Source organism: Variovorax raffinosi, from assembly GCF_051216615.1.
GTDB lineage: Bacteria > Pseudomonadota > Gammaproteobacteria > Burkholderiales > Burkholderiaceae_C > Variovorax.
This window is the reverse complement of record NZ_JBPJZR010000019.1, coordinates 1-53381: the sequence shown is the minus strand read 5'-3', so window position 1 is coordinate 53381 and position 53381 is coordinate 1. Positions and strand designations below refer to the sequence as shown.

At 64.6% G+C, this 53381-nt stretch carries 61 protein-coding genes (1 of these 61 running past the window's edge); 28 read left to right on the top strand and 33 right to left on the bottom strand.

Translation table 11 applies throughout. The features are described from left to right. Window positions 1–1501, bottom strand: the 5' portion of a protein-coding gene (gene clpB / locus ACSFB7_RS34845; RefSeq protein ID WP_435476902.1) for an ATP-dependent chaperone ClpB. It extends 1121 nt beyond the left edge of the window; the window shows 1501 of its 2622 coding nt (coding positions 1–1501); its start codon is at window positions 1499–1501; its stop codon lies beyond the left edge, outside the window. Window positions 1502–1657: 156 nt separating this feature from the next. Between clpB and ACSFB7_RS34840 the strand changes: the two genes are divergently transcribed. Together ACSFB7_RS34840 and ACSFB7_RS34835 are read left to right on the top strand one after the other, a co-directional pair. Continuing rightward, window positions 1658–2653, top strand: a complete 996-nt coding sequence (locus ACSFB7_RS34840) for a Bug family tripartite tricarboxylate transporter substrate binding protein (RefSeq protein WP_435476901.1) — start codon at window positions 1658–1660, stop codon at window positions 2651–2653. Between the two features lie 105 nt (window positions 2654–2758). Then, window positions 2759–3610, top strand: a complete 852-nt coding sequence (locus tag ACSFB7_RS34835) for an acid phosphatase (protein ID WP_435476900.1) — start codon at window positions 2759–2761, stop codon at window positions 3608–3610. Between the two features lie 21 nt (window positions 3611–3631). On the opposite strand, the gene ACSFB7_RS34830 is transcribed toward ACSFB7_RS34835, so the two are convergent. Next, window positions 3632–4114, bottom strand: coding sequence for a molybdenum cofactor biosynthesis protein MoaE (locus ACSFB7_RS34830; protein WP_435476899.1), 483 nt, complete (start codon window positions 4112–4114; stop codon window positions 3632–3634). A gap of 251 nt (window positions 4115–4365) precedes the next feature. Here ACSFB7_RS34830 and dapA point away from each other — a divergent pair, with 251 nt between their 5' ends. Next, on the top strand, window positions 4366–5259 hold the full coding sequence (gene dapA, locus ACSFB7_RS34825; protein ID WP_435476898.1) for a 4-hydroxy-tetrahydrodipicolinate synthase: 894 nt from the start codon (window positions 4366–4368) through the stop codon (window positions 5257–5259). On the opposite strand, the gene ACSFB7_RS34820 is transcribed toward dapA, so the two are convergent. Genes ACSFB7_RS34820 through ACSFB7_RS34785 form a run of 8 tightly spaced genes read right to left on the bottom strand, consistent with a single transcriptional unit; the run spans window position 5246 to window position 12962 of the window. Beyond that, window positions 5246–5497, bottom strand: coding sequence for a MoaD/ThiS family protein (locus ACSFB7_RS34820; RefSeq protein ID WP_435476897.1), 252 nt, complete (start codon window positions 5495–5497; stop codon window positions 5246–5248). The genes dapA and ACSFB7_RS34820 overlap by 14 nt on opposite strands. A gap of 5 nt (window positions 5498–5502) precedes the next feature. After that, window positions 5503–6789: a molybdopterin molybdotransferase MoeA gene (locus tag ACSFB7_RS34815; protein ID WP_435476896.1), complete on the bottom strand. Its 1287-nt coding sequence runs from the start codon at window positions 6787–6789 to the stop codon at window positions 5503–5505. Then, complete coding sequence (mobB, locus tag ACSFB7_RS34810) at window positions 6782–7327, bottom strand: molybdopterin-guanine dinucleotide biosynthesis protein B (RefSeq protein ID WP_435476895.1); 546 nt, start codon at window positions 7325–7327, stop codon at window positions 6782–6784. The genes ACSFB7_RS34815 and mobB overlap by 8 nt, the downstream gene beginning before the upstream one ends. Before the next feature lie 18 nt (window positions 7328–7345). Then, complete coding sequence (thrC, locus tag ACSFB7_RS34805; protein ID WP_435476894.1) at window positions 7346–8761, bottom strand: threonine synthase; 1416 nt, start codon at window positions 8759–8761, stop codon at window positions 7346–7348. A 16-nt stretch (window positions 8762–8777) separates the two neighbouring features. After that, on the bottom strand, window positions 8778–9365 hold the full coding sequence (locus tag ACSFB7_RS34800) for a hypothetical protein (RefSeq protein WP_435476893.1): 588 nt from the start codon (window positions 9363–9365) through the stop codon (window positions 8778–8780). Then, a complete protein-coding gene (locus tag ACSFB7_RS34795) occupies window positions 9365–10687 on the bottom strand; it encodes a homoserine dehydrogenase (protein WP_435476892.1) in 1323 nt (440 codons plus the stop codon). Before ACSFB7_RS34795 ends, ACSFB7_RS34800 begins: the two co-directional genes overlap by 1 nt. A 14-nt stretch (window positions 10688–10701) precedes the next feature. Beyond that, a complete protein-coding gene (locus ACSFB7_RS34790; protein WP_435476891.1) occupies window positions 10702–11733 on the bottom strand; it encodes a DUF1176 domain-containing protein in 1032 nt (343 codons plus the stop codon). After that, complete coding sequence (locus ACSFB7_RS34785; protein WP_435476890.1) at window positions 11730–12962, bottom strand: pyridoxal phosphate-dependent aminotransferase; 1233 nt, start codon at window positions 12960–12962, stop codon at window positions 11730–11732. The genes ACSFB7_RS34790 and ACSFB7_RS34785 overlap by 4 nt, the downstream gene beginning before the upstream one ends. A 145-nt stretch (window positions 12963–13107) precedes the next feature. On the opposite strand from ACSFB7_RS34785, the gene ACSFB7_RS34780 reads away from it, so the two are divergent. The 8 genes from ACSFB7_RS34780 (at window position 13108) to ACSFB7_RS34745 (ending at window position 18762) form a co-directional block, all read left to right on the top strand. Next, a complete protein-coding gene (locus tag ACSFB7_RS34780) occupies window positions 13108–13491 on the top strand; it encodes an Mth938-like domain-containing protein (protein ID WP_435476889.1) in 384 nt (127 codons plus the stop codon). A 143-nt stretch (window positions 13492–13634) separates the two neighbouring features. Next, a complete protein-coding gene (locus ACSFB7_RS34775; RefSeq protein WP_007830801.1) occupies window positions 13635–14111 on the top strand; it encodes a peroxiredoxin in 477 nt (158 codons plus the stop codon). 212 nt (window positions 14112–14323) lie between these two features. Continuing rightward, window positions 14324–16120 (top strand): PhoH family protein, encoded by a 1797-nt coding sequence (locus ACSFB7_RS34770; RefSeq protein ID WP_435476888.1) that lies wholly within the window; start codon window positions 14324–14326, stop codon window positions 16118–16120. Window positions 16121–16268: 148 nt separating this feature from the next. Then, on the top strand, window positions 16269–16640 hold the full coding sequence (locus tag ACSFB7_RS34765; protein WP_435476887.1) for a VOC family protein: 372 nt from the start codon (window positions 16269–16271) through the stop codon (window positions 16638–16640). A 6-nt stretch (window positions 16641–16646) separates the two neighbouring features. Beyond that, the gene (locus ACSFB7_RS34760; protein ID WP_435476886.1) at window positions 16647–17096 is read left to right on the top strand and encodes an EVE domain-containing protein; all 450 of its coding nucleotides are present in this window, start codon (window positions 16647–16649) and stop codon (window positions 17094–17096) included. Between the two features lie 39 nt (window positions 17097–17135). Beyond that, complete coding sequence (locus ACSFB7_RS34755; protein ID WP_435476885.1) at window positions 17136–17585, top strand: GyrI-like domain-containing protein; 450 nt, start codon at window positions 17136–17138, stop codon at window positions 17583–17585. After that, on the top strand, window positions 17582–18049 hold the full coding sequence (locus ACSFB7_RS34750; RefSeq protein WP_435476884.1) for an MGMT family protein: 468 nt from the start codon (window positions 17582–17584) through the stop codon (window positions 18047–18049). Before ACSFB7_RS34755 ends, ACSFB7_RS34750 begins: the two co-directional genes overlap by 4 nt. Then, window positions 18049–18762: a helix-turn-helix transcriptional regulator gene (locus tag ACSFB7_RS34745; protein ID WP_435476883.1), complete on the top strand. Its 714-nt coding sequence runs from the start codon at window positions 18049–18051 to the stop codon at window positions 18760–18762. Before ACSFB7_RS34750 ends, ACSFB7_RS34745 begins: the two co-directional genes overlap by 1 nt. Before the next feature lie 39 nt (window positions 18763–18801). On the opposite strand, the gene dnaB is transcribed toward ACSFB7_RS34745, so the two are convergent. The 7 genes from dnaB to ppsA form a co-directional block, all read right to left on the bottom strand. Continuing rightward, window positions 18802–20208, bottom strand: a complete 1407-nt coding sequence (gene dnaB, locus ACSFB7_RS34740) for a replicative DNA helicase (protein WP_435476882.1) — start codon at window positions 20206–20208, stop codon at window positions 18802–18804. 178 nt (window positions 20209–20386) lie between these two features. Continuing rightward, on the bottom strand, window positions 20387–20839 hold the full coding sequence (gene rplI / locus ACSFB7_RS34735; protein WP_187108960.1) for a 50S ribosomal protein L9: 453 nt from the start codon (window positions 20837–20839) through the stop codon (window positions 20387–20389). A 12-nt stretch (window positions 20840–20851) separates the two neighbouring features. Then, window positions 20852–21133 (bottom strand): 30S ribosomal protein S18, encoded by a 282-nt coding sequence (gene rpsR, locus ACSFB7_RS34730; RefSeq protein WP_007830781.1) that lies wholly within the window; start codon window positions 21131–21133, stop codon window positions 20852–20854. 21 nt (window positions 21134–21154) lie between these two features. Continuing rightward, complete coding sequence (gene priB / locus ACSFB7_RS34725) at window positions 21155–21469, bottom strand: primosomal replication protein N (protein ID WP_187108959.1); 315 nt, start codon at window positions 21467–21469, stop codon at window positions 21155–21157. Window positions 21470–21473: 4 nt separating this feature from the next. Then, complete coding sequence (gene rpsF / locus ACSFB7_RS34720; protein ID WP_093125029.1) at window positions 21474–21848, bottom strand: 30S ribosomal protein S6; 375 nt, start codon at window positions 21846–21848, stop codon at window positions 21474–21476. Window positions 21849–21963: 115 nt separating this feature from the next. Beyond that, window positions 21964–22443 carry a hypothetical protein gene (locus tag ACSFB7_RS34715; RefSeq protein ID WP_435476881.1) on the bottom strand — a complete coding sequence of 160 codons (480 nt, stop codon included), beginning with the start codon at window positions 22441–22443 and terminating at the stop codon, window positions 21964–21966. 221 nt (window positions 22444–22664) lie between these two features. Further along, window positions 22665–25058: a phosphoenolpyruvate synthase gene (gene ppsA, locus ACSFB7_RS34710; protein WP_435476880.1), complete on the bottom strand. Its 2394-nt coding sequence runs from the start codon at window positions 25056–25058 to the stop codon at window positions 22665–22667. 189 nt (window positions 25059–25247) lie between these two features. Here ppsA and ppsR point away from each other — a divergent pair, with 189 nt between their 5' ends. Next, on the top strand, window positions 25248–26069 hold the full coding sequence (gene ppsR / locus ACSFB7_RS34705; RefSeq protein ID WP_435476879.1) for a posphoenolpyruvate synthetase regulatory kinase/phosphorylase PpsR: 822 nt from the start codon (window positions 25248–25250) through the stop codon (window positions 26067–26069). Window positions 26070–26132: 63 nt separating this feature from the next. Here the strand turns inward: ppsR and ACSFB7_RS34700 are convergent, their stop codons facing one another. The 7 genes from ACSFB7_RS34700 to ahpC all read right to left on the bottom strand — a co-directional run bounded on the left by ACSFB7_RS34700 (window position 26133) and on the right by ahpC (window position 34618). Further along, window positions 26133–26942: a heme ABC transporter ATP-binding protein gene (locus tag ACSFB7_RS34700; protein ID WP_435476878.1), complete on the bottom strand. Its 810-nt coding sequence runs from the start codon at window positions 26940–26942 to the stop codon at window positions 26133–26135. Continuing rightward, window positions 26939–27976: a FecCD family ABC transporter permease gene (locus ACSFB7_RS34695; RefSeq protein ID WP_435476877.1), complete on the bottom strand. Its 1038-nt coding sequence runs from the start codon at window positions 27974–27976 to the stop codon at window positions 26939–26941. Before ACSFB7_RS34695 ends, ACSFB7_RS34700 begins: the two co-directional genes overlap by 4 nt. Continuing rightward, the gene (locus ACSFB7_RS34690) at window positions 27973–28872 is read right to left on the bottom strand and encodes a heme/hemin ABC transporter substrate-binding protein (RefSeq protein WP_435476876.1); all 900 of its coding nucleotides are present in this window, start codon (window positions 28870–28872) and stop codon (window positions 27973–27975) included. The genes ACSFB7_RS34695 and ACSFB7_RS34690 overlap by 4 nt, the downstream gene beginning before the upstream one ends. A 5-nt stretch (window positions 28873–28877) precedes the next feature. Next, window positions 28878–29975: a hemin-degrading factor gene (locus tag ACSFB7_RS34685; RefSeq protein WP_435476875.1), complete on the bottom strand. Its 1098-nt coding sequence runs from the start codon at window positions 29973–29975 to the stop codon at window positions 28878–28880. A 54-nt stretch (window positions 29976–30029) separates the two neighbouring features. Next, on the bottom strand, window positions 30030–32234 hold the full coding sequence (locus ACSFB7_RS34680; RefSeq protein ID WP_435476874.1) for a TonB-dependent hemoglobin/transferrin/lactoferrin family receptor: 2205 nt from the start codon (window positions 32232–32234) through the stop codon (window positions 30030–30032). Between the two features lie 171 nt (window positions 32235–32405). After that, complete coding sequence (gene ahpF / locus ACSFB7_RS34675; RefSeq protein WP_435476873.1) at window positions 32406–33962, bottom strand: alkyl hydroperoxide reductase subunit F; 1557 nt, start codon at window positions 33960–33962, stop codon at window positions 32406–32408. A gap of 92 nt (window positions 33963–34054) precedes the next feature. Beyond that, window positions 34055–34618 carry an alkyl hydroperoxide reductase subunit C gene (gene ahpC, locus ACSFB7_RS34670; RefSeq protein ID WP_258353953.1) on the bottom strand — a complete coding sequence of 188 codons (564 nt, stop codon included), beginning with the start codon at window positions 34616–34618 and terminating at the stop codon, window positions 34055–34057. Between the two features lie 250 nt (window positions 34619–34868). Between ahpC and bfr the strand changes: the two genes are divergently transcribed. From bfr to hemP, 12 genes are all read left to right on the top strand, one after another. Continuing rightward, complete coding sequence (bfr, locus tag ACSFB7_RS34665; protein ID WP_056583098.1) at window positions 34869–35345, top strand: bacterioferritin; 477 nt, start codon at window positions 34869–34871, stop codon at window positions 35343–35345. 138 nt (window positions 35346–35483) lie between these two features. After that, window positions 35484–36128 carry a PepSY-associated TM helix domain-containing protein gene (locus ACSFB7_RS34660; RefSeq protein ID WP_435476872.1) on the top strand — a complete coding sequence of 215 codons (645 nt, stop codon included), beginning with the start codon at window positions 35484–35486 and terminating at the stop codon, window positions 36126–36128. A 64-nt stretch (window positions 36129–36192) separates the two neighbouring features. After that, complete coding sequence (locus ACSFB7_RS34655; RefSeq protein ID WP_435476971.1) at window positions 36193–36693, top strand: DUF2271 domain-containing protein; 501 nt, start codon at window positions 36193–36195, stop codon at window positions 36691–36693. Window positions 36694–36747: 54 nt separating this feature from the next. Further along, entirely contained in the window at window positions 36748–37557 is an 810-nt protein-coding gene (locus tag ACSFB7_RS34650; protein WP_435476871.1) for a DUF4198 domain-containing protein, read from the top strand. 11 nt (window positions 37558–37568) lie between these two features. Then, entirely contained in the window at window positions 37569–38573 is a 1005-nt protein-coding gene (locus tag ACSFB7_RS34645) for an FAD:protein FMN transferase (protein WP_435476870.1), read from the top strand. Further along, on the top strand, window positions 38570–39937 hold the full coding sequence (locus tag ACSFB7_RS34640; protein ID WP_435476869.1) for a sulfite reductase subunit alpha: 1368 nt from the start codon (window positions 38570–38572) through the stop codon (window positions 39935–39937). Before ACSFB7_RS34645 ends, ACSFB7_RS34640 begins: the two co-directional genes overlap by 4 nt. Window positions 39938–40014: 77 nt before the next feature. Next, on the top strand, window positions 40015–40695 hold the full coding sequence (locus ACSFB7_RS34635) for a Fe2+-dependent dioxygenase (protein WP_435476868.1): 681 nt from the start codon (window positions 40015–40017) through the stop codon (window positions 40693–40695). 114 nt (window positions 40696–40809) lie between these two features. Continuing rightward, complete coding sequence (locus tag ACSFB7_RS34630) at window positions 40810–41082, top strand: (2Fe-2S)-binding protein (RefSeq protein WP_435476867.1); 273 nt, start codon at window positions 40810–40812, stop codon at window positions 41080–41082. Window positions 41083–41186: 104 nt separating this feature from the next. Further along, the gene (locus ACSFB7_RS34625) at window positions 41187–41870 is read left to right on the top strand and encodes an energy transducer TonB (protein WP_435476970.1); all 684 of its coding nucleotides are present in this window, start codon (window positions 41187–41189) and stop codon (window positions 41868–41870) included. A gap of 22 nt (window positions 41871–41892) precedes the next feature. Further along, the gene (locus tag ACSFB7_RS34620; protein WP_435476866.1) at window positions 41893–42609 is read left to right on the top strand and encodes a MotA/TolQ/ExbB proton channel family protein; all 717 of its coding nucleotides are present in this window, start codon (window positions 41893–41895) and stop codon (window positions 42607–42609) included. A 2-nt stretch (window positions 42610–42611) separates the two neighbouring features. Then, a complete protein-coding gene (locus ACSFB7_RS34615) occupies window positions 42612–43025 on the top strand; it encodes an ExbD/TolR family protein (protein WP_435476865.1) in 414 nt (137 codons plus the stop codon). Window positions 43026–43118: 93 nt separating this feature from the next. Further along, complete coding sequence (gene hemP / locus ACSFB7_RS34610; RefSeq protein WP_056520696.1) at window positions 43119–43331, top strand: hemin uptake protein HemP; 213 nt, start codon at window positions 43119–43121, stop codon at window positions 43329–43331. A gap of 177 nt (window positions 43332–43508) precedes the next feature. On the opposite strand, the gene ACSFB7_RS34605 is transcribed toward hemP, so the two are convergent. Continuing rightward, window positions 43509–43916: a GlcG/HbpS family heme-binding protein gene (locus ACSFB7_RS34605; RefSeq protein WP_093236987.1), complete on the bottom strand. Its 408-nt coding sequence runs from the start codon at window positions 43914–43916 to the stop codon at window positions 43509–43511. Between the two features lie 165 nt (window positions 43917–44081). On the opposite strand from ACSFB7_RS34605, the gene ACSFB7_RS34600 reads away from it, so the two are divergent. Continuing rightward, window positions 44082–44783, top strand: a complete 702-nt coding sequence (locus tag ACSFB7_RS34600; RefSeq protein ID WP_187108943.1) for a Bax inhibitor-1/YccA family protein — start codon at window positions 44082–44084, stop codon at window positions 44781–44783. A gap of 51 nt (window positions 44784–44834) precedes the next feature. On the opposite strand, the gene rlmD is transcribed toward ACSFB7_RS34600, so the two are convergent. The 5 genes from rlmD to surE all read right to left on the bottom strand — a co-directional run bounded on the left by rlmD (window position 44835) and on the right by surE (window position 49831). Continuing rightward, window positions 44835–46271 carry a 23S rRNA (uracil(1939)-C(5))-methyltransferase RlmD gene (rlmD, locus tag ACSFB7_RS34595; RefSeq protein ID WP_435476864.1) on the bottom strand — a complete coding sequence of 479 codons (1437 nt, stop codon included), beginning with the start codon at window positions 46269–46271 and terminating at the stop codon, window positions 44835–44837. Between the two features lie 64 nt (window positions 46272–46335). After that, window positions 46336–47379, bottom strand: a complete 1044-nt coding sequence (locus tag ACSFB7_RS34590) for a sigma-70 family RNA polymerase sigma factor (protein WP_435476863.1) — start codon at window positions 47377–47379, stop codon at window positions 46336–46338. A 4-nt stretch (window positions 47380–47383) separates the two neighbouring features. Next, the gene (locus ACSFB7_RS34585; protein ID WP_435476862.1) at window positions 47384–48286 is read right to left on the bottom strand and encodes a peptidoglycan DD-metalloendopeptidase family protein; all 903 of its coding nucleotides are present in this window, start codon (window positions 48284–48286) and stop codon (window positions 47384–47386) included. An 11-nt stretch (window positions 48287–48297) separates the two neighbouring features. Then, the gene (locus ACSFB7_RS34580; RefSeq protein ID WP_435476861.1) at window positions 48298–49071 is read right to left on the bottom strand and encodes a protein-L-isoaspartate(D-aspartate) O-methyltransferase; all 774 of its coding nucleotides are present in this window, start codon (window positions 49069–49071) and stop codon (window positions 48298–48300) included. Between the two features lies 1 nt (window position 49072). After that, on the bottom strand, window positions 49073–49831 hold the full coding sequence (gene surE, locus ACSFB7_RS34575) for a 5'/3'-nucleotidase SurE (protein ID WP_435476860.1): 759 nt from the start codon (window positions 49829–49831) through the stop codon (window positions 49073–49075). A gap of 128 nt (window positions 49832–49959) precedes the next feature. Here surE and ACSFB7_RS34570 point away from each other — a divergent pair, with 128 nt between their 5' ends. Continuing rightward, window positions 49960–50946: an NADPH:quinone oxidoreductase family protein gene (locus tag ACSFB7_RS34570; RefSeq protein WP_435476859.1), complete on the top strand. Its 987-nt coding sequence runs from the start codon at window positions 49960–49962 to the stop codon at window positions 50944–50946. Window positions 50947–51030: 84 nt separating this feature from the next. Here ACSFB7_RS34570 and ACSFB7_RS34565 read toward each other — a convergent pair whose 3' ends face one another. Then, the gene (locus ACSFB7_RS34565) at window positions 51031–51375 is read right to left on the bottom strand and encodes an H-NS histone family protein (RefSeq protein ID WP_435476858.1); all 345 of its coding nucleotides are present in this window, start codon (window positions 51373–51375) and stop codon (window positions 51031–51033) included. Between the two features lie 180 nt (window positions 51376–51555). Next, the gene (locus ACSFB7_RS34560) at window positions 51556–51798 is read right to left on the bottom strand and encodes a hypothetical protein (RefSeq protein ID WP_435476857.1); all 243 of its coding nucleotides are present in this window, start codon (window positions 51796–51798) and stop codon (window positions 51556–51558) included. Window positions 51799–51848: 50 nt separating this feature from the next. On the opposite strand from ACSFB7_RS34560, the gene ACSFB7_RS34555 reads away from it, so the two are divergent. Both ACSFB7_RS34555 and ACSFB7_RS34550 read left to right on the top strand, forming a co-directional pair. Continuing rightward, the gene (locus ACSFB7_RS34555; RefSeq protein ID WP_435476856.1) at window positions 51849–52607 is read left to right on the top strand and encodes a TRADD-N-associated membrane domain-containing protein; all 759 of its coding nucleotides are present in this window, start codon (window positions 51849–51851) and stop codon (window positions 52605–52607) included. 9 nt (window positions 52608–52616) lie between these two features. Beyond that, the gene (locus tag ACSFB7_RS34550) at window positions 52617–52898 is read left to right on the top strand and encodes a hypothetical protein (protein WP_435476855.1); all 282 of its coding nucleotides are present in this window, start codon (window positions 52617–52619) and stop codon (window positions 52896–52898) included. On the opposite strand, the gene ACSFB7_RS34545 is transcribed toward ACSFB7_RS34550, so the two are convergent. Further along, window positions 52861–53094, bottom strand: coding sequence for a nuclear transport factor 2 family protein (locus tag ACSFB7_RS34545; RefSeq protein WP_435476854.1), 234 nt, complete (start codon window positions 53092–53094; stop codon window positions 52861–52863). The genes ACSFB7_RS34550 and ACSFB7_RS34545 overlap by 38 nt on opposite strands. Window positions 53095–53381: the final 287 nt, after the last annotated feature.

Here is a 53381-nt window from a genome sequence, read left to right as displayed (position 1 = left end):
ACTGCAGCTCGGCGACCTTGTTGAAGTCGCCCTTGCGTTCCCATTCCTTGATCTGGAACTTGATCTTGTCCATCTCTTCGCGCACATGCGCGCTGCCCTGGGCCTGCGCCTTTTCGGCCTGCCAGATCTCGTCGTAATCGGCGATTTCCTTTTGCAGCTTGGCGATCTCGTCCTCGATCAGGCCGAAGCGCTTTTGCGAGGCTTCGTCCTTTTCGCGGCGCACGGCTTCGCGCTCGATCTGAAGCTGGATGAGGCGGCGGTCGAGGCGGTCCATGACCTCGGGCTTGGAGTCCATCTCGATCTTGATCTTGGCCGCGGCCTCGTCGATCAGGTCGATGGCCTTGTCGGGCAGGAAGCGGTCGGTGATGTAGCGGTCACTCAATTCGGCCGCGGCCACGATGGCCGGGTCGGTGATCTGCACGCCGTGGTGCACTTCGTACTTCTCTTGCAGGCCGCGCAGGATGGCGATGGTGGCTTCGACGCTGGGCTCGCCCACGATGATCTTCTGGAAGCGGCGCTCCAGCGCGGCGTCTTTCTCGATGTACTTGCGGTATTCGTCGAGCGTGGTGGCACCCACGCAGTGCAGCTCGCCGCGCGCGAGCGCGGGCTTGAGCATGTTGCCCGCGTCCATCGCGCCTTCGGCCTTGCCGGCGCCGACCATGGTGTGCAGCTCGTCGATGAAGACGATGGTCTGGCCTTCGTCCTTCGCGAGTTCGTTCAGCACGGTCTTCAGACGTTCTTCGAACTCACCGCGAAACTTGGCACCGGCCAGCAGCGCGGCCATGTCGAGCGACAACACGCGCTTGCCCTTGAGCGAATCGGGCACTTCGCCCGCGACGATGCGCTGCGCAAGGCCTTCGACGATGGCGGTCTTGCCCACGCCGGGTTCGCCGATGAGCACGGGGTTGTTCTTGGTGCGGCGTTGCAGCACCTGGATGGCGCGGCGGATTTCCTCGTCGCGGCCGATGACCGGGTCGAGCTTGCCCAGGCGCGCGCGCTCGGTCAGGTCGGTGGTGTATTTCTTGAGGGCTTCGCGCTGGCCTTCGGCATCGGCGCTGTTCACGCCCTGCCCGCCGCGCACGGCGTCGATGGCCGATTCGAGCGACTTGCGGCTCAGCCCGTTTTCTTTGGCGAGCTTGCCGATGTCGGACTTGCTGTCGGCCACGGCCAGCAAAAAGAGTTCACCCGCGATGAACTGGTCATTGCGCTTGATGGCTTCTTTTTCGGTGGCCTGCAGCAGCTTGCCGAGTTCGGGGCCGACCTGCACGATGTCGTGGCCCTGCACCTGCGGCAGTTTCTTGATGGCGGCTTCGGCCGCCTGCACCAGGCCCTGCACGTTGACGCCGGCACGCTCCATCAAGGCGCGCGGGCCGTCGTCCTGGCGCAGCATCGCGACCAGCAGGTGGGCCGGTTCGATGTAGGCGTTGTCGTTGCCGAGCGCCAGCGTCTGGGCGTCGCTCAGTGCTTCCTGAAATTTGGTTGTGAGTTTGTCTTGTCGCATGGTGGTATTCCTGCATCCAAAATAGGGCCGTTCGGGCACGATTCAAGGCTGCCGGCCACGCCGGTGCCTTGGGCATGGCTATTGCACGGGATCCGTTTCCCCTTGTCCGTAGGCATTCATCTCTTTCTCTTTCCTCTCTCTCGAATGGAGTCGACCATGGTTTTTTCAATGCAGCGCGTTCAACCGGTTCGCCGGGCGATCAGCGCCGGCCTCCTCCTGGCCGCCGTGGGCCTGTCGGGCCTTGCGCACGCGCAAAGCGGCACGCCCATCCGCCTGCTCGTCGGCTTTCCGGCCGGCGCGGGCACGGATGCCATTGCACGCACTTTGGGTGAAAAACTCAAGGACGTGCTGGGCGTGCCGGTGGTGGTCGAGAACCGCGCGGGCGCGGGCGGGCAGATTGCGGCCACGGTGCTGAAGTCGTCGCCGGCCGACGGGCACACGCTGTTCTTGTCGCATGACCACACCATTTCGATCCTGCCGCAGGTGGTGAAGAACCCGGGCTTCAACCCCGCCACCGACTTCGTGCCCGTGGCCGGCTTCGCCACCTTCGCCAACGTGCTGGCCGTCTCGGGCGGCACGCCGGCCAAGAGCATCGACGAGTACGTGAAGTGGGTTCGCACCGCGAAGGGCGGCAAGGAAACCATCGGCATTCCCGCGCCCGCATCGATTCCAGAATTCCTCGTGAAGATGATCTCGGACAAGTACAAGATCGACGTGCAGCCCGCACCGTATCGCGGTAGCGCGCCGATGACGGCCGACATGCTGGGCAACCAGATCACGGCGGGCATCGCCTCGGTGCCGGACTTCATCGAGAACCACAAGGCGGGCAAGGTGCGCATCGTGGCCTCCATCGGCGCCAAGCGCCAGGCCGTGCTGCCGAACGTGCCGACCTTCACCGAGCTGGGCTTCGCGAACCTGGAAGACCTGCCCTACTACGGCATCTTCGCGCCGGTGGGCACACCCCAGCCGATCATCGACAAGTACGGCGATGCGCTGCAGAAGGTGCTGGCCATGCCCGACGTGAAGCAGAAGCTGACGACGATGGGCCTGACGGTCGGCTATGAGCCGCAGGGCCAGTTCGCGGGCCGCGTGCGCACGTACACGCAGACCTGGGAACGGATCATCCAGGCCAGCGGGTTCAAGCCCCTGTAAGCGAACGGGAACGGCCGCATTGGCCGTCGCATGGGTGTCACTTCAAGCCGGCGAGGCAACACTACGATGCCGCCTCGCCGACAGAAGAAGAACCAGGAGACATCCATGCGAACAACGACACTCGCCACCACGCTGGCCGCCGCGCTGCTGCTCGGCGCCTGCGGCAGCATCGCACCGCGCGTGACCGCGCCCATTTCAGCCGCCGAGGTCGGCGAACTGCGCGCAGGCTCGGGCTACCTCAAGGGCTACCTGCCCGCCGCCGACTTGCCCGACAGCCTCGCGTTGCTGCCGGCGCCTCCGGCCGAAGGCTCGGCCGCGCTGGCCGCCGATGGCGCGACCTTCCGCACCCTCACTGCCCTGCAGGGCACACCGCGCGGCGCGCTGGCCGTGCAGGACGCCAACCTGAAATTTCCGAAGGCCGCCGAAGTGTTCTCGTGCGCCCTCGGCATGCCCATCTCGGAAGAGGCCACGCCGAACCTGAACATGCTGCTGCGCCGCACGCTGGCCGATGCGGGCAGCGCCACCTACAAGGCCAAGAACAAGTACGAACGGACCCGGCCGTTCGTCGTGTTCAAGACCAGCAGCTGCACCCCGGGCGAAGAAGCCCACCTGGCCAAGGACGGCTCCTATCCCTCCGGCCACTCGGCCGTGGGCTGGGCCTGGGCACTGGTGCTGTCGGAGATCGCGCCCGATCGCGGCAATGCGCTGCTGCAGCGTGGCCGCGCCTTCTCGCAGAGCCGCGCGATCTGCGGCGTGCACTGGCAAAGCGACATCGAGAACGGCCACCTGATCGGCGCGGCGACGGTGGCGAAGCTGCATGCCAACCCGGTGTTCCAGGCGCAGATGGCTGCGGCCCAGGCGGAGATTGCGAAGGCACGTACCGCTGGGGCCGTGCCCGCGGGTGATTGCGGTGCGGAAGCCAGGGCATTGGCAACCACGGAGCTGATCGCGCCCTGATCGGCGGGCACTCAGCGCCGGTCAGGTCGGCGTGTTCGAAGCCGCGATACCCCAGCGCGCCAGCGCTGCGTCATCGGCCACACGCGCATCGACCCAGCGGGCGCCTTCAGGCGTCTGTTCCTTTTTCCAGAACGGCGCCTGGGTCTTCAGATAGTCCATCAGGAACTCGCAGGCCTCGAAGCTCTGGCCGCGATGGGCCGAGACCACGGCCACCATCATGATCTGGTCCAGCGGCTGCAGCAGGCCCACGCGATGGATCACGCGCGCGCCGAGGATGTCGAAGCGCTTGTGCGCCTCGTCGATCATGGCCTCGATGGCCTTCTCGGTCATGCCCGGGTAGTGCTCCAGCTCCATCGATGCGATGGTGCTGCCGTCGTTGCGGTCTCGCACGGTGCCGACAAAACTGCAGACGGCGCCCACGCGTTTGTCGCCCGCGCGCAACGTGGAAACCTCTTCCGAGAGATCGAAATCGGCCGTCTGGATCGAAACACGCGCAACGCTCATGTCCGAATTGTGGCATCGCGCTAGACTGCTGCAATGCCTTGTCTCGCCACGTTCTCCCCGGTGCTGTCGCACCCCGAGAGCCGTTGCGCGCGCCAGGGCAGCAAAGCCAAAAAACCAAAGCTCGTCTGACCGGAGCCGAGGTTCCGTCGTCGGATGAGCGACGGAACCTGCCAAGGCTTTGGCCCCTCATGGGTTGCGCGCGCATCGGACGGTGGTTCTTTCCATCGGTCGATTCCTGAAAGGAAGCCTGCGTGCCACAACAAACTACCGCCCCCACCCCTGATTTTTCGGGCCTCTGGATCCCGCTCGTCACCCCGTTCCGCGATGGCGCGGTCGACCACGCCGCACTTGCCGCATTGACCCGCCGCCTCGCCGGCGACGGCGTGGCCGGCTTCGTGGTCTGCGGCTCGACCGGCGAGGCCGCCGCGCTCGACGAGGCGGAGCAACTGGCCGCGCTCGATACCGTGCAAGCCGCCGCCGGTGGCCTGCCGATCGTCATGGGCCTGTCGGGCTATCACCTGGGCAAGACGACGGCCTGGGTCCGCAAGCTCGCGGAACGCCCGCTGGCGGCCCTGCTGGTGCCCGCGCCGCACTACATCCGCCCTTCGCAGGCCGGCCTGCTCGAATGGTTCCGCGCCATCGCCGACGCGAGCGCGGCGCCGGTGCTGGTCTACGACATTCCCTACCGCACCGGTGCAACCCTTGCCCGCGAGACGCTGCTGGCGCTGGCCGAGCATCCGCGCATTCGCGGCATCAAGGACTGCGGCGGCGACATGGCCAAGACACGCGCCCTGATCGCCGATGGCCGGCTGCAGGTGCTGTCGGGCGAAGACCACCAGATCTTCAGCACCGTGGCCGAAGGTGGCGTGGGCGCCATCGCGGCCAGCGGGCATGTGCAAACGCGGCGCTTTGTCCAGGTGCTGCGCCTGCTGGCCGACAACCGAGCGGCCGAGGCGCGCGCCGAATGGCAGCCGCTGCAGCCGCTGATCGAGATGCTGTTTGCCGAATCGAATCCGGGGCCGCTGAAGGCGCTGCTGGCGCACCAGAGCGCGATGCGCGACGAACTGCGCTCGCCGATGACCCGTGCGTCCGATGGCCTGCGCGAGCGCCTTGTCGCGCTCGACGCCCGGCTCAGCCGCCCGTAACCGGCGGGAAGAAAGCGACTTCGCAGCCTTCGTGCAGGGCTGCGGCTTCATCGCTCATGGCCTGGTCGAGCGCCATGCGCACGGCCTTGCCGCGTGCCAATGCGGTGGCATGCGCGCCGCCACGGGCGATGAGTTCGTCGCGCAACGCGGCCAGCGTCTGCGCGTTCGTCTCGACGGCTTCGCCGCTGCTGGAGAGCGCCTCGCGCACCGACGCGAAATAACGGATCTGGACCTTCATGCGATTCAGGACAGCAGCGAGGCGAAGGGAATGAAGTTCACGGTGTCGCCCGAGCGGATCGTGTGGCCCGCGGGGTTGTCAACCACGCCGTCGCCCCAGACCATCGACGTGAGCACGCCCGAACTCTGGTTGCCGAACAGTTCGAGCCCGCCGGCCGCATTGCGGCGTGCGCGCAGGAACTCGCGGCGCTTGTCGGCACGCAGCCAGTCGAAATCGGCACGCATCTGCACGGGTTCGGGCGTCACGCGGGTGGCGCCCTGCAAGGTCAGCAGGAAGGGGCGCACGAGCATCAGGAAGGTCAGGAAGCTGGACACCGGGTTGCCGGGCAACCCCGTCACGTGGCAGTGGCCCTGCCCGTCGCTGCGCGCGATGGAACCGTAGGCGAAAGGCTTGCCGGGCTTCATCGACAGCGACCAGAGCTGCAGCTCGCCGAGCGACTGCAGCGCGGCGCGGATGTGGTCTTCTTCGCCGACCGACACGCCACCGGTGGTGATGATCAGGTCGCTGGTTTCGGCCGCATGGCGCAAGGCCTCGATGGTGGCGTCGCGGTTGTCGGGCACGATGCCCAGGTCGTTCACCTCGCAGCCCAGCCGGTGCAGCAAGGCGCGCATGAAAAAACGGTTGGAGTTGTAGATCGCACCGGGCTTCATCGCATCGGGCGCGACTTCGCCGGGCATCACCAGCTCATCGCCGGTGGACAACATGGCCACGCGCGGCTTGCGGGCGACCTGCAGCTTGTGGAAGCCGACGCTGGCCGCAAGGCCCAGCGCGGCAGGCGTGAGGCGCTCGCCCTGCTTGAGCACCACGTCGCCCGAAGCCACGTCTTCGCCCGCGCGGCGCACCCACTGCCCCGCGGCGGGAACGATGGCGATGCGCACCGAGCCCAGGCCGCCTTCCTGCGGCATGGCGGTGGTGTCTTCCTGCATCACGACTGCATCGGCGCCTTCGGGGATCTGCGCGCCGGTGAAGATGCGCGCGGCGGTGCCGGCTGCGAGCGGCGTGCCGACGGTGCCAGCGGGAATGCGCTGCGCCACGGCCAGTTCAGCGCCGGGCGCGGCGCAATCGGCCACGCGCACGGCATAGCCGTCCATCGCGCTGTTGTCGCGCGGCGGCACGGTCAGGCCGGAGACGAGGTCCTGCGCCAACACGCGGCCATCGGCCTCGAAGGTGACGACGCTTTCGGCGGGCAGCTTCGGCTGCGCCTTCGCAAGGAGCACAGCGATGGCCTCGTCGAGCGGCATCAGCGGCGGGCGCAGGGACGAGGCGGCGAAGGGAACGGGGGAATCAGCCATGGTGTTCCGGGTTGTACTCGAAGCGGTCGCCGCTGGCGATCAGCCATTGCGCGATGGCCTCGGCGTCATTGAGGTCGAACAGCGGGCGTTCGGTGGGCGACGGCAGGCTGGACGGCGCATCGGTGGCGACGGCGGTGACAAACGGGTCGTCGGTGTACAGCACCGGGCGCGAAGGCTGGCCGTCTTCGGGCAGGCGCCAGACCTCGATCTTGAGCACGTCGCTGTGCCGGAAGCCTTCGACCAACACCCAATCGGCCGCCGGATGCAGTTCGGCCAGCAACTGGTGCACCGACAACTCGACCGGGGTCTCGAACTCGCGCATCACGGCCAGCCGCCTGTCGGAGGCCACGACCACCTCGAAGGCACCCGCCTCCCGGTGGCGGTACGTGTCCTTGCCCGGATGGTCGATGTCGAACTTGTGGTGCGCGTGCTTGACCACCGAGACGCGCTGGCCGAGCCGCTTGAGCACCGGGATCAGGCGCTCCACCAGCGTGGTCTTGCCCGCGCCCGAATAGCCGGCGAAGCCGACGACCTTCATGACGGGGCCCGACCGGGGTCAGTCACAGTTCTGGGCGATGTAGGCCTTCACGGCTTCCGCATCGGCGGGGAGCTTGACCACGCGCTTGGGCAGCGCTTCGATGCCCTCGAACTTCTTCGGGCGCGCGGGTTCTTCGCCCAGCGCCTCGACCAGCGTCTCGGCGAACTTGATCGGCAATGCGGTTTCGAGCACCACCATCGGCACGCCCGGCGCGAGATGTTCGCGCGCGGCCTTCAGGCCGTCGGCCGTGTGCGGATCGACCAGCGTGGCAAAGCGCTTGTCGGTGTCGCGGATGGTGGCCAGGCGGTCGGCGTGCGTGCTGCGGCTGCTCTTGAAGCCGAAGCGTTCGGCGGCATCCTTGAAGGCCGGATCGGCGCTCAGGTCGAAGCGGCCTTCCAGGCCCAGGTCTTCCACGAACAGCTTGCGCAGCTTGGCGGCATCGCGGCCGACCAGGTCGAACACGAAGCGCTCGAAATTGCTGGCCTTGCTGATGTCCATCGACGGGCTGGAGGTCTCGTGCGTGTCGGCCGCCCCGCGCACGCGGTAGATGCCGGTGCGGAAGAACTCGTCGAGCACGTCGTTCTCATTCGTGGCAACCACCAGCGTCTGGATCGGCAGGCCCATCATGCGCGCCACGTGGCCCGCGCAGACGTTGCCGAAGTTGCCCGAGGGCACGGTGAAGCTGACCGGCTTGTCGTTGCTCGCCGTGGCCTGGAAGTAGCCCGCGAAGTAGTAGACGACCTGCGCCAGCAGGCGCGCCCAGTTGATCGAGTTGACCGTGCCGATGCGGTACTTGCGCTTGAAGCCCAGGTCATTCGACACCGCCTTGACGATGTCCTGGCAGTCGTCGAACACGCCGGTGATGGCGATGTTGTGGATGTTGGCGTCCTGCAGGCTGAACATCTGCGCCTGCTGGAACGGGCTCATGCGGCCGTCCGGCGAGGTCATGAAGACGCGCACGCCCTTCTTGCCGCGCATGGCGTACTCGGCCGCGCTGCCGGTGTCGCCGCTGGTGGCGCCCAGGATGTTGAGTTCGGCGCCGCGGCGGGCCAGTTCGTACTCGAACAGGTTGCCCAGCAACTGCATCGCCATGTCCTTGAAGGCCAGCGTGGGGCCGTTCGACAGGGCTTCGAGGTACACGCCGTCTTCGAGCTCGCGCAACGGCACGATCTCGTCGGTGCCGAACACTTCGGCCGTGTAGGTCTTCGCGCAGATCGCCTTCAGGTCGGCCGGCGGAATGTCGTCGATGTAGAGCGAGAGGATCTCGAAGGCCAGCTCGGCGTATGGCAGATCGCGCCATTTGGCGAGCGTGGCGGTGTCGACCTTCGGGTACTGCTCGGGCAGGTAAAGGCCGCCATCGGGCGCGAGGCCTTCGAGGAGGATGTCGCAGAAGCGCTTGCGGTCGGGGTGGCCGCGGGTGGACAGGTAGTTCATTTTTCGGGTCTTGGGCTCAACGGCAATCGGGTTGCCAGCGGTCTCGTTCGAGCGCGGCCAGGGCGCGCTCATTGTCTCTCGTGATGGCTTCTCGCAGTTGGACCACCTGCTTGTCGTTCGGTATCCACTCCATCGGATAGCGAACCGAGAACTGGTAGGTCAGCACGCCACCACAGGCCGGCAGATGGAAGCTCTTGTGCGCCACCGCCTGGGCAAACTGCTTCTCGCGGCGGATTTCCGTCAGGTAGTACCAGTACGCATGGTCCTGTGCCACATGGCCCGCGAAGCGCTGCTGCTGCGCGCGATCACCCTTGAAGGCGTTGCTCACGGACTTGAATTCGGCGTCGGCACTGGAGGCCTTGCCCGGCCGCAGGAACACGGTCAGTGCCGTGGTCCAAGGGCCGGTCTCGTCGCCTGCGTCCATCGTGTAGGTCCACGCACGCCGGCCGTCTTCGAGGGTTTGGGGCTGCTGCGCTGCGAGCTGGTATTCGACCTTCGCGAGCTCCAGCGTGGGCGGCGCCACGAAGCCGGTCGCTCCCGCCTGGCCTGTCGCCACGAGCGACAGCAGCGCGAATGCGAATGCGGCCGCGCGCGACGCCGGCATCAGGACAGCTCTTCCTTGCGGATGCGCACGATCGGCTGCAGCACGGTAGGCAGCGCCTGCAGCTCGGCCAGCACGTCGTTGACGGTGCCTTCGCGCGCATCGTGCGTGAGGATGATGAGGTCGGTCTGCGTAGAGCCTTCGCCGCCCACTTCGTCGGCTTCGCGCTGCAGCACGGCGTCGATGCTGATGCCGGCGGTGGCGAGCAGGCCCGTCACCTTGGCGAGCACGCCGGCCTGGTCGGCCACGCGCAGGCGCAGGTAGTAGCTGGTGACGACCTCGGTCATCGGCAGCACCTTCAGGTCGCTCATGGCATCGGGGTGGAAGGCCAGGTGCGGCACGCGGTGCGCGGTGTCGGCCGTGTGCAGGCGCGTGATGTCGACCAGGTCGGCGATGACTGCGCTGGCAGTCGGCTCGCTGCCTGCGCCCTTGCCGTAGTACAGCGTGGTGCCGACGGCGTCGCCATGCACCACCACCGCGTTCATCGCGCCTTCGACATTGGCCAGCAGGCGCTTGGACGGCACCAGCGACGGATGCACGCGCAGCTCGATGCCCTGGGCCGTGCGCTTGGTGATGCCCAGCAGCTTGATGCGGTAGCCGAGCTGTTCGGCGTACTTGATGTCCTGCGCGGCCAGCTTGGTGATGCCTTCGATGTGCGCCTTGTCGAACTGCACCGGGATGCCGAAGGCGATGGCGCTCATCAGCGTGACCTTGTGGCCGGCGTCGACGCCTTCGATGTCGAAGGTGGGGTCGGCTTCGGCGTAGCCCAGGCGTTGTGCTTCCTTGAGCACGGTCGCGAAGTCCAGCCCCTTGTCGCGCATCTCGGACAGGATGAAGTTGGTCGTGCCGTTGATGATGCCGGCCAGCCACTGGATGCTGTTGGCCGTGAGGCCTTCGCGCAGCGCCTTGATGATCGGGATGCCACCGGCCACCGCTGCCTCGAAGGCCACCATCACGCCCTTGGCGTGGGCAGCCGCGAAGATCTCGGTGCCGTGCACCGCGAGCAGCGCCTTGTTGGCGGTGACCACGTGCTTGCCGGCCGCGATGGCTTCAAGCACAAGCTGCTTGGCGATGCCGTAGCCGCCGATCAGCTCGATGACGATGTCGATGTCGGGGTTGGCGATGACTTCGCGCGCATCGGCAACCACCTTCACGCCCTCACCGGCCACTTCGCGGGCGCGGGCGGTGTCGAGGTCGGCCACCATGGTGATCTCGATGCCGCGGCCGGCGCGGCGCTTGATTTCTTCCTGGTTGCGCTGAAGCACCTTGAAGGTGCCGCTGCCGACCGTGCCTGCGCCGAGCAGGCCTACTTGGATGGGTTTCATTGGGAGAGTCGCGTTCATGGTTTGGATGGGGTGGTGGACGTTGTGCCCACGATGCGGCTGACGTAGCGGGGCAAGGACCAGGCGCCGCCGGGGAAGCCGCGGCACATGCTGTCGATCGTTGCGCCGGTGCGCACGAAGTCCTTGCCGTTGAAGTGCCAGGTCTCGACCGACATGCAATCGCCGACGCCGCGGACCTTCATGGCAGAAGTGACGCTGGCATCCTTGCCGTCGAAATCGCCGCCCGCATCGATGGCCACCGGCGCATAGGGCGGCTTGTCGTTGGCGATCCAGAGCAGGCTCGTGGAGTTGTAGGCACCGACGTCGCAGCCCAGCGACAGCAGCACCTTGCTGTCGCTCAGGCGGTCGACCTGCAGCGATTTCGCCTGTGCCTGGTCGGTGTTGTTGCACGGACCCTGGGCATCGCTCAGGTTGAGGGAAGGAAAGATGCGCGCGGCCAACGTGTCGTCGCCGGGGTGCTTCTTCGGCGGCGTGATCGTGTGCACGACGGGCACCGGTACCGGCGGCAACACGGAAGACTCGGGATTGCTGCCGCGGCGCACCAGCGCGCCAATTGTTCCGACGCGGCCCTGGGCTTCGTCCATCTTCAGCAGCACGGCGTTGAGGCCGGCGAGCGAGAGGGCCCATTTCCTGCCGCCGCCGGCGGTGACGGTGGCTTCGTCGCTCTTGAGCAGTTCGGGGAGGATCGTGCGTACCTGCTCGGCATCGAGCTCGGAGTCGCTTCCCTGGAGCCCGGAAATGCTGGCCTTGCCGACCTTGAGGCGGACAGCGCCTTTGACGTCGCTCTCGCCACCAAGCTGGAGCTGAATCTCGATTGCCGTCGCCGGGCCTGCGGCGCGGGTGATCAGCATCGACACCGGCGCCGAGTCGCCGCGGTCAACCTGGTAGCCCGCCGCGCGGCAGGTGCGCGTGTTATCGCAGACGATCTCCCAGTCGTTGTGCGAGAACGCCACCGGGTCCTTGCCAGCGGCTGCCGCGGACAGCGCGGCAAGCGACAGCGCCGCAGCAGCGATGCAGGCGGATTTCATGGCCCCGTCTTGTTGCGCAAGCGGTACTGCTCCAGAAACTTCGCGATGCGGTTGATGGCCTCGCGCAGGTCGTCTTCGTGGGGCAGGAACACGATGCGGAAGTGATCCGGCGTGGCCCAGTTGAAGCCGGTGCCCTGCACCAGCATCACGCGGGTTTCCTTCAGCAGTTCGAGGAAGAACTGGCGGTCGTCCGCGATCGGGTAGACCTCGGGGTCGAGCTTGGGGAACATGTAGAGCGCGGCGCTGGGCTTGACGCAGCTCACACCCGGAATGGCGGTGATCAGCTCGTAGGCCAGGTCGCGCTGGCGGCGCAGGCGCCCGCCATCGCAGACCAGGTCGTTGATGCTCTGGTAGCCGCCCAGCGCCGTCTGGATGGCCCACTGGCCCGGCACGTTGGCGCACAGGCGCATGTTCGAGAGCATGTTCAGGCCCTCGATGTAGTCCTGCGCGGAGCGCTTGTCACCCGACACCACGAGCCAGCCGGCTCGATAGCCGCACGAACGGTAGCTCTTGGAGAGCGAATTGAAGGTGAGCGTGAGCACGTCGGTCGACAGGCTGGCGATGGCGGTGTGCTTGACGCCGTCGTACAGCACCTTGTCGTAGACCTCGTCGGCAAAGATCACGAGGCCGTGCTCGCGCGCGATGGCCACGATGCTCTTGAGCAGGTCGTCGGAATAAAGCGCGCCGGTGGGGTTGTTCGGGTTGATGACCACGATGCCCTTGGTGCGCGGCGTGATCTTGGCGCGGATGTCGTCCAGGTTGGGCATCCAGCCATTGGCTTCGTCGCACAGGTAGTGCACCGGCGTGCCGCCCGAGAGGCTCGTGGAGGCGGTCCACAGCGGGTAGTCGGGGGCCGGCAGCAGCAGCTCGTCGCCGTCGTTGAGCAGCGCGTTCGTGGACATGGCGATCAGCTCGCTGGCGCCATTGCCCAGGTAGATGTCGTCGAGGGTGACGCCCGCAATGCCCTGCTTCTGCGTTTCGTGCATGACGGCCTTGCGCGCTGCAAAGACACCCTTGCTGTCGGAATAGCCCGCCGAGTTCGGCAGGTTGCGGATCATGTCCTGCTGGATTTCCTCGGGTGCATCGAAGCCGAACACGGCCAGATTGCCGATATTGAGCTTGATGATCTTCTGGCCGTCCTCTTCCATCTGCTTGGCGGCGTCCATGATGGGGCCGCGGATGTCATAGAGAACGTTGGCCAGCTTGGCCGATTTCTTGAGCTGCTTCAAAAGGCCCTCCCGGGCGCGGAGTTGGTGGTTTGCTTGCTCGAAGTCACGGGCCCATGGACCTTGTCCAAGGAAACAAGGAAAGGCCCTTGCGAGCCCCGTGGCACTAGGGAAAACCTATAATTTGACCACAGTTCCCAGTGCACCGATGAAGCTCCAGCCTGACAAATCCGACGCCCAGTCCCTCACCGCACACGGCCCCGGCTGGGTGGCGATCAACAACGAAAAGGTCGAGGGCAGCGTGGTGGTTGGCTCGCGCGGCGAGCGCTTCGAATGGAACTGCACCCGCTTCGAGGAACTCGGCCCCGAGCATTTCGCCCAGCTTGCGTCACTGGGCGCTGAATTGATCATTTTCGGCAGCGGAAAACGCATCCGTTTCCCCCAACCCGCCTGGCTCCAGCCCTTGATGGCAAAGCGCACCGGAGTTGAAACAATGGACACCCCTGCGGCCTGCCGGACCTACAACATCCTGGCCGGTGAAGGCAGGCATGTGATTGCCGCTCTGCTGGTCGAGAGCCCGGCGGCTGACTGACGAGGGTGTTTTCGGGGTAAAATACTGGGTTGCGAACAGGCCAGCTACCCAAGTTAGCAACGACCAATCCTCCATTCGTCGAGCAAGCCCGAAAAAGGCTGAGAGGGCTCGGAGAACGGAATCTAACGGAGAAAACAAGTTTCATGGCGATCGTTGTCAACAAACCCATTCCTGAATTCGACGCCAACGCCACGGGCGGCCTCAAGGTCTCGAATACCTCGCATCTCGGCCACGTGCTGGTCATGTATTTTTACCCGAAAGATAACACTCCGGGTTGCACAACCGAAGCCATGCAGTTTCGCGACCGCTACAAGGACTTCGAAAAAGCCGGTGCCACCGTTTTCGGCGTGTCCCGCGACAACATGAAGTCGCATGACGAATTCAAGGCCAAGCTCGAGCTGCCCTTCGAACTGATCGCTGACACAGAAGAAAAAATGTGTCACATGTTCGGCGTGGTCAAGAACAAGATCATGTACGGCAAGAAGGTCAAGGGCATCGAGCGCAGCACCTTCCTGATCGGTGCCGATGGCATCCTGAAGGCCGAATGGCGCGGCCTCAAGGTGCCGGGCCACGTCGACGACGTGCTCAAGGCTGTCAAGGCGCTCAAGAAGGCTGCCTGATAGCCACACTGGCCGCCGGTTCTGCGCATTTGCGCCTTTGCGTGGGTAATGCCCAACGCAGCGGGTCAATGAGCAGCCGGCGTGTCATCTGCGGTGTGCATAATGGCTTCATGCCGTTGAGCTCCACGACCGCATCCCCCGAACAAAGCCGCCTTGGTCTACAGGCGGCTTTTTCGTTTTCTGGTTCCCACTTCCTGCGAGCGATCTGACACATGCCATTGCCTCCCGCCCCCACGAAACGCGCTGCATTGCTCTCGCCGGACGCGCTTGATGCGCCTGCCCGGTCTTCGCACAGGGGTTCGCGTCGCTCCGGCGACCAGCGGGCCGACGAAACCACCGAGCGCAGTCCCCAGCCGCTGGAATTGTTCGACAGCCTCGGCACCGAAGGCGCCGGCGGTACCGATACCGCGCGCCCACCGCGCCGGGCCAGGTCGAAACCCGCGCCCAAGCCCGTGGTGAGCGCACCGCAGCCGCAGGCCATGGTGCAAGTCGAAACGAAGGCCCAGCCGCCTGTCGCCGCCGTTGTTGCCGCCGCACCCGTGGCTCCCGCCCCGGCGCCACAGGCACCCACCGCACGCCCCAAGCGCAAGTCCACCGGTCCGGCCAAGCTGTTCGTGCTCGACACGAATGTCCTGCTGCACGACCCGATGTGCCTGTTCCGCTTCGAAGAGCACGACATCTTCCTGCCGATGATCGTGCTGGAAGAACTCGATGGCCACAAGAAAGGCACCACGGAAGTCGCGCGCAACGGTCGCCAGACCAGCCGCACGCTCGACGCACTGGCCGCTCCGCAAGGCGCCGACATCGCCAAGGGCCTGAAGCTCGACACCACCGGCCATCGCGAAGCCGGCGGCAAGCTGTTCTTCCAGACCGCCCCGCTCGACTACTCGTTGCCGCTGAGCCTGCCGCAAGGCAAGGCCGACAACCAGATCCTCGGCGTGGTGCAGGCGTTGCGCGACCAGTACGCCAAGGATCAGCCCGGCCATCCGAAGCAGGAAGTGGTGCTGGTGTCCAAGGACATCAACATGCGCGTCAAGGCGCGCGCGCTGGGCCTGGCCGCCGACGACTACCAGAACGACAAGACGCTGGAAGACGGCGACCTGCTCTACGCAGGCTCGCTCGCGCTGCCACCCGATTTCTGGACCCGCCAGAGCAAGACGGTCGAAAGCTGGCAGAGCGGCAGCAACACCTTCTATCGCATCAGCGGTCCGATCGTGCCCAACCTCTACATCAACCAGTTCGTCTACTTCGAGGCGCCCGGCGAGCCGAGCATGTATGCACGCGTCACTGAAATCCGTGACAAGACCGCGGTGCTCAAGACGCTCAAGGACTACAGCTCGGGCAAGAACGCGGTGTGGGGTGTGAACACGCGCAACCGCGAGCAGAACTTCGCGATGAACCTGCTGATGGACCCGGAGATCGACTTCGTCACGCTGACCGGCACCGCCGGCACCGGCAAGACCCTGATGGCGCTGGCCTCCGGCCTCACGCAGGTGCTCGACGACCGCCGCTACACCGAGATCATCATGACCCGCGCGACCGTGAGCGTGGGCGAAGACATCGGCTTCCTGCCCGGCACCGAGGAAGAAAAGATGGGCCCCTGGATGGGCGCCCTGGACGACAACCTCGAATTCCTGGCCAAGGGCGACGGCGGCGGTGCCGGCGAGTGGGGCCGCGCGGCCACCAACGAGCTGATCCGCAGCCGCATCAAGGTCAAGAGCATGAACTTCATGCGCGGGCGCACCTTCCTGAACAAGTACGTGATCATCGACGAGGCGCAGAACCTGACGCCCAAGCAGATGAAGACGCTGATCACCCGGGCCGGCCCGGGCACCAAGATCATCTGCATGGGCAACCTGGCGCAGATCGACACGCCGTACCTGACGGAAGGCTCTTCGGGCCTGACCTTCGCCGTCGACAAGTTCAAGGGCTGGCCGCACGGCGGGCACATCACGCTGGCGCGCGGCGAGCGCTCGCGCCTGGCCGACTTCGCGAGCGACGTGCTCTAACGTCACCCTGCTGCCAAAAGCCCGCGCATGCTCCAAGGAGCATCGCGGGCTTTTTTTCGCCCGCCATGACAGCCTCCTGACAAGACGTTGTCAGGAGCCCGGCAGCACCATCACGGCTCCTTTCAACGACACCAAAGAGAGCCCCGAAATGCAAAACGCCATCAGCTGGTTTGAAATCCCGGTGACCGACATGGACCGCGCCCAGACCTTCTACGAAACCGTCCTGGCCCGCAAGCTGCGCCGCGAGAATTTCGGCGCAGACACGCTGGCCGTGTTTCCTCATGACAAACCCGCCACGGGCGGCGCGCTGCAGGCTGGCGCGAGTGCCAGCGCACGCGCCGGCAGCAGCATCCGCATCTACCTCGACTGCATGCCCAGCATCGATGCCGTGCTCGCACGGGTCGAAGCGGCCGGTGGGCAGATCGTGGCCCCCAAGTCCTCGTTGCCGCCGGGCATGGGCTTCATCGCTCATCTGCGCGACACCGAAGGCAACGAAGTCGGCCTGCATTCGCTGGAGTGATCCGCCATGGCACAACGCAACTGGATCGCCGTGGCAAGCGCCGAACATGCACGGCGCGGCCGCGACCATCGGCCGCTCGGCTTCATGCAGCTGGGCCATGGCAAGCATGCGCCGCTCAAGCGGGTCGCGGCGGGCGACCGCGTTGTCTACTACTCGCCGGCCACGGTGTTCGGCGGCACGGACAGGCTCCAGAGCTTCGTGTCGATCGGCGTCGTGCAGCCCGGCGAGCCGTACGAATTCGACATGGGCAAGGGCTTCGTTCCGTGGCGCCGCGACGTGGCTTACGCAACCGGCCACGAAGCGCCGATTGCCCCGCTGATCGAGCGCCTGGCCTTCATCGAGAACCCCAAGCAGTGGGGCTATAAATTCCGCTTCGGGCTGTTCGACGTCACGGACGCCGACATGACACTGATCGCCCGAACAATGCAGGCTGACCTGAAGGCGCTCGCTCTCTGAGCGGCGCCCTCACCCAACAAACAAAAGGAGAAGAACCCCATGGAACCCATTCGCCAACACCACGACGCCTTCCGTGTCGCAGGCCCCTCGGTTCGCACCACCAACCACGGAGAAAGCACCCCCGCCACCGCTCGCATCAGTGCGCTCTGGGGCCGCTTCTTCGACGAGCAGATGGCCGAACTGATGCCCCGACGCACCAGCGACGCCCGCATCTTCGGCGTCTACTCGGCCTACGAATCAGACGCCCACGGCGCCTTCGATGTGACGGCGGGCCTCGCCGTTGCGGACGGCGAAGACTGCGTGGCCATCGAGGCCGGCAACTACCTCGTGTTTGCCGGCCAGGGCGAAATGCCGCACATGGTGATCGCCACCTGGCAGCGCATCTGGCAGTATTTCGAGGCGCATCCGGAAATCGCGCGCAGCTACCGCAGCGATTTCGAGGCCTACGAAGGGCCGGACAAGGTGGCGATCCACATCGGAGTTGCATGAGCACAAGGAAGAGCTGGCGCGACCGGCTCGCGAGCTACCCTCACCTGCCGAGCGTCAAGGAGATCCCCGTCGCCATGCGCGCCCGCCGTGGTGAAGGGACCATCGCCACGCCATCGCCGCAAGAGGTCGAGGCTGCCATGCGCAGCATTCCGGAAGGCCGGCTCGTCACGGTCATGGGCATCGGCGAGGACATCGCCACGCGCCACAGCGCGACCATCGGCTGCACCGTGACCACCGCGATCTTTGCGCACATGGTCGCGCATGCGGCCGAAGAAGCGCCAAAGGCCGAGGGCCCGGCGCCCTGGTGGCGCACGCTCAAGATCGGCGGCGAACTCAACGCCAAATACCCCGGCGGCATCGAGGCGCAGATGTCGAAACTCGAAGCCGAAGGCCACACGGTCGTGCAGCGCGGCAAGCGCTACTTCGTCGAAGACTTCGCGAAGAAGCTCACTGGAACGCACTGATGCGTCGCGCCGACCGCCTGTTCCAGCTCGTGCAGCTCATCCGTGGGCGCCGGCTCACCACAGCAGCCTTCCTGGCGCAGCGCCTCGAGGTGTCCGAACGCACGGTGTACCGCGACGTGGCCGACCTGCAGCACCAGGGCGTGCCCATCGAGGGCGAAGCCGGCGTGGGCTACAGGCTGGGCGCGGGCTTCGAGTTGCCGCCGCTGATGTTCACGCAGGACGAAGCTTCGGCGCTCGTGGCCGCGGCGCGGCTCGCGCAGAGCTGGGTCGATCCGGCGATGGCACGGGACATCGAAACCGGACTGGGCAAGATCCTGTCCGTGCTGCCACCGGCTGCGCGCGTTTCGGCCGAGGCGCTGGCGCTCTATGCGCCTGCGATGGGCCTGGACGATGCCCTGCGCGCGCGGCTGCAGACACTGAGGGAGGCGGTGCAATCGCACAACAAGCTGCGCCTTGACTACCGCGACGTATCGGGCGATGCCAGCGTGCGCACCGTGCGGCCGCTGGGCTGCTTCTACTGGGGCAAGGTCTGGACGCTGTCGACCTGGTGCGAGCTGCGCAATGACTTTCGCGGCTTTCGCCTCGATCGCATGAACGCCATCGAGCTGCTGCCCGAGCGCTTTCGCGACGAGCCCGGCAAGACGCTGGCCGACATGCTGCGACAGCTGAAGGCCGAGAAGCCCGAGGGCAACGCAGCGCACCCAAAGAAGTAGCCCTTCTTCGCGCCGCGCGCCCTGCGCGGACCAGCCGTGTCAGTACTGCTCGTTGTGGCTGTAGCTGGCCAGGTTCTCGAACTTGGTGATCGGCTTCAGGAAGGCCAGCTTGATGGTGCCGGTGGGGCCGTTACGGTGCTTGCTGATGATCACCTCGGCCACGCCCGGCTCCTTGCTGTTCTTGTCGTAGTAGTCATCGCGGTAGATGAACATGATGATGTCCGCGTCCTGCTCGATGGCGCCGGATTCGCGCAAGTCGCTCATCATGGGGCGCTTGTCGGTCCGGCTTTCCACGCCCCGGCTGAGCTGCGACAGCGCGATCACCGGGCACTTGAGTTCCTTGGCCAGCATCTTCAGGCCTCGCGAGATTTCGCCCACGGCCGTGGCGCGGTTCTCATCGCCCGAGCTGCTGGTCGACATGAGCTGAAGGTAGTCGACCACGATCAGGCCGAGGCGCCCGTACTGGCGCGCCAGGCGACGCGCATTGGCGCGCAGTTCGCTGGTGGACAGGCCCGGCGTTTCGTCGATGTGCAGCGACACGGTGCGCAGCTTCTCGATGGCTTCCGTCAGGCGCGGCCACTCCTCGTCGCTGAGCTTGCCGGTGCGCAGATGGCCCTGGTCGATGCGGCCGATCGAGCCCACGATACGCACCGCCAACTGCGAGGCGCCCATTTCCATCGAGAACACCGCCACTGGCAGCCCCTCTTCGAGCGCCACGTGCTCGGCGATGTTGATCGCGAGCGAGGTCTTGCCCATCGACGGACGCGCGGCCAGCACGATCATGTCGCCCGGCTGCAGGCCCGAGGTCATCTTGTCGAAGTCGTGGAAGCCGGTGCGAATGCCCGTGATGTCGTTCGGGTTCTCGGCCATCTCGGTCACGCGGTCGAGCAGCTCGACCACCAGGGCATCCATGCTCTGGAAGCCCTGCTTCATCCGCGTGCCTTCTTCGCCGATGTTGAAGATCTTCTGCTCGGCTTCGTCGAGGATCTTGTCGACCTGCTTGCCCTGCGGGTTGAAGGCCTGCGTCGCGATCTCGTCGGCGGCGGACACCAGCTTTCGCAGGATGGAGCGCTCGCGCACGATCTCGGCGTAGCGCCGGATGTTGCTCGCGCTCGGCACGTACTGCGCCAGCGAGTTCAGGTAGACCAGCCCGCCGATCTCGTCGGCCTTGCCGAGGTTCTGCAGTTGCTCGTAGACCGTGATCACGTCGGCCGGCTTGGTGGCGTTGATCAGCCCGCCGATGGCCGCGTAGATCAGCTTGTGTTCGTGGCGATAGAAGTCGCCGTCGACCAGCAGGTCGCCCATGCGGTCCCAGGCGCCGTTGTCGAGCAGCAGGCCGCCGAGCACACTCGATTCGGCCTCGATGGAGTGAGGCGGAATGCGCAGTTGGGCGATCTGGCGGTCGGCCGACGAATTACCGTCGGGATAGGAGAAAACGGCGGACATGGACTTCCCTTGCAACCCTGCATGCTAAGCCGCGCACAGCGCTGCGCGTGTGGACAAGGTTGTGAATAAGCGGTGATCTTCCAGTGCAATACCACCGGAGAACTTCAACTTCGGTCGCGGAAAAACAAAAGCCGCCCGGAGGCGGCTTTTTCGACAGCGCTCGAGGCGCTGTTCGGGATCAGGCGGTTTCGCCGTAGACCGTGACGGTGATGTCGACCACCACGTCGGTGTGAAGCGCAACGCTCACGGTGGTGTCGCCGACGACCTTGATCGGGCCGTTGGGCAGACGCACTTGCGACTTGGCAACCTTGTAGCCTTGCTTGCCCAGTTCTTCAGCGATGTCGCCGTTGGTGACCGAGCCGAACAGACGACCGTCCACACCAGCCTTTTGCGTGAGCTTGACGGTCGAACCGCCGAGCTTCTCGCCTTGGGCTTGCGACTCGGCCAGCTTGGCGGCCGCAGCCTTTTCGAGTTCGACGCGCTTGGCTTCGAATTCAGCCTTGTTGGCAGCGGTGGCGCGGCGGGCGCGGCCCGAGGGGATCAGGAAGTTGCGTGCGTAACCGTCCTTGACCTTGACGATATCGCCCAGGCCGCCGACGTTCAGAACCTTGTCCAGAAGAATGATTTGCATGGTGTCGACTCCTTAGACGCGGTGCTGGTCGCTGTACGGCACCATGGCCAGGAAGCGAGCGCGCTTGATCGCGGTGTTCAGCTGGCGTTGGTAGATCGCGCGCGTGCCGGTCAGGCGTGCGGGGATGATCTTGCCGTTTTCGCTGATGAAGTCACGCAGCGTGTCGATGTCCTTGTAGTCGATTTCTTCGACGCCAGCGACGGTGAAGCGGCAGAAGCGCTTGCGCTTGAACAGCAGCGACTGGGTGTTGCGCTTCGGGCGCTTGTCTTTGTTGAATTTCTTGAACGTGGCCATTTGGGGACCTCTTGTCGAAAATTAATCTTGCTGAAAATCCTGGATGTGCAGGACCGGATGCTTGCCGTTGCCCGGTGTCGCGAGAAACCCCTGGAAACGCCAGAGACTCCCCATCGACTGCTTTGCGAGCCGTTCGGCGATGGCGCCGAAGGCAACGGCCTTGAGGGCCGTCTTCACCTGCCTGGCTTTTCCTGCCTCTTGAAGCGTCGACTCATGGTCGAGCTTCAGGTCGATGGCAGGCAAGCCGGCTGGCGTGAATCGCAGGGCTCCGAGTTCGGCAACGGAGGCGGTCAGCAAAAGCTGGTTGACCCCGGTTGCCGCAGCGGCAGCAGTCACGCCATCAGTTGTTGTTGGCGGCGTATTCGGCCTGCTGGGCCTTGCGAGCCTCTTCGCGCTCGACCGTCTTCATCATCGACGAAGGACCAGTGTCGGCCTTCTTCTTCTGAACGGTCAGGTGGCGCAGCACGGCGTCGTTGAACTTGAACGCGTGTTCGAGTTCGCCCATCACGGCTTGTTCAGCTTCAATGTTGACGCACAGGTAGTGGGCCTTGTTGAGCTTGTTGATCTGGTAAGCCAGCTGACGACGGCCCCAGTCTTCAACGCGGTGGATCTTGCCGCCGCCGGCCGTGATCAGGCCCTTGTAGCGCTCCAGCATGGCCGGAACTTGTTCGCTCTGATCCGGGTGGATCAGCAAAATGATTTCGTAGTGACGCATGGCACTCCTTGTGGATTCTTCCGTAGAAGAGGAAAAGCCACCTGCAGCGTCGGGCGCAGTGTGGCAAGGCAAAGCCGGCGATTATAGCCCTGTAATTCACGACCCGGCAAGGCGCTCAGTCGTTCAGGGCCTTGTCGAGGGCGGCGGCCTTCTCCGGGCCGACCGCTGAACGGATCTTGGGTGCCAACGCCAGCAGGTCCTCGTAGCTCGCCGTGCCCTCGACCTGCAGGTTGAGCCGAAACCCCATCAGCCCCAGGCTGCCGGTCAGTTGGGTCGCGATGGGATAGGCGTCCTTGTAGCGCTGCTGCTTGCTGCGTCCGGAAGGCTGCGGCACTGCCAGTTCAGCCGATTTGGCGGCCTCGGTGGACGTCTCGCCCGCCACAGGCGACGCCGCTTTCCCGCCCACGGGCTCCAGAACGCCCAACCCGATCATCTGATCGATGTCTTCGCGGGCTATGCCCATGCCGGCGGCAAGCACGTCGTCCACCGAGCGCTTGCCGTCGAACAGGATGAATGCGGAGCGCTGGCGCGGCGACAGCGGCACCGAGCGGTCCTTCAGGGCCTGGTGGCCCGCTTCTGTCTTGACAAGAATCATGGTGGTCTCCCCGCGAGGTGCTGGCAAGTCGCCGCGACGACCGAAATCGCCTCAGGCTAGCTGCCGGGATGCGCCGCCCTGTGAATTGTCACAAGTCTGACACCAGAAACACACTTTGATTCAATGACATGAAGCTGACACGGGGAATCCCCCGATGGGGATTTCCGCAGTCTTGTCGCGCGGCGGGCACATTGCGCACCCGCCGTCGGTCGATCAATCGATCAGCGATTGGCGAGTTGCTGCCAGGTGTCGATCACGCTGTCGGGATTCAGCGAGATCGATTCGATCCCCTGCTCCGCCAGCCAGAGCGCGAAGTCCGGATGGTCGCTGGGGCCCTGGCCGCAGATGCCGACGTACTTGCCCTGCGCCTTGCAGGCCTTGATGGCGCGGCTGAGCAAGGCCTTGACGGCCGGATCTCGCTCGTCGAAGTCGGCGGCCAGCAATTCGAGGCCCGAATCGCGGTCCAGGCCCAGCGTGAGCTGGGTCAGGTCGTTCGAGCCGATCGAGAAGCCGTCGAAGAACTGCAGGAACTCGTCGGCCAGGACGGCGTTGCTGGGCACCTCGCACATCATGATCAGCTTGAGTTCGTTCTCGCCGCGCTTGAGGCCGTGCTCGCCCAGCAGCGTGGTCACGCGCTCGGCCTGGCCCAGGGTGCGCACGAAGGGCACCATGATCTGCACGTTGGTCAGGCCCATGTCGTTGCGCACGCGCTTCAAGGCTTCGCACTCCATCGCGAAGGCTTCGCCGAAATCGGCGCTCAGGTAGCGCGCAGCGCCACGGAAGCCGAGCATCGGGTTTTCTTCTTCCGGCTCGTAGCGGCTGCCGCCGATCAGCTTGCGGTACTCGTTCGACTTGAAGTCCGACAGGCGCACGATCACCGGCTTGGGCCAGAAGGCCGCGCCGATGGTGGCGATGCCTTCGGCCACCTTGTCGACATAGAACGCACGGGGCGACGCGTGGCCGCGGGCCACCGACTCGACGGCCTTCTTCAGGTCGTTGTCGACGTTCGGGTAGTCGAGGATCGCCTTCGGGTGCACGCCGATGTTGTTGTTGATGATGAACTCAAGGCGGGCCAGGCCCACGCCGTGGTTCGGCAGTTGCGCGAAGTCGAAGGCGAGCTGCGGGTTGCCCACGTTCATCATGATCTTCAGGTCGATCTCGGGCATCACGCCGCGCTGCACTTCGGTCACTTCGGTTTCGAGCAGGCCGTCGTAGATGAAGCCGGTGTCGCCCTCGGCGCAGCTCACGGTGACGAGCGTGCCGTCCTTCAGCAGGTCGGTCGCATCACCGCAGCCGACCACGGCCGGAATGCCGAGTTCACGCGCAATGATGGCCGCGTGGCAGGTGCGCCCGCCGCGGTTGGTGACGATGGCGGCAGCGCGCTTCATCACCGGTTCCCAGTTGGGATCGGTCATGTCGGTGACGAGCACGTCGCCGGCCTGCACCTTGTCCATTTCGCTGATGTTGTGCACCAGGCGCACGGGGCCGGTGCCGATCTTCTGGCCGATGGCACGGCCCTCGGCAAGCACGGCGCCCTTGCCCAGCAGCTTGTAGCGCTGCTCGGCCTTGCCTTGCTGCTGGCTCTTCACGGTTTCCGGACGCGCCTGCAGGATGTAGAGGTGGCCGTCGGTGCCGTCCTTGCCCCACTCGATGTCCATCGGGCGGCCGTAGTGTTCTTCGATGACCAATGCGTACCTGGCCAGTTGCTCGACGTCGGCGTCGCTCAGCGAATAGCGGTTGCGCTGCTCGGCCTTGACGTCGGTGGTCTTCACGAGCTTGCCGCTGGCCTTTTTCTCTTCGGGCGTAGCGAACTCCATCTGGATCAGCTTGGAACCCAGGTTGCGGCGGATCACGGCGCGCTTGCCGGCGCGCAGCGTGGGCTTGTGCACATAGAACTCGTCGGGGTTCACGGCGCCCTGCACCACCGTCTCACCCAGGCCATAGCTCGAAGTGATGAACACCACCTGGTCGAAACCCGATTCGGTGTCGATGGTGAACATCACGCCGGCGGCGCCGAGGTCGGAGCGCACCATGCGCTGCACGCCGGCCGACAGCGCGACCACGTCGTGCTCGAAGCCCTTGTGCACGCGGTAGCTGATGGCGCGGTCGTTGTAGAGGGAGGCGAACACCTCCTTCATCTTGTGCAGCACGTCGTCGATGCCGACCACGTTCAGGAAGGTCTCCTGCTGGCCCGCGAAGGAGGCGTCGGGCAGGTCTTCGGCCGTGGCCGAGGAACGCACGGCGAAAGAGGCGGCCGGATTGCCGGCGCTCAGCGTGGCGTAGGCCTCGCCGATGGCTTTTTGCAGGTCGGCCGGGAAAGGCTGGGCCTCGACCATGGCGCGGATCTGGGCGCCGGCGGTGGCCAGCGCGCGCACGTCCTCGGTGTCCAGCGCCGCGAGCAGCTTGCTGATCTTGTCGGCCAGGCCGTCGTGGGCCAGGAACTGGCGGAATGCGTGGGCCGTGGTCGCAAAACCGGTCGGCACGCGCACGCCCTGCGGCAGCTGCGAGATCATTTCGCCGAGGCTGGCGTTCTTGCCGCCAACCGCCTCGACGTCGGTCATTCTCAGGTTTTCAAACGGTACGACCAAGGCGGTCGCGTCGAAAAGTGCAGACATGGGGAAGCTCCAGAAGTTGAAACCGGTGCTGCATGCAGACGGCGCAGCACGATCGTTGTCGTTGCTTTGGGTGCGGTCGCGGTGTGCATGGAAAGAATGGGGGTGGGAAAGCGGATTCCCGATAATGGCCCGGATTGTAGGCGTGGCAAGGTCGCGCGCGCCGCAGGACAAGGCCGCAAGAGCAACACCATGCATACACGCACTGTTTTCTTCATTTCCGACGGCACCGGCATCACCGCCGAGACGTTCGGCAACGCCGTGCTCGCCCAGTTCGAGATGAAACCGCGCCACGTCCGGCTGCCTTTCACCGACACGGTCGACAAGGCGCACCAGGCGGTGCGGCAGATCAACCACACGGCCGAACTCGAGGGCGTGCGCCCCATCGTCTTCACCACGCTGGCCAACATGGACGTGCTGGAAGTGATCGAGACCGGCTGCAAGGGCATGCTGCTGGACATGTTCGGCACCTTCGTGCGGCCGCTCGAAATCGAGCTGGCCGTGAAGTCGAACCACCGGATCGGCCGCTTCAGCGACGCCAGCAAGAGCAAGGAATACAACGCCCGCATTGCCGCGATCGACTTCAGCCTGGCGCACGACGACGGCCAGAGCAACCGCGACCTGCAGGGCGCCGACGTGATCCTGGTGGGCGTGAGCCGCAGCGGCAAGACGCCCACGTCGCTCTACCTGGCGATGCAGCACGGCCTGAAAGCGGCCAACTACCCGCTGATTCCCGAGGATTTCGACCGCCGCCAGTTGCCGCCGGCCCTGCTGCCGCACCGCAAGAAGATCTTCGGCCTGACGATCCAGCCCGAGCGGCTCAGCGAGATCCGCAACGAGCGCCGGCCCGATTCACGCTATGCCAGCCTCGAAAACTGCCGCCACGAGGTGAGCGAGGCCGAAGCCATGATGCGGCGCGCCGGCATCCGCTGGCTGTCGACCACCACCAAGTCGATCGAGGAAATCGCCACGACGATCCTGCAGGAGCTGCGGCCCGAACGGCTGACCTACTGATTTTTGCTATCTTTTGAATAGCGCCTGACGACCATTTGACGGCCGTCAGGCGCTATTTTTCGTTCAACCGAACAGGTACTGCACCGTGCCGTCGGCACTCGTCACAGGCTGGCAAGGCGTTCCCCAGACCGATTCGATCAAGGCCGGTTCAAGTACTTCAGCCGCAGCGCCTTGTCGCACCCGGCCCGAATCGCCCCCCAGCACCACCACCTCGTCGGCATAGCGTCGCGCCAGGTTCAGATCGTGCAGAACGGCCACCACGCCCACGCCGCGTTGCGCCCAGGCGCGCAGCAGGCGCATGGCCGAATGCTGGTGCGCCAGGTCCAGCGCCGCGGTGGGTTCATCGAGCAGCAGCCAGCGGGTCGCGCCATCGGGCCGCGCATGCCAGAGCTGGGCCAGCGCCCGCGCCATGTGCGCCCGGGACTTTTCCCCGCCCGACAGCGTGTTGAGCACGCGCGATGCCAGCGCCGACACGTCGGTCAGCGCCATCGACTCGGCAATGATCGCGTCCTCGTCATGCCCCGGCGCCCTGCGATGCGGGTAGCGGCCCAACGCCACGATTTCCTGTGCCGTGAAGTCGAAGGCGACCGCGCTCTCTTGCGGCATCAACGCACGGCGCAGCGCCAGCGCCGGCATGCCGTGGTCTGCAAGTGGCCGGCCGTCGAGCATCACCCGGCCCTGCGTCGGCAAGCGCTGGCCGGCCAACACCGACAGCAGCGTCGACTTGCCCGCGCCGTTCGGGCCGAGGATGGCCGTCACCCGGCCCGGCGCCAGGCTGACCGAGGCGTTCGCCAGCAGCGTCTTCGCGCCGATGCGGACCTCGACACCTTCGCAGCGCAGCGCCATCGCGTCGCGTTCCGTGCCCGCCGTCATATGCGCCCCTTGAAGTGCCGCAGCATCAAAAGGAACATCGGCACGCCGATGAACGCGGTGAGCACGCCCAGCGGCAGCTCGGCCGGCGCCATCACGGTACGCGCCACCGTGTCGGCCGCGAGCACCAGTGCCCCGCCCAACAGGGCCGAGGCCGGCAGCACCACGCGGTGATCGGGCCCGGCCATCATGCGCACCCAGTGCGGCGCGATCAACCCGATGAAACCGATGATCCCGGTCGTGGCCGTCACCGCCCCCACGGCCACGGCCGTGATCACGATGGCCCGCCGCTTGGTGCGCTCCACGTCGACGCCGAGCAGCGCCGCCTGCGCTTCGCCGAGGGCGATGGCGTTCAGCGGCGAGGCGAGCGACCGCGCCGCAAGGCACGACAGGAACACGGCTACGCCGACCAGCAGCACCGCGCTCCACCGCGCACCGCCGAGGCTGCCGAGCAGCCAGAACTGCAGGCTGCGCAGCTGCTCGTCGGTCGCGATCACGCTGAGAAAGCCCAGCCCCGCCCCCGCGAGCGCATTGACCGCGATGCCCGCGAGCAGCATCAGCGCCATGCGCGTGCCGCCTTCGCTGCGCGAGAGGCCGTAGATCACCAAGGTCACCGACAAGCCACCAGCGAAAGCCATGAGCACCAGCGTCCAACTGCCGAGCGTGCGGGGAAGCACCGGCCAGAGCCACGCACCCAAGACGATCGTGACGCCCGCCGCCAGCGCCGCGCCGCTGCTGATGCCCACCAGCCCCGGATCGGCCAGCGGGTTGCGAAACAGGCCCTGCATCAAGGTGCCCGCCATGCCGAGCCCCGCACCCGCCGCCACGCCAAGCACCAGGCGCGGCAGACGGATGTTGAGAAAGACAAGGTGCTCGGGCGACTTGTCGACACCGCCCTGCCCCAGCGACGTCAACACATTCCAGAGTTGCGAAAGACTGATGGCGTAGGCGCCGGACACGGCCCCCACCACGAAAGCCGCGACGAGCAACAGCGCGCTGCCGCCCAGCACGGCACGCGCCGTGAACCTCTGGCTCATGCAACCGCAGCCAGGAACTTGTCGTGCAAGTCGGAGATGGACGCCGGCGTGCGCGGGCCGAAGCCCAGCAGCAGCAAGGCGTCTTGCGTGATCAACGCGCGCTTCTTGTAGGCAGGCGTGAGCGCCAGTTCGGGCCGCTGCCAGAACTTGTCGACGCCGCCGTGGGCTTCGATGCTCTGCGTGCTGGTGAGGATGATGTCCGGCGCGGCGCTGGCCATGGCTTCGGCCGTCATCGGCCGGTAGCCCTGGAAGCCGCCCAGCGCATTGACGCCGCCGGCATAGCCGATCACCGAGTGCGCGGCGGTCTTCTCGCCCGAGACCTGCGGGCTCGCGCTGTGCGACAGCACGAACAGCACCTTCGGCTTGCGCCCCTTGGCGGCGGCCACGCGCTGTTGCACGGCCGCCCATTCGGTGTCGAGCCGGGTCTGCAGTTCGCGCGCCTGCGCTTCCTTGGCCGCAGCACGGCCCACGGCCTGCACCTTGCGCTGCACTTCGCCCCAACTGTGGTCGGCCTCGATGATCTCGACCTTCACGCCCGCGCTGCGGACCTGATCGAGCACCACGGGCGGGCCCGACTCATTGGTCGCGATGATGGCGTCGGGCTTCAGCGACAGCAAGCCTTCGGCCGAGAGCTGCCGCATATAGCCGACCTTGGGCGTGCTGCGCGCCGCCGCCGGATACAGGCTGGTGGTGTCGGTGCCCACGAGCTGCCCTTCGGCACCGAGCAGGTAGACGATCTCGGTGATCGCACCGCTCACCGTCACCAGCCTGGGCAGGCGCTGTGTCTGCGCGAATGCGGGCAGCACGGCGACGGCACCCAGCGAAGAGACGGACAGCAGCCGCAGCAAGTCGCGGCGGCGCGGTGCCAGGGAATCGATTCGTTCGAAGTCGCTCATGGGGCTCAGGCCTGCTGCGTGGTGGCCAGACGCGGAAGACCGCGCACGATGTGGCGCCACTCTTCACGCTCGGGCACGCCGGGTTTGCGCGCGCCGAAGAACATGGCCATGAGTTCGCCCGTACCGTCGAAGGCCTCGACCGACGTCACGACGCCGTCGCTGGTCGGCTTTTCGACGATCCAGACGCTGGCGATGCGGTCTTCGCGCAGGTGCAGGTTGAAGCCCGGGTCGAGCACGTTGAGCCAGCGGATCGGCGGCGCGTTCTCGTCAGCCCCGCGCATTTCCATCGGCTCAATGCGCTTCACCGGTCCGCTGTGAATCTGGATGCAGCCCGGACTGCCGACGAACACCATGATCGGCGTGCCGTCGAACGCGGCTTCGTTCAGCAGATCGCGGATGGCGCTCAGCTCCGCACGCTGCGTGAACTCACCCTCGGTCAGGCGAAAGCTCTGCTGGCGCTCGACGTCGAACCTGTTCAGCAGGCCGAAGAACTCGTGCGTGTCCTGCATGCCGCGCCACGCATCGGCGAGCCCGGCGGCGTCGATGGCAGCGTCGTCGCGTGGCACGGCCTTGGCTTCGGCCGGCACGAACACGACCGGCTCGTCAGCGGCGGTGTGGGTGTCGATGACCGACTGCAGCGCATCGCGGTCGGTGGCATCGCGCGCAAAGATCTTGTGCACCGCGAGGCCGTTCGCATCGAAGAACTGCAGGCTCAGCGATGGCGGCACGCCCGGATTGGCAGCCGCTTCGCTCACCGCGAAGCCCGCATGCCAGCGGCTGAAGAAAAGCCGCAGGTCGATCGCCTCGCCCAAAGCGAGCCCCATCTTGTCGCTGCCCGAGACCTTCTCGTAGATGCCGGTCTTCTCGTGCACCGTGGTCTCGTTGCGCGTCAGCGCGAGCACGGGGCCGCAGAGTTCGAGCGACTGCAGCAGCTCGACCCACGGCCCCTTCAGGCGCGTGGCGCGCAGGCCCTTGTCGTGCGTGCCGGTGTGCGCGGCAATGGCGGCGCCTTCAGACAGGCCCATGGCCGCGGCGGCGTCCTTGTGGCGCATGCCCTTGGCGCGCAGTGCGGCAAAACGATCGCGGGATTCTTCGGCGTTCATCGGGTTTCCTCTTCTAAGGTGACTAAGGTGAAGTCTTCTTCCAGGGGTCGGGCGTCAGAAGTCCGCCACGAGCGAAACATTGAAGGCGCGCCCCGGCTGGGTGTAGGCATCGCGCAGGAGCGACGTGGTGGTGATGCCGCGCACGTCGCTCCAGTTCCAGTAGCGCTTGTTGGTGAGGTTGGTCACCGATGCGTTCAGGCGCAGGTCCTTGCGGATGCGCCATTGCGCGCTCACGTCGAGGGTCGTGGCGGCCGGCGTCAGGAACTGCGAGCCGGTCGTGACCTCGGTGCGGTCCACGTCGGACCACTTCTTGCGCGAGTGGTTCGTCGCGTCCACGCGCACGCTCCACACCGGCGCCTGGTACTTGATGCCGACGCTGGCCTTGCGCGGATCGATCGAATTGAGCGGTCGGTTGTTGGTGCGGTCGGTTCCGCGCGTCTGGCCGTAGGCGAAGGGCACGGAGAAGCCGTTGCCGTTGTTGGTGAAGTCCAGCTCGCCCTTGAACTCGAAGCCGCTGATGCGTGCGCGTCCAACGTTGACCGACTGGTAGATCAGCGGGTCGATGCGCGGAATGCCACGGCCGCCCACGAGACGATCGTTCTCGATCAGGTTCTTGTAGTCGCCGGTGAAGGCGGCCACGTCGAAGCTCAGCACGCCGGTCTTGCCGCGCACGCCGAATTCGATGTTCTGGCTCTTCTCGGGCTTGAGGTTCGGATTGGGGATGGTCTTGTACCCCTGGATCACGTTCTCGAAGAAGTTGTTGACCTGGAAGGCGTTGGGCGCCTTGAAGCCCGAGGCGTAGTTCCCGTAGACGCTGAACTGCGGCGTTGCACGGAACAGCACGCCCAGCTTGGGCGACACCGCCGAGCCCGACAGCGACACGGCCTGTGCGTTGAAGCCGGTCTGCTTGGCGTCGAGCGAGAAACGGTCCACGCGGATGCCCGGCGTGATGCTCCAGCGGTCATGGATGAACTCGTCCTGCACATAGATCGCCGACGAGGTTTCGCGCGTGTCGGGGAAGCGCTTGAGCGGATAGGTTTCGCCGGTCGGCGGCACCAGGCCGGTCTGCAGGTTCTTGACCTCGGTGCGCGTGTAGTCGAAGCCGTAGGTGATCTTCTGCGCCCAGTCGCCCATGCGGATCGTCTTGTCGGCTTGCAGGCCGAGCTGCCAGGTGTTCTCGTCGTAGGTGACGTCGCGGGTGCGGTCGGCGGCCGTGAAGCGGTCTTCGAGGATGAACTCGCGCGACTTGGACTTCTGGTAGCTCACCACGCCAAGCAGGTTGTCGGCCACGGCACTGTTCAGGCGCAGGCGCCCTTCGTAAGTGAAGCGGTCGCGCTGCAGGTCGGTCTTGGCGTTCAGGCCGACCACGGAAGTCGAGACGAAGGGCGGCTTGGAAATGCCCGACAGCAGGTCGTAGCGGCTGGTCTTCTCGACGTGCTCGAAAGTGAAGCTGTGGCGCTGGTCGGCGTCGGGCGTGAGGATGACCTTGGCGAGCACGGCCGCGTTCTTGTCGCGCTGCGGATTGGGCTTGGTGCGGTCGACGTTGGCCACGTTGTAGCGGCCCATGTTCTCGAGTTCATGCGCACGGCCAAGGCTGGCCGAGACGAGCCATTGCATCGTGTCGTTGGGCTTGCCCGCCAGCGTGACGCCTGCGCGCTTGCCGCTGTCGTCGCCGCTGTAGCCGACGCTCGCGCTGCCGCCGAAGGTCTTGCCATCGCGCAGGTACGACGAAGGCTCGCGCGTGATGAAGTTGACCAGGCCCGCGAGGCCGTCAGAGCCGTAGAGCGCCGACGCCGGACCCTTGATGATCTCGATGCGCTCGATGAGGCTGATGTCGAAGTAGTCGCGTCCGAACGCGTTGGCGCTGAACACGTAGCTGCGCGGCGTGCGGATGCCATCGGTCAGCAGCAGCACGCGGTTGCCATCGAGGCCACGGACGTTGAAGCCGGCGTTGCCGTCGCGCCCGGTGTTGCCCTGCGCCAAGCCGAAACGCGCGGGCGCACGCTTGACCGACACGTTCGGCAGGTCGCGCACCGCATCGCGGATGTCGTTGATCTGCTTGGACTCGATGTCGTCGCGCGTGATGACCTCGACGCTCACGGGCAGGTCCTGGCGGGCCTGCTCCGAGCGCGAGCCGCTCACCACCACTTCATTGAGCGCGATCTGCTGCGACCAGGCAGGCGCGGCGAAGCCGAAGCCGATCAGCAGTGGCAGGAGGGCAAGACGGTGAGGATGGGAACGGAGGGTTTTTGCGGCCACGAAAAAGGTCCAGAAACAGTTGAACAACTGCTTGCTGGACCTTGGGCGCAGAGCTTTGCGCGTGTGACCTGGCTGGCAACGGCGGGAGTGTTTTCCCGAGTTGTCTATTGTATGAGAACAATTCTCATTTGATACAACTTGTGCCTTACTTTCGAGGGGTCAAACCACGCGTCAGGCGGGTGCCGAAGAACGGATCAGATGGTCGAAAGCACCAAGCGCCGCCTTCGCGCCGTCGCCGGCCGCGATGATGATCTGCTTGAACGGCACCGTGGTCGCATCACCGGCTGCGAACACGCCGGGCACCGAGGTCTGGCCGCGCGCGTCGACGATGATTTCGCCGTGCTTCGAGAGTTCGACCGTGCCCTTGAGCCAGTCGGTGTTGGGCACGAGGCCGATCTGGATGAACACGCCTTCGAGCTCGACCTTTTTCAGCTCCCCCGTCGCACGGTCCTTGTAGACCAGGCCGTTGACCTTCTGGTCACCGGTGATCTCGGTGGTCTGCGCGTTGGTGAACACGTCGACGTTCTTCAAGCTCTTGAGCTTGCGTTGCAGCACGGCGTCGGCGCGCAGTTGCGTGTCGAACTCGATCAGCGTGACGTGCCCCACGATGCCGGCCAGGTCGATCGCCGCTTCGACGCCCGAGTTGCCGCCACCGATGACCGCCACGCGCTTGCCCTTGAACAGCGGGCCGTCGCAATGCGGGCAGTAGGCCACGCCCTTGTTCTTGAACTCGTGCTCGCCCGGCACGTTGATGTTGCGCCAGCGCGCGCCAGTCGAAATGATGACCGTCTTGCTCTTGAGCGAGGCGCCGCTTTCGAGCTGGATCTCGATGAGGTCGTTGCCGGGCACCAATGCCTTGGCGCGCTGCAGATTCATGATGTCGACGTCGTAGTCGCGCACATGCTCTTCGAGTGCGTGGGCGAACTTCGGCCCTTCGGTTTCCTTGATCGAGATGAAATTCTCAATGCCGAGCGTGTCGAGCACCTGGCCGCCAAAGCGCTCCGAGGCCACGCCGGTACGGATGCCTTTGCGTGCGGCGTACACGGCGGCTGCGGCACCGGCGGGGCCGCCACCGACGATCAGCACGTCGAACGCTTCCTTGCCGGCGATCTTCTTGGCTTCGCGCTCGACGCCGCTGGTGTCGATCTTGGCGAGGATTTCTTCGAGGCTCATGCGGCCCTGACCGAACTCGGTGCCGTTCAGGAACACGGTCGGCACGGCCATGATCTGGCGCTCCTTCACTTCGTCCTGGAAGGTGCCGCCTTCGATCATCGTGGTGCGGATGCGCGGGTTCTGGATGGCCATCAGGTTCAGCGCCTGAACGACATCGGGGCAGTTGTGGCAGGTGAGCGAGACGTAGATCTCGAACTCGAAGTCGCCGTCGAGCGCCTTGATCTGGTCGAGCACGGCTTGCTCGACCTTGGGTGGGTAGCCGCCGATCTGCAGCAATGCAAGGATCAGCGACGTGAATTCATGGCCCATCGGCAGGCCGGCAAAACGCGGACCGTGGTTTTCGCTCGGGCGATTGACCGAGAACGAGGGCTTGCGATGGTTGTCGTCACGGCTTTCGGTCAGCTTGACCAGCGGGGACGATTCAGCGACGTCCTTCAGCAGCGACAACATTTCGCCCGACGCCTTGCTGTCATCGAGCGAGGCGACGATCTCGATCGGCTGCGTGGCGCGTTCGAGGTAACTCTTCAATTGGGCTTTGGTGCTGTCGTCAAGCATGGCGGACTCACTTTCGATATCTGAAAACTATCAACTGGGGACAAAAAAAACCCGGGGGCCTCGTGAGCGCCCGGGCTTTCGCGCGGGAGCGCTTAGATCTTGCCGACGAGGTCGAACGAAGGAGCGATGGTCTTGTCGCCTTCATTCCACTTGGCCGGGCAGACTTCGTTCGGGTGGGCGGCGGTGTAGACCGCTGCCTTGAGCTTGCGCAGGGTTTCCTTGACGTCGCGGGCGATTTCGTTGGAGTGCACTTCGGCGGTCTTGATGATGCCGTCCGGGTTGATCACGAAGGTGCCGCGCAGTGCCAGGCCTTCTTCGGGGATGTGCACGCCGAAGGCGTTGGTCAGCGTGTGGGTCGGGTCGCCGACCAGGGGGAACTTGGCCTTGCCGACGGCCGGCGACGTGTCGTGCCAGACCTTGTGCGAGAAGTGCGTGTCGGTGGTCACGATGTAGACCTCGGCACCCAGCTTCTGGAACTCGGGGTAGTTGTCGGCCGCGTCTTCGACTTCGGTTGGGCAGTTGAAGGTGAAAGCCGCTGGCATGAAGATCAGCACGGACCACTTGCCCTTGAGCGTCTCGTCGGACACGTCGATGAACTTGCCGTTGAGGTAGGCCTGGGTCTTGAAGGGCTGGACTTGGGTGTTGATCAGGGACATGGAAATTCCTTGGATGCAGGGGGTGGACAAAAATAAACGCGAGCCATGAGTATAGCTACCAATCTTATACATTCAATAGTTATGAGCTATTAAAAGTATTGGAAGCCGCTATGTTTGCGATGGGTTCGCAGCACCTCAATGCGAACGTGTATCGCCATCACACGCATGCAGACCGCCGCAGCATGGGATTGCTTGCAAGTGCTCGTCCGCTCCTCTGACAATCACCGCTTTCAGAACAAGGAAAAGAATCATGAAGGGCGACCCCAAGGTCATCGAACATCTGCAGGCGCAGCTCAAGAACGAGCTGACTGCGATCAACCAGTACTTCCTCCACTACCGCATGCTCAAGCACTGGGGTCTGGACAAGCTGGCGAAGAAGGAATACGAAGAATCGATCGGCGAAATGAAGCACGCCGACAAGCTGATGGACCGCATCTTCATGCTCGACGGCCTGCCGAACCTGCAGGACCTGGGCAAGCTGAACATCGGCGAAGACGTGCCTGAGCTGCTGCGTTGCGACCTGGGTGCCGAAACCGGCGCGCAGGCCACGATCAAGGATGGCATCGCGCATTGCGAGTCGGTGCGTGACTACGTCTCGCGCGACCTGCTGCAGGAAATTCTCGACGACACCGAAGAGCACATCGATTTCCTCGAAACGCAGATCGATCTGATCGACCGGGTCGGGCTGCAGAACTATCTGCAATCGCAGATGGGCGAACTCGAATAAGGCGCTTTGGCCTCTTTGGCCCTCAGGCCAATTGCAGATGACAGACGGGACTTCGGTCCCGTTTTTATTGCTTTACGTAACTTAATACGCCGCAAATAGCATTCATTCTCATTAGCGCAGATAGAATCCGCGCCTTCGATGACCGCTGCCCGCCCTGACAACCGCCGCCGTGCCTACTGGCTCAAGACCCTGCACGAATGGCACTGGGTGAGTTCCGCGATCTGCCTGATCGGCATGATCCTGTTCAGCGTCACCGGCTTCACGCTCAACCATGCAGCGCAGATCGAAGCCAAGCCAGCCATCACCAAGTTGAATGGCGCCGTCGATGAAGCCCTTCGCGCGCAACTCGAAAAGCAGTTGCCCGCCGCCAAGGCCCAAAAAGGCAAGGCACCTCTGCCTGCCGAGCTTCAAGGCTGGATAAAGACAAACTGGGACGTCGGCACCGCCGGCCGCGAGGCCGAATGGTCGGACGACGAAATCTATCTCTCGCTCCCCCGCCCCGGCGGCGACGCCTGGCTGCGGCTGAACCTGGCCGACGGCGAAATCGAATACGAGCGCACCGACCGCGGCTGGCTCTCTTATTTCAACGACCTGCACAAGGGCCGCAACACCGGCACGGCCTGGAGCTGGTTCATCGACATCTTCGCGGGCGCCGCGCTGGTCTTCTCGATCACCGGCCTGTTCATTCTCAAGATGCACGCGGGCAATCGCCCCTTCACATGGCCGATGGTCGGCATGGGGCTCGTGATCCCGCTGCTGCTCGCGCTGCTGTTCATCCACTGATTGATCGATAGATTCAGGAAAGAGGTTTCAAGTGCACGTTCGCTATTCACTCGCGCCGATTGCCATGTCGGCACTGTTCGCTGCCCCGGCCTTCGCGGCGGGCCTGTCGGTCAACATCGAGATCCCCCGGCTGAACGTCTCCGAATACCACCGCCCCTATGTGGCGACCTGGATCGAGCGCGCCGACAACACGGTCGCCGGCACGCTGGCCGTCTGGTACGACGTGCGCACCAAGACCAACAACCCCGAGGGCGAAGGCACCAAGTGGCTCAAGGACATGCGCCAGTGGTGGCGCCGTGGTGGCCGCGAACTGGCGGTGCCGGTCGACGGCGTGACCGGCGCGACCAAGCCGGCCGGCAAGCACCAGTTGAGCTTCACCGAAGGCACAGCCGCGATGCCCAAGCTGGCGCCCGGCGCCTACAAGCTGGTGGTCGAGGCCGCGCGTGAAGTCGGCGGCCGCGAAGTCGTGAGCATCCCCTTCCAGTGGCCTCCCACGGCGGCCGCGCAACCGAGCGCTTCCGGCAAGGAAGAGCTTGGCGAGATCAAGCTCGAACTCAAGCCCTGACCGACTCCGGACCGCCCCGCTCTTCATCTACAGCCGTCACCCCAAGGACTTCTCATGACCCGCCCTACCCTGCGCGCTGCCAGTTTTGCCATTGCCCTGTCGGCCATCGCGTCCGTGTCCCAGGCGCACAACGCCTGGCTGCTGCCCTCTTCCACCGTGTTCTCCAAGGCCGATACGGTCACGGTAGACGCGGCGGTGTCGAACGACCTGTTCGTCGCCAACCACGCATCGCTGCGGCTCGACGGCCTGCAGATCACCGCGCCCGACGGCAGCACGGTCAAGCCCGAGACCGAGGCCAAGCTCAAGTTTCGCAACGTGTTCGATGTGAGCGTCGCGCAGCCGGGCACCTACCGCATCGCGGTGGTCAACGGCGGCGCATTCGCCAACTGGAAAGACAAGGCAACGGGCCAGAACAAACGTGCACGCGGCACGCCCGAGAGCCTTGCCAAGGAAATTCCGGCCGACGCGCAAGAACTGGCGATCACCCAGTCGGCCGGCCGCATCGAGACTTTCGTGACCGTCGGCAAGCCCTCGGCGCTCAAGCCGATCGGCCAGGGCCTGGAGCTGATTGCAACCGGTAGCCCGACCGACCTGGTCAAGGGCGAAAAAGCCACCTTCACGCTGCAGCTGGATGGCCAGCCCGCCAAGGGCCTCGAAGTGAGCGTGACGGCCGGCAACACCCAGTACCGCGACAAGCTCGAAGAGGCCAAGCTCAAGACCGACGACAAGGGCCAGTTCAGCGTGACCTGGCCGGCCGCCGGCATGTACTGGCTCGAAGCCACCACCAAGGACAACAAGACCACGGTGCCACAAGCCAAGGAACGCCGCCTGAGCTATGCGGCCACCCTTGAAGTGATGCCCTGACGCAGCAAGCCTTGGGTCTTTCCTTCAGTTCCTGGCGCGCCGGCGGCTACGCCAACGCAGCCGTTCCACGCCGCGCCGATCCGGCCAGCCTGCAGCAGTTGGGTGGCCAGACCATGGGTACCACCTGGTCGCTGCGCTTTGACAACCCGAAAATGCTGCCGCTGACGCAAGTGCGCGAAGCGGTCGATGCGACGCTTGCCCGGGTGGTCGCGCAGATGAGCCACTGGGAGCCAGAGTCGGACATCACTCGCTTCAACCGCGCGCAAGCCGGGTCGCGCCACGTGCTGCCACGGGAATTCGCCGAGGTCATGGCCTGCGCCCTTCGATGGGCGGCCGCCAGCGGCGGTGCGATCGATCCGACCGTCGGTCCGCTGATCGCTTGCTGGGGTTTCGGTCCGGAAGCACAAGAGGTGGGACTGCCCACTGCGGAAGCACTCGCCGATGCGCGCGCACGGGTCGACTGGCAACGGCTGGCCTTCGATGCGGCCGAAGGTTCGTTGGCACAGCCGGGCGGTATCGCGCTCGATCTTTCGGGCATTGCCAAGGGCTTCGTGGTCGACCATGGCGCCGAGGCGCTGCGTGCGCTGGACCTGGCCGACTTCTTGTTCGAGATTGGGGGAGAACTACGAGGCGTCGGCCGGCGACCTGGCGGGCAACCGTGGCAAGTACAGGTCGACAGTGAACCTGCGGCCCCGCGACGCATCGCGCTCGCCGACATGGCGGTCGCTACGTCAGGCGATCGCTGGCATCAGCGCACACACGAAGGGCGTCGCTGGTCGCACACCATCGATCCGCGCACCGGCGAGCCGACGGCGCACTCGCTGGCAAGTGTCACTGTGCTGCATGCCGAATGCATACAAGCCGATGCCCTGGCCACCGTGCTGACAGTGTTGGGGCAGGAAGAAGGGCTCGACTTCGCAGAGCGGCACGATGTGGCTGCGCTGTTCGTGAATCACGGCGAAGAACCGTCTGCCACGCAAACCACACGCGCCTGGCGCGCGCAGACCGAGGCATGAACGAAGCTGCATGGCGCGCGCTGAGCGCGGGCTCCACCGTGGCGCTCTATGCGGCACTCTGCGCGGGAATCTATCTGCGCCAACTCAGGCAGAAAGCAGCCACGGCAAGAGATGCCGCTGCGCTTTCGAGCGACGGCGACAAGCCTTCCACGCTCGTGTTGTTCGCAAGCCAGACAGGCCAGGCCGAAGCCATCGCCTGGCAGACCGCCCGGCAGTTGCGCGCTGCAGGCACACCTGCACGGGTGATGGAACTGAACGCGCTCGACGCCGCAACCTTGGGCGCTACAAGTCGCGCCCTCTTCGTGGCAAGCACCTACGGCGAAGGCGACGCGCCCGACAGCGCCAGCGTGTTCGCCGAACGCGTGATGGGATCGCCCCCGCCACTGGGTTCGCTCCGCTATGCCGTGCTGGCCCTCGGCGATCGCCAATACGCCAACTTCTGCGGTTTCGGTCGCGCACTCGATGACTGGCTGCTGGCCGCGGGCGCCGTCCGGGAATTCGAACGCATCGAAGTCGACAACAGCGACCCCGTCGCGCTGACCGAATGGCAGACCCGATGGGGCTACGTGGCGGACGCGGAACCCGGCAGCGGAGATACGGCAGTGGCATTTGCGCAGTGGCGGCTCACCACACGCAGGCTGCTCAACCCCGGCAGCGCCGGCGCCCCTGTCTTCCATCTGGGACTGGTGCCTCAGGCCGGCGCCATGCCGCATTGGGCGTCCGGCGATCTGGCTCAGGTTTCAGTCGCGAGCGACCCGACGCGTCCGCGCGATTACTCGATCGCATCGCTGCACTCCGACGGCGAACTGCAATTGCTGGTTCGGCAGGAGCAGCACCCTGACGGCACGCTGGGCAGCGCGTCGGGCCTGCTCACCTCCACCCTCGCCGTCGGCGATACCGTGGCCTTGCGGTTGCGACCGCACCGCGGGTTCCGCCTCGATGGCAACGAAGCGCGGCCGCTGATCCTTATCGGCAACGGCACCGGTCTGGCCGGCCTTCGCGCCCATCTGCGCGCCCGCGCCGCTGCGGGCAGGCACGACAACTGGCTGGTGTTTGGCGAACGCCAGGCAGCGCACGATTTCCTGCACCAGGAAGAAATCGAGACCTGGCAAGCCAACGGCGTGCTGCAGCGTCTGGACATGGTGTTTTCGCGCGACCAGCCCGAGCGCGTCTATGTCCAACATCGGCTGCTGCAATCGGCCGGCACCCTGCTCGAATGGCTGCACAACGGTGCAGCCGTCTACGTCTGCGGAAGCCTGCAGGGCATGGCGTCGGGGGTGGATTCAGCATTGCGGCAGATCGCCGGCGAGGCGCTTCTGGGCGAGATGCTGGCGAGCGGGCGCTACCGCCGCGACGTTTACTGAGCGTCGCCTTCTTACGCAATGCGACACTCGAACCCCGGCGCGCGCCGGAGCCTTTCTCTTTGCGGAGTTCCTGACAAATGATGCTGCATGTGCCTGACGTGCTGAGTTCCACCCAGGTGCGCGAAATGCGCGCGGCGCTCGACGCCACGAACTGGATCGATGGCCGGGAGACCGTCGGCGACCAGGGTGCGCAGGTCAAGCGCAATCGGCAGTTGCCGGAGCAATCAGCCGTTGGACGCGAGCTCGGCAGCGTGGTACTCGCCGCGCTGGCCCAGCATGCGCTGTTCTTTTCGGCGGCGTTGCCCTCGCGTTTTGTTCCACCGCTGTTCAACCGCTACGAGGGGGGCGAGCACTACGGGGTTCACATCGACGGCGCGGTGCGCTCGCTGCCCGGAAGTGCGCAACAACTGAGAACCGACCTGTCTTGCACGCTGTTTTTGTGCGATCCGGACGAATACGAAGGCGGCGAACTGGAAGTGATCGACACCTACGGGTCGCACGAAGTGAAGCTTCCGGCCGGCGACCTCATTCTTTATCCGGCCAGCAGCCTGCATCGCGTCAACCCGGTGACCCGCGGGGCGCGCGTGTGCTCGTTCTTCTGGCTGCAGAGCATGGTGCGCAATGACCAGCAGCGCGGCATGCTGTTCGAACTCGACCAGAACATCCAGAAACTGCGTGCCCGCCTGGGTGAATGCGAGGAGACGGTGGCCCTGACGGGGCACTACCACAACCTCCTGCGGCTCTGGTCGGAGGTCTAGCGATCCGCCCTGGGGCCTGAATAAGTCGGTAACACCATAGTTATTGCAAATGCGATGGATTCTTATTTATAATGAACTACATCCAACAGCCAGCCAACTGCCGCTTTCACAGCCATGATCGTTTGCGTCTGCCGCCGAGTCTCCGACCGTGAAATCGCACGTCATGTGCGGGCCGGGATGACTTTCGACGAAGTGCAATTCGAACTCGGCGTAGCCACCCAGTGTGGTCAGTGTGAAGGTTGTGCGCGCGATATCGTCGCGCAGTGCAGCGCTTCGCACCCGGTCGCCGCGTTGCATTGCGAAACGGGCCCGAGAGCGATCCAGCTTGCCAACTCCATCAAGGAAAGCAAGGCATGGAACTCGTCTCGGCACTCGGCGGCAGCCTGATCCTGGTCGCAGGTTCAGTCTGGTGGATTTTTCACAAGTGATGTTGTCGTAGCGGTTTTGCTGCAATCGGGGTACGTTTCGCCGTGCCCGCATTCGAATGGTTGATCGTGTCTGACCGCTTTGCCCCCCCTCCTTCCGTCCTGGGTATCTCGCGCAATGTCGTCATTGCCGGCAGCGTCATCCTGTTTCATGCCGCCGCCCTCTGGGCGCTGCAGAGCGGATTGCTGCGCCGCGCCGCCGAAATTGTGATTCCAGTCGAAATACTGAGCCAGTTCGTCGAGCCGCCGAAGCCCAAGGTGGATCCGCCACCGCCGCCTCCGCCCCAACCCAAGGTGACCAAGGCGCCGCCGCCACCGCGGCCACAGGCCATCCGCGAGCCAAAGCCCACGCCGGCACCCCAGGCGCCTGTCGGAACCACGGAACCGCCACCTCCGGCGGCACCACCATCACCCCCTGCTCCGCCAGCACCTCCCGCACCGCCGCCGGCGCCGCCAGCACCACCTGCGGTGCAACTGCCGTCGAGCAACGCCGACTATCTGCAAAACCCGAAAGCGACCTACCCCGCCATGAGCAAACGGCTCGGCGAACAAGGCAAGGTGATCGTTCGGGTGCTGGTCGGTGTCGACGGCCTGCCCAAGAGCGCAGAAGTCAAGAAGTCGAGCGGCTTCGATCGCCTGGACGAGGCCGCTGTCGAATACATCCTCAAATGCCGGTTCGTGCCCGGCAAGGTCAACGGCGTGGTACAGGCCATGTCCTATGACGCCCCCGTCAACTACGTTCTGAACTAATTTTTCTCTGGAGCAACTTCGTATGGATTCCCAATTTGGCTTGATGAACGTCTGGAACCAGGGCGATTTCGTCACCAAGGCCGTCGCGGTGCTGCTGATCGGCATGTCGCTCGCGTCGTGGATCGTGATCATCGTCAAGGCCCTCGACGTCATCAAGTACAAGCGCCTTGCCAAGCACTCGCAAGATTTCTGGCACAGCGAAGACTTCGCCACCGCACTCAACAAGCTCGGCAAGGACGACAGCAACCCGTTCCGCGCACTGGCGCTCGAAGGCCGCGAAGCCGCGGCGCACCACCGCAACACCAAGGCCCACCTGCACGATGCGCTCGACGTGAGCGACTGGATCACGCGCTCGCTGCGCAATGGCATCGACGCATTCACCGCTCGCCTGCAGACCGGGCTCGCGGTCCTGGCATCGGTCGGCTCGACCGCCCCCTTCATCGGCCTGTTCGGCACGGTCTGGGGCATCTACCACGCGCTGATGAGCATCGGTTCGGCCGGACAGGCCACCATCGACAAGGTGGCGGGCCCGATCGGCGAAGCGCTGATCATGACGGCGCTGGGCCTGGCGGTGGCCATTCCCGCAGTGCTTGGCTACAACGCCCTGGTTCGCGGCAACAAGTTCGTGCTGACCAAGCTCAACAGCTTTGCGCACGACCTGCACGCCTATTTCGTGACCGGCGCCCGAGTGCAAAGCGGTAGCGGCGAAGCCATCGTGGTTCCGCTCAAGAAGGGCTGATCATGGCTTTCGGAACGCAAGACGAACCCGATGAGGTGATGAACGAGATCAACATGACGCCGCTGGTCGACGTCATGCTGGTGCTCCTGATCATCTTCATCATCACCGTGCCGGTGATGAAGCACGCAGTCAACATCGACCTGCCGCGCGCCACCAGCGAGCCCGAACAGCCGAAGCCGCAGAACATCCTGTTCAGCGTGACGGCCGACGGCACCTACTACTGGAACGAACAGAAGATCGAAGACAGCGAACTGCCGAACCGCCTCGCTGCGGAAGCCGCCAAGGAACCTCAGCCCGAACTGCACATCCGCGGTGACAAGGCCGTTCGCTACGAGCGCGTGGCCAAGGCCATGTCGGAAGCCCGAGAAGCCGGCGTGCGCAAGATCGGCTTCATCACGGAGCCTGATACGAAGTGATCTGAATCGCGATTAAAAAAAGTTGATCGCGGCGATTGACTTTTTATTGCGAATCATTATCATTCACTCATCGCTTCGATAAGGGAACTCCAGATGCCAGCCACACCGAATGCCTTTTCTGTCCTGAACCATCCTTCGCTCGACCAATCGGGTGGCGGCCATGCGTCCATCCAGGCAACGCGTCCGGCGCCGATGGTTGAAAGCACGGAGCTGCTCAAGGGAAGCAAGACCGTGGGCATCATGCACAACGGTTCGCTCTATCGGCTTCAAGCCACCAAACTTGGCAAGCTGATCCTGACCAAGTAGGTCATTCAGCCCGCCCTCGCGCAAGTTTCATCGTGGGGCGACTCAAGGAGATTCATCTCCGAAGGGTCGTTTTTTGCTAGCCAACGGTTCGCCGACTAGCCAAGCTTTTTTTTCACGATGAACACCAAACAAAAACGCCGACTTCGAAGTCGGCGTTTTGCTTTGTGCGCGAGAAACTCAGAGGCCGAGGGCTGCAATGCCCGCCTTGGCAATCTGTGCGTCTTCATTCGACTTCACGCCGCTCACCCCGACTGCGCCAATCACGTGGCCGTCCTTCACGATCGGCACGCCGCCTTCGAGCAGGCCCTGCACCGCAGGTGCCGTCAGGAACGCGGTGCGGCCGCCGTTGATGATGTCTTCGTAGACCTTGCTTTCGCGCCGGCCCATGGCCGCCGTGTGCGCCTTGGCAGGGGCGATGTGCGAAGACAGCGCAGCGGCACCGTCGAGGCGCTGCAGCCAGAGCAGGTTGCCGGCGTCATCCGAGATGGCAATGGTCACAGCCCAGTTGTTCTTGAGAGCCTCGGCTTCGGCCGCTGCGGCAATGGCCTTGACATCGGCGAGTTCGAGGAATGATTTGGTCTTCATGATGAGCTCAGGTTGCGTAAAAACCCGACAGCATAACGGCCATGTCGCCAGAGGTGCCTGCGGCGCCTGTGAACATCCCTCTTGCGATCTTTCCGATAACCTGCACTTGCAGCCCCCTAGAATGCGCCCAACTTCGTCATTGCAGCAACCACAGGAGCTTCGGCCATGAACGACCGCGTCACCAGTCTCGACACTTCCACCGGCTACGGCCAGGCGCTGCCGCAGGCCGAGCGCCAACGTGTGCTGCGCAACACCTACTGGCTGCTTGCGCTGAGCCTGCTGCCCACCGTACTGGGCGCTTGGGTTGGCGTCAGCACCGGCATGACACGCTCGCTCACAGGCGGGCTGGGCCTCATGGTTTTCCTTGGCGGCGCCTTCGGTTTCATGTTCGCCATCGAGAAGACGAAGAATTCCGCCGCAGGCGTGCCCGTGCTGCTGGCCTTCACCTTCTTCATGGGCCTGATGCTGTCGCGCCTGATCGCGATGGTGCTCGGCTTCAAGAACGGCTCCGAACTCATCATGACGGCCTTCGGCGGCACCGCCGGCGTGTTCTTCGTGATGGCCACGCTGGCCACCGTCATCAAGCGCGACCTGTCGGGCATGGGCAAGTTCCTGTTCGTCGGCGCGATGGTGCTGATGTTCGGCGCCATCATCAACATCTTTGTCGGCTCGAGCACCGGCATGCTGGTCATCTCGGTGGCTGCCATCGGCATCTTCTCGGCCTACATGCTCTATGACCTGAAGCAGATCATGGACGGCGGCGAAACCAACTACATCACCGCCACGCTGGCCCTGTACCTCGACCTGTTCAATGTCTTCCAGAGCCTGCTGGCACTGTTGGGCATCTTCGGCGGCGAGCGCGACTGACATCGTCGACATTCACCCACCAAGAGAAAGGGCCCCGCGAGGGGCCCTTTTTCATTCCAGCTCGAACACCGCAATCGACTCGACGTGCGCCGTGTGCGGGAACATGTTGACCACGCCTGCAAAGGTGCAGCGATAGCCCGCCTGATGCACCAGCAACCCCGCGTCGCGCGCCAGCGTCGACGGATTGCAGCTCACGTACACGATGCGCTTCGGCGGCGTCCAGCCATCGGTGCGCAGTTCGGGCTGCTGGTGAAGATCGGCCATGGCCTTGGCGAGCGCAAAGGCGCCTTCGCGCGGCGGGTCGACCAGCCATTTGTCCGCGCTGCCGTCAGCCACCAGCATCGCCGGCGTCATCTCGAACAGATCGCGCGCTACAAATTTAGTAGCGGATAGCGCACGTCGCGCGGCCGTTGCAGGCTGATTCTTCTTGAAGTTGTCGGTCGCACGTGTCACCAGCGTGTCGCTGCCCTCGATGCCCAGCACTTCGCGCGCCTGGCTCGCCAGGGGCAGCGTGAAGTTGCCGAGCCCGCAAAACCAGTCGATCACCCGCTCTTCAGGCTGCACGTCGAGCAGGCGCAGCGCCTTGCCCACCAGCGCCCGGTTGATGTGCGGGTTGACCTGCGTGAAATCGGTGGGCTTGAACGGCATCGTGACGCCGAATTCGGGCAGCCGGTACGCCAGTTGCGCCCCCCCCTCCTCCAGCAGCTTCACCGTGTCTGGCCCCTTGGCCTGCAGCCACCACTGAACGCCTTCGTTTGCCGCTGCAAAAGCCTTCAGCCGGTCGATGTCGGCCGGCGACAGCGGCTCCAGGTGCCGCAGCACCAACGCGATCGTGCCGAGCGCCGTGGAGCCCGGTGCGTCGCCGCAGGCCAGTTCGATCTGCGGACAGGTCTCGCGCGCATCCATCGAGCCGATCAGCGCGCGCAGCGGCATCAGCATCTCGCTGATCTGCTTGGGCAACACCGGGCACACCTGCATGTCGGCAAGGTAGCGGCTCTTGCGCTCATGAAAGCCGATCAGCACCGTGCCCTTCTTGACCACATGGCGCACCGACAGCCGCGCGCGGTAGCGGTAGTGCCAGGCCGGTCCTTCGAGCGGCCGCAGGACGTTTTCCGGGCGCACCTTGCCCAGATGCCACAGGTTGTCTTCCAGCGCACGCTGCTTCACGGCCACCTGCGCCGCCGCATCCAGATGCTGCATCTTGCAACCGCCACATGCGCCCGTGTGGAGGCCGAAATGCGGGCAGCCCGGGCGCACCCGCTGCGACGACTCGCGCCGGATGGCCGTGACCGTGCCTTGCTCCCAGTTGTTCTTGCGGCGATGGACGTTGAATTGCACTTCCTCGAAAGGCAATGCGCCTTCGATGAAGACGACCATGCCGTCGGCCTTGTGTGCAACGCCCTGCGCGTCGAGGTCCAGCGACTCGACCTGCAGCCATTCGTTGCCGGGATTTGTGGGGGGTTTCTTTTCTTCGATGGGTTCCGTCATGCCCCGATTGTCTCAGCGCGGACCGGGGGGTCTTGCCGCGCAGCGGCGCGCACCTCCCGCGCAACTAGAACAGCGCGTCCCGGCCGATGCCCGAGCGCGCCAGCTGCCGTCGCATCTTGGCCAGGGCCTCGTTCTGGATCTGCCTGACGCGCTCGCGCGTGAGGCCCAGGCGAACACTCAACACCTCCAGTGTTTCGGGCTCGCGGTCATGCAGGCCGTAGCGCCCCTCCAGCACCTCGCGCTCGCGCGCATCGAGGGCGTGGATCCACTGGTCGAGCAGGCGCTCCACCTCGTGCGCCTGCGTCACGCCGGTCGGGTTGCCCTGCTCGTCATCGGAGGCCACGGTGTCGGCGAGCGTGAAGCCTTCGTCTCCGCGCGCATCACCCGCATCCAGCGAACGCGGAGCCTCGGCGAGCGCCAGGAGATCGGCCACTGCCTGCACTTCGCGGCCGAGCAACGCGGCAATGTCTTCCACGCGCACGCCATCCGGACGATGAGCGAGAAATTCCGCATCGCTTTCGAGCACGCGGCGAGCGCGCAACACCTGCTGCAGTTCGCGCACCACATGAACCGGCAGGCGGATCGCACGCGCCTGCGTCATGACGGCCCGCTCGACGGATTGACGAATCCACCAGGTCGCATACGTGGAAAAGCGAAAACCCCGCTCGGGCTCGAACTTGGTGATGGCATGCATCAGTCCGAGATTGCCCTCTTCGATGAGGTCCGACAGTGGCACGCCGCGCCCGAGGTAGCTCTTGGCGATGTTGACCACGAGCCGCAGGTTGTGCTCGATCATCGACTGCCGCGCCGCAAAATCGCCGGCTCGTGCGGCACATGCCGTCTGGTATTCCTCGCCGGGCGTGAAGAGTTCGGTGCGCCTGACCTGGCGCAGGTAGATGGTCAGTGCGTCGGCACCCTCGCCACCGATCGATTCGGCCATGACGCCTTGGGTCGGCACGCCGTCCGCACTCGGAAGGTCGACAACGCCCTCTACCGGAAGCGAGCCTTCGTCCTGGGGGGTTTTGTCGCGAGAAAAAGAAAGAGATGGGCTACCTCGACCCGCCAGCCCGCGCACTGGCAACGTGCGACGGGGGCGGGAGGCAGCCATGGCATCACCGGCTGGGCAGGTAGCGCGAAGGATCGACGGGCTTGCCCTGGCGGCGAATCTCGAAATGCAGCTTCACGCGATCTGCATCGCTGTTGCCCATTTCGGCGATCTTCTGGCCCTTCTGAACCGACTGGTCTTCCTTCACGAGCAGCGTCTGGTTGTGCGCATACGCCGTGAGGTAGGTGTTGTTGTGCTTCAGGATGATCAGGTTGCCATAGCCGCGCAGGCCGGCACCGGCATAGACCACGCGGCCGTCGGCAGCGGCCAGCACGGGGTCACCCGCCTTGCCGCTGATGTCGTAGCCCTTGTTCTTGGCTTCGTCGAAGCCCGCGATCAGCGAGCCACTGGCAGGCCAGATCCAGCCGAGGTCTTCATCACCCGAATTGCCGTTGCTGCCCGGACCCGCCGGAGAAGCGGTCACCGCAGCCGGTGGCTTGCTCGCACCGCTGGCCGGTGTGGAAGGCACGATGGCAGGCGGCGGTGCCACGGGTTTCGTGACTGCGCCATCAGAGCCCGAAGGCGCTGTAGCGACTGCTGTTCCCGAGCCCGTCGGCGGAATCACGCGCAGCACCTGGCCGACTTCGATCAGGTCCGGATTCTCGATGTTGTTCCAGCGAACGATGTCTTGCCAGCGCTGGCCCGTCTCGTTGCCGATGCGGCGGATCGAGTCACCGGGGCGCACTGCGTAGTAGCCGGGCTTGCCGTAGTTCTCGATACCGGCGAGCGGCTTGCCGTTGGCGTCGGTGGTGATGGGCGGACCACCAGGCACTGTCGCGCTCGGTGCGCGCGTCATCGTGCCGCGGTCTTCGACTGGAGCCGGCCCACGCGGTGCGGCGCAGCCCGCGATCACGAGCACAACGGCCAACGTGACGCCAGCGAACCAACTCCGATTGCCAAAACCCTGCATTTGTTATTCCTTCAAGCGATGCCTGATTTTAGGGGGACAAAGTGGACCGCCTCAAGAATGAGCCGCTCCAGCCCCCGGGGGGTCTTGTCGATGACGACAAGGGCTTGGCCACCACTCGCGGAATGGGTCGGGGCCACGATGCGCCCGCCCACGGCAAGCTGCGTGATCCAGGCCTCCGGCACGGCTTCACCGCCAGCGGCCGCAATGATGCCGGCATAGGGCGCGCCCTTGGCATAGCCGACCATGCCGTCGCCCAGCATCAGGTGCACCGTGGCCAACCTGAAATGACGCAGATTGGCGCGGGCGCGCTCATGCAGGCCGCGCAAGCGTTCGATGCTGTAGACCTCGGTGGCCACCTGGTTCAGCACGGCCGCCTGATAGCCGCAGCCGGTACCGATTTCGAGCACGCGGCCCAGCCGCTCCTGCGGCTTGCCGGCGAGAGCCGGAGCCCCGAGCAGCAACTCGATCATGCGAGCCACCACACTGGGCTTCGAGATGGTCTGTCCCAGGCCGATAGGCAGGCTTGTGTCTTCATAAGCCTGGTTGACCAGCGCGCTGTCGACAAAGCGATGCCGGTCCACCGTGCTCATCGCACGCAGCACGCGCGGGTCGGAAATGCCCTGGGCCGCGAGCTTCTGGACCATGCGCGCGCGCACGGCATCGGAAGCCATCGAAGGCGTGGTCGGCACCATGGGCTTGACCGGCGCGGCAGGCATGCGCCCGCGCGTGGCGGCCGAAGCGGTTGGGGTCAGGCGAACCGGGAAGCTGGGCCGTTGCGTGGCCATGTCAGTTGCCGAGACGGGCCACGGTCTCGCGCCACTGCCCGAGGTTGGCGTGGTCGGTCAGGTCGATCTGCAACGGCGTCAAGGCAATGTGGCCGGCCGCGGTGGCATGAAAGTCGGTGCCCTCGCCGCTGTCCTTGGCGCTGCCGGCGCCCGCGATCCAGTACATGGTCTCGCCGCGCGGGCTGTCCTGGGTGATCACTTTTTCCGCGGAGTGGCGACGGCCGAGCCTGCAGACCTTGACGGGCTTCAGCTCATCGAAAGGCCGGTTAGGCACGTTCACATTGAGCAGGAACGCAGCGCCGCCGAGCATGCGTTCGCGCTCGATCTGCTGCACCAGCCGCCGCGCGACCTGGGCCGCCGCATCCACATGCGCCCAGCCCTTCTCTATTTGAGAGAACGCAATGGCGGGAATGCCGAACAGATAGGCCTCCATTGCCGCGCCGACCGTGCCTGAATAGATGGTGTCGTCGCCCATGTTGGCGCCGTTGTTGATGCCGGAAACCACCAGGTCGGGCCGGTAGTCGAGCAGGCCCTTGAGCGCGATGTGCACGCAATCGGCCGGCGTGCCGGTCACATAGCGAAAGCCGTTGTGTGCTTCGCGCACGTACAGCGGGGCGGCCAACGTCAGCGCATTCGACTTGGCGCTGTTGTTGTGCTCGGGTGCAACCACCTCGACTTCGGCGATGTCCTTGAGCGCGTCATGCAGCGCGACGATGCCGGGCGCCTGAAAGCCATCGTCATTGGAAATAAGTATCTTCATGGTGCCTCTGGGTGCACCGGATTGTAGGCGTCGGGTGCGTCGCAGCAGGGACAAGGGCACCCCGCCGCGCCCCCTATCATCGCCCGCAGTCATTGCCCCAACATTACCCACCCGAAGGAGACCCGAGCATGCACGCATGGCTTTGCGAAAACCCCATTGGCGTCGACGCGCTGACCTGGAAGGAACTGCCGACACCCAACCCGGGCCCGGGCCAGGTGCTGATCGAAATCAAGGCGGCCAGCCTGAATTTCCCCGATCTGCTGATCGTGCAAAACAAATACCAGATGAAGCCGCCGCTACCCTTCGTGCCGGGCTCCGAATATGCGGGCGTCGTTCAGGCAGTCGGTGAAGGCGTCACGCACCTCAAGGTCGGGCAGAACGTGGCCTGCCTGTCGGGCACGGGCGGCTTCGGCACCCACACGCTGGCACCCGCTGCACTGTGCATGCCGCTGCCCGAGGGCTTTGGCTACGTCGACGCGGCGGCATTCATCATGATTTACGCGACCTCATGGCACGCGTTGATGGACCGCGCGCAACTCAAGGCCGGAGAAACAGTGCTGGTGCTCGGCGCGGCCGGCGGCGTGGGCACGGCAGCCATTCAGATTGCAAAAGCTGCCGGCGCCAAAGTCATTGCAGCGGCGTCCACCGATGAAAAATGCGAGCTTTGCCGCTCCATTGGCGCCGATGCCACCATCAACTACACGACCCACGCCCTGCCCAATGGCTTTCGCGATGCCGTCAAGGCCGCGACCGACGGCAAGGGCCCGGACGTGATTTACGACCCGGTGGGTGGCGATTTTGCAGAGCCGGCTTTTCGCTCGATCGCCTGGCGCGGCCGCTATTTGGTGGTGGGTTTTGCATCAGGCCCGATTCCGTCGCTGCCATTGAATCTGACGCTGTTGAAAGGCGCTTCGCTGGTAGGTGTGTTCTGGGGCGATTTCGCCAAGCGCGAGCCCAAGGCCAATGCGCAGATGATGGCCGAATTGGCTCAGTGGTACGGCCAGGGAAAGATCAAGCCGGTGATCGACAGCACCATGCCGATGGCGGAATTGAAAGCAGCGTATGCCCACATGGGTTCGCGTGGCGTCAAAGGAAAACTCGTCATGGTGAACTGAGCGCGCAGCACGCTGACGCCCAATAAAAAAGCCCGCTCATGCGGGCTTTTTTATTGGGCACGTGCCCAGTTTCGGTCGAGGCACTTACTTGATCTCGTAATCGGAAAGCGACTTGCCGGCTGCCAATGCTTCAGTCACCCAGCGCGGCTTGCGGCCACGGCCACCAGACCATGTTTCGCCCGTCGGGCCGCGGTATTTGGCGGCTGCCTTGGCTGGCGCAGCACTGGCGCTGCGCTTGACCGCACCCACGCGACCCGTGAGTTTCAGATCGGAAGCCGTCAAACCGTATTCGGCGATCTTCTTGCGCAACTCCTCGATCACGCCGGCGCGTTCATGGTTGCGCAGGTCTTCAGCCTGCTTGCGCAATTGCGCGATCAGTTCGTCGTGCTTCTTGATCTGGGAATTGATATCGGCGAGGGTCGAAGCCATTTTTGGACTCCAGAAATTGAAAACGGGTGGATTTTAATTCAGTTTACATTTGCCACAAGCATGTCGCCCGGAGAAAAAATTGGCGATTCATTGGGTTAATGCAACAGCGCGCAACGTAAAGCGCACCAATCTGGGCATTTATATACGAGCGGGGGGAGAAAGGGAGTATGCGGCGCGCTGTCAGAAGCGATAGCCGGAAATGACAACGCCGGGACAAGCCCGGCGGTGTAATCCTTTGATTGCTATTGAGCAATAGCGCAAAGGAGATATTTTGGGGTGGCTGATGGGACTAGAACCCACGACGACCAGAATCACAATCTGTTGCACCAACCCAACAACGACGCGGGCTGCAGCGATGTCAGCGAGAAGTTTAGCAGCTTTTCGGTCTCCATCCGGTGCGGCCTCCAAGCTGTTTGTTTCCATTCGATCCGCACTCTTTTTCAAGTGCAACTGAATGTTGTTAGCCTCCGCCGATGTTCGATCTTTTTAGTCCAGTGTTTCTTCTGATCTTGCGCGCCTGGCAAAGCGGAAATCCGCGGGTCCGCTTCGTCATCGGTGTCGTACTCGCGCTTTTCGCCGCAGCCATGACAGGTGGAGTGCTTGGGCGCATCAATCATGTGGATGAGAACATCGTCTTCTTCTACGTCATCAGCCTTGCAGGCGCGGGAAGCGTGCTCCTCGTGGCCATCGGTGCACATCAAACAATTGAAGACGAAAAAGCGAAAGCGCTTAAGCTGGATGCCGTAGAAGAGCGAGCTCGCGAACATCCTGAAAAGCCGCAACTTGCGTGGGATTTAGCACGCACAAAACTCGAGAGCTACCTTGACAGAAACTTGAGCCAAGTACGATCGATTTATTGGCTGACGCTCCTGGTGATGCTGTTCGGCTTCGGCTTTGTGATGTACGGCTTATTCCAAGCCTCTCAAGACTCCGCAAAGCTGCCCGTTTCGCTCATTGCCGCCGCCGCTGGCGTCATCATCAGCTTCATTGGTGGCTCGTTTTTGCTGGTGTTTCGCTCGATCTTGGCTGAGTCACGAGGCTACGTTACCGTCCTCGAACGAATCAACGCCGTCGGCATGGCTGTGCAGGTCATCGCAAACACTCCTGACTCGAACGCGGACCTCAAGCATGCGACCACCGCAAATTTGGCAAAGCAACTGCTGAACCTCTATGCAAGAACTCCTGCGGAAATAGAGCCCGTCGCCCCCAGCGGCAAAGACTCGGCACAGTAGCATGCGCCCATGTGGAAGCCCGACAAGCCCATCGTCATTGCCGGCCGTTCGCTGACCGATCAAGAGGCCTGGTGGCACGAGTTCACCGCCGAGTTCTACGAACTTTGCGGCGGTGATGTTGACCACGAATGGCTGGTCGGCTTGGCTGAGACGCTGTACTCGCTCAACGTCGATCGAGCACCGCGCGAAGCCGCTGAAGTCGCGGTCATGACCCTCGGCTACGAGTTGCCGGGCTACGAACTTGAAGAGCCGTTCACGCCCCCGTCGCCACGTCGTCCCGGGCTACATTGATGTGCACTTCAGTGGCGAAGGCTTGGAGCGCGGCCATCTTGGCATCGCGGAAGCGCCAGACGTCACAGTACGCGTAGCGGGTCAACTTCCCCTCGTCGTCTTTCAACTTGATCTCGCCGATGGCCACGACAAAGTCCCCCTCGGAGATCATGCGATGAACCTCGAACTTGGGTGGTTCCTCGTAAGCGGTTGCCATCCATTGGCGAACGGCCTCCTTGCCCGAGATTGTTCTATCGCCAACGAACGTCCATTCCGTGTCCTAGTGCAGAACTTCAGAAAACCCTCGTAGTCGCCTCCGACGATTGCTGCGTTGGCCTTCTCCAGAATCACCCTATAGCTTTCTGACATCCAAAACTCTCCTGTGTTGTAAGGGGCTGGCCATCCCATCTTGAACACCCGGGCGCTGGCGGTAACGATCCTGTCCACGAAGGAATAGATGGACATGATGGCAAACGGTCAAGAGGTGCGTCGGCGCCGGTACAG

What these genes read in the sequence shown, in the direction of transcription:
- ACSFB7_RS34840 (WP_435476901.1), top strand. Translation starts at nt 1,658, where the DNA reads ATGGTTTTTTCAATGCAGCGCGTTCAACCGGTTCGCCGGGCGATCAGC.
- ACSFB7_RS34835 (WP_435476900.1), top strand. Translation starts at nt 2,759, where the DNA reads ATGCGAACAACGACACTCGCCACCACGCTGGCCGCCGCGCTGCTGCTC.
- ACSFB7_RS34830 (WP_435476899.1), bottom strand. Translation starts at nt 4,114, where the DNA reads ATGAGCGTTGCGCGTGTTTCGATCCAGACGGCCGATTTCGATCTCTCG.
- ACSFB7_RS34820 (WP_435476897.1), bottom strand. Translation starts at nt 5,497, where the DNA reads ATGAAGGTCCAGATCCGTTATTTCGCGTCGGTGCGCGAGGCGCTCTCC.
- ACSFB7_RS34815 (WP_435476896.1), bottom strand. Translation starts at nt 6,789, where the DNA reads ATGGCTGATTCCCCCGTTCCCTTCGCCGCCTCGTCCCTGCGCCCGCCG.
- mobB (WP_435476895.1), bottom strand. Translation starts at nt 7,327, where the DNA reads ATGAAGGTCGTCGGCTTCGCCGGCTATTCGGGCGCGGGCAAGACCACG.
- thrC (WP_435476894.1), bottom strand. Translation starts at nt 8,761, where the DNA reads ATGAACTACCTGTCCACCCGCGGCCACCCCGACCGCAAGCGCTTCTGC.
- ACSFB7_RS34800 (WP_435476893.1), bottom strand. Translation starts at nt 9,365, where the DNA reads ATGCCGGCGTCGCGCGCGGCCGCATTCGCATTCGCGCTGCTGTCGCTC.
- ACSFB7_RS34795 (WP_435476892.1), bottom strand. Translation starts at nt 10,687, where the DNA reads ATGAAACCCATCCAAGTAGGCCTGCTCGGCGCAGGCACGGTCGGCAGC.
- ACSFB7_RS34790 (WP_435476891.1), bottom strand. Translation starts at nt 11,733, where the DNA reads ATGAAATCCGCCTGCATCGCTGCTGCGGCGCTGTCGCTTGCCGCGCTG.
- ACSFB7_RS34780 (WP_435476889.1), top strand. Translation starts at nt 13,108, where the DNA reads ATGAAGCTCCAGCCTGACAAATCCGACGCCCAGTCCCTCACCGCACAC.
- ACSFB7_RS34775 (WP_007830801.1), top strand. Translation starts at nt 13,635, where the DNA reads ATGGCGATCGTTGTCAACAAACCCATTCCTGAATTCGACGCCAACGCC.
- ACSFB7_RS34770 (WP_435476888.1), top strand. Translation starts at nt 14,324, where the DNA reads ATGCCATTGCCTCCCGCCCCCACGAAACGCGCTGCATTGCTCTCGCCG.
- ACSFB7_RS34765 (WP_435476887.1), top strand. Translation starts at nt 16,269, where the DNA reads ATGCAAAACGCCATCAGCTGGTTTGAAATCCCGGTGACCGACATGGAC.
- ACSFB7_RS34760 (WP_435476886.1), top strand. Translation starts at nt 16,647, where the DNA reads ATGGCACAACGCAACTGGATCGCCGTGGCAAGCGCCGAACATGCACGG.
- ACSFB7_RS34755 (WP_435476885.1), top strand. Translation starts at nt 17,136, where the DNA reads ATGGAACCCATTCGCCAACACCACGACGCCTTCCGTGTCGCAGGCCCC.
- ACSFB7_RS34750 (WP_435476884.1), top strand. Translation starts at nt 17,582, where the DNA reads ATGAGCACAAGGAAGAGCTGGCGCGACCGGCTCGCGAGCTACCCTCAC.
- ACSFB7_RS34745 (WP_435476883.1), top strand. Translation starts at nt 18,049, where the DNA reads ATGCGTCGCGCCGACCGCCTGTTCCAGCTCGTGCAGCTCATCCGTGGG.
- dnaB (WP_435476882.1), bottom strand. Translation starts at nt 20,208, where the DNA reads ATGTCCGCCGTTTTCTCCTATCCCGACGGTAATTCGTCGGCCGACCGC.
- rplI (WP_187108960.1), bottom strand. Translation starts at nt 20,839, where the DNA reads ATGCAAATCATTCTTCTGGACAAGGTTCTGAACGTCGGCGGCCTGGGC.
- rpsR (WP_007830781.1), bottom strand. Translation starts at nt 21,133, where the DNA reads ATGGCCACGTTCAAGAAATTCAACAAAGACAAGCGCCCGAAGCGCAAC.
- rpsF (WP_093125029.1), bottom strand. Translation starts at nt 21,848, where the DNA reads ATGCGTCACTACGAAATCATTTTGCTGATCCACCCGGATCAGAGCGAA.
- ACSFB7_RS34715 (WP_435476881.1), bottom strand. Translation starts at nt 22,443, where the DNA reads ATGATTCTTGTCAAGACAGAAGCGGGCCACCAGGCCCTGAAGGACCGC.
- ppsA (WP_435476880.1), bottom strand. Translation starts at nt 25,058, where the DNA reads ATGTCTGCACTTTTCGACGCGACCGCCTTGGTCGTACCGTTTGAAAAC.
- ppsR (WP_435476879.1), top strand. Translation starts at nt 25,248, where the DNA reads ATGCATACACGCACTGTTTTCTTCATTTCCGACGGCACCGGCATCACC.
- ACSFB7_RS34700 (WP_435476878.1), bottom strand. Translation starts at nt 26,942, where the DNA reads ATGACGGCGGGCACGGAACGCGACGCGATGGCGCTGCGCTGCGAAGGT.
- ACSFB7_RS34695 (WP_435476877.1), bottom strand. Translation starts at nt 27,976, where the DNA reads ATGAGCCAGAGGTTCACGGCGCGTGCCGTGCTGGGCGGCAGCGCGCTG.
- ACSFB7_RS34690 (WP_435476876.1), bottom strand. Translation starts at nt 28,872, where the DNA reads ATGAGCGACTTCGAACGAATCGATTCCCTGGCACCGCGCCGCCGCGAC.
- ACSFB7_RS34685 (WP_435476875.1), bottom strand. Translation starts at nt 29,975, where the DNA reads ATGAACGCCGAAGAATCCCGCGATCGTTTTGCCGCACTGCGCGCCAAG.
- ahpF (WP_435476873.1), bottom strand. Translation starts at nt 33,962, where the DNA reads ATGCTTGACGACAGCACCAAAGCCCAATTGAAGAGTTACCTCGAACGC.
- ahpC (WP_258353953.1), bottom strand. Translation starts at nt 34,618, where the DNA reads ATGTCCCTGATCAACACCCAAGTCCAGCCCTTCAAGACCCAGGCCTAC.
- bfr (WP_056583098.1), top strand. Translation starts at nt 34,869, where the DNA reads ATGAAGGGCGACCCCAAGGTCATCGAACATCTGCAGGCGCAGCTCAAG.
- ACSFB7_RS34660 (WP_435476872.1), top strand. Translation starts at nt 35,484, where the DNA reads ATGACCGCTGCCCGCCCTGACAACCGCCGCCGTGCCTACTGGCTCAAG.
- ACSFB7_RS34655 (WP_435476971.1), top strand. Translation starts at nt 36,193, where the DNA reads ATGTCGGCACTGTTCGCTGCCCCGGCCTTCGCGGCGGGCCTGTCGGTC.
- ACSFB7_RS34650 (WP_435476871.1), top strand. Translation starts at nt 36,748, where the DNA reads ATGACCCGCCCTACCCTGCGCGCTGCCAGTTTTGCCATTGCCCTGTCG.
- ACSFB7_RS34640 (WP_435476869.1), top strand. Translation starts at nt 38,570, where the DNA reads ATGAACGAAGCTGCATGGCGCGCGCTGAGCGCGGGCTCCACCGTGGCG.
- ACSFB7_RS34635 (WP_435476868.1), top strand. Translation starts at nt 40,015, where the DNA reads ATGATGCTGCATGTGCCTGACGTGCTGAGTTCCACCCAGGTGCGCGAA.
- ACSFB7_RS34630 (WP_435476867.1), top strand. Translation starts at nt 40,810, where the DNA reads ATGATCGTTTGCGTCTGCCGCCGAGTCTCCGACCGTGAAATCGCACGT.
- ACSFB7_RS34620 (WP_435476866.1), top strand. Translation starts at nt 41,893, where the DNA reads ATGGATTCCCAATTTGGCTTGATGAACGTCTGGAACCAGGGCGATTTC.
- ACSFB7_RS34615 (WP_435476865.1), top strand. Translation starts at nt 42,612, where the DNA reads ATGGCTTTCGGAACGCAAGACGAACCCGATGAGGTGATGAACGAGATC.
- hemP (WP_056520696.1), top strand. Translation starts at nt 43,119, where the DNA reads ATGCCAGCCACACCGAATGCCTTTTCTGTCCTGAACCATCCTTCGCTC.
- ACSFB7_RS34605 (WP_093236987.1), bottom strand. Translation starts at nt 43,916, where the DNA reads ATGAAGACCAAATCATTCCTCGAACTCGCCGATGTCAAGGCCATTGCC.
- ACSFB7_RS34600 (WP_187108943.1), top strand. Translation starts at nt 44,082, where the DNA reads ATGAACGACCGCGTCACCAGTCTCGACACTTCCACCGGCTACGGCCAG.
- rlmD (WP_435476864.1), bottom strand. Translation starts at nt 46,271, where the DNA reads ATGACGGAACCCATCGAAGAAAAGAAACCCCCCACAAATCCCGGCAAC.
- ACSFB7_RS34590 (WP_435476863.1), bottom strand. Translation starts at nt 47,379, where the DNA reads ATGGCTGCCTCCCGCCCCCGTCGCACGTTGCCAGTGCGCGGGCTGGCG.
- ACSFB7_RS34585 (WP_435476862.1), bottom strand. Translation starts at nt 48,286, where the DNA reads ATGCAGGGTTTTGGCAATCGGAGTTGGTTCGCTGGCGTCACGTTGGCC.
- ACSFB7_RS34580 (WP_435476861.1), bottom strand. Translation starts at nt 49,071, where the DNA reads ATGGCCACGCAACGGCCCAGCTTCCCGGTTCGCCTGACCCCAACCGCT.
- surE (WP_435476860.1), bottom strand. Translation starts at nt 49,831, where the DNA reads ATGAAGATACTTATTTCCAATGACGATGGCTTTCAGGCGCCCGGCATC.
- ACSFB7_RS34570 (WP_435476859.1), top strand. Translation starts at nt 49,960, where the DNA reads ATGCACGCATGGCTTTGCGAAAACCCCATTGGCGTCGACGCGCTGACC.
- ACSFB7_RS34565 (WP_435476858.1), bottom strand. Translation starts at nt 51,375, where the DNA reads ATGGCTTCGACCCTCGCCGATATCAATTCCCAGATCAAGAAGCACGAC.
- ACSFB7_RS34560 (WP_435476857.1), bottom strand. Translation starts at nt 51,798, where the DNA reads ATGGAAACAAACAGCTTGGAGGCCGCACCGGATGGAGACCGAAAAGCT.
- ACSFB7_RS34555 (WP_435476856.1), top strand. Translation starts at nt 51,849, where the DNA reads ATGTTCGATCTTTTTAGTCCAGTGTTTCTTCTGATCTTGCGCGCCTGG.
- ACSFB7_RS34550 (WP_435476855.1), top strand. Translation starts at nt 52,617, where the DNA reads ATGTGGAAGCCCGACAAGCCCATCGTCATTGCCGGCCGTTCGCTGACC.
- ACSFB7_RS34545 (WP_435476854.1), bottom strand. Translation starts at nt 53,094, where the DNA reads ATGGCAACCGCTTACGAGGAACCACCCAAGTTCGAGGTTCATCGCATG.